Origin of the sequence: Vibrio panuliri (assembly GCF_009938205.1) — a bacterium.
GTDB lineage: Bacteria > Pseudomonadota > Gammaproteobacteria > Enterobacterales > Vibrionaceae > Vibrio > Vibrio panuliri.
In genome coordinates, this window is record NZ_AP019654.1 from 1,614,646 (window position 1) to 1,672,316 (window position 57,671).

55 protein-coding genes and 1 pseudogene (2 of these 56 only partly in view) are annotated in these 57,671 nt (G+C 44.9%); 32 read left to right on the plus strand and 24 right to left on the minus strand.

All coding sequences use genetic code 11. The features are described 5' to 3' along the window. Positions 1–198 (plus strand): annotated as a pseudogene (locus tag GZK95_RS07335) (DUF3693 domain-containing protein); its annotated part reaches 10 nt to the left of the window's first position; the annotation flags it as partial. Between the two features lie 176 nt (positions 199–374). Here GZK95_RS07335 and GZK95_RS07340 read toward each other — a convergent pair. After that, positions 375–722 (minus strand): hypothetical protein, encoded by a 348-nt coding sequence (locus tag GZK95_RS07340; protein WP_075715738.1) that lies wholly within the window; start codon positions 720–722, stop codon positions 375–377. Between the two features lie 259 nt (positions 723–981). Between GZK95_RS07340 and ccoN the strand changes: the two genes are divergently transcribed. From ccoN to ttcA, 11 genes are all read left to right on the plus strand, one after another. Then, a complete protein-coding gene (gene ccoN, locus GZK95_RS07345; RefSeq protein WP_075709583.1) occupies positions 982–2,409 on the plus strand; it encodes a cytochrome-c oxidase, cbb3-type subunit I in 1,428 nt (475 codons plus the stop codon). A 12-nt stretch (positions 2,410–2,421) separates the two neighbouring features. Then, the gene (gene ccoO / locus GZK95_RS07350) at positions 2,422–3,042 is read left to right on the plus strand and encodes a cytochrome-c oxidase, cbb3-type subunit II (protein WP_075709582.1); all 621 of its coding nucleotides are present in this window, start codon (positions 2,422–2,424) and stop codon (positions 3,040–3,042) included. Positions 3,043–3,052: 10 nt separating this feature from the next. Continuing rightward, positions 3,053–3,226, plus strand: a complete 174-nt coding sequence (locus GZK95_RS07355; RefSeq protein ID WP_075709581.1) for a cbb3-type cytochrome oxidase subunit 3 — start codon at positions 3,053–3,055, stop codon at positions 3,224–3,226. Continuing rightward, the gene (gene ccoP, locus GZK95_RS07360; protein WP_075709580.1) at positions 3,226–4,203 is read left to right on the plus strand and encodes a cytochrome-c oxidase, cbb3-type subunit III; all 978 of its coding nucleotides are present in this window, start codon (positions 3,226–3,228) and stop codon (positions 4,201–4,203) included. The genes GZK95_RS07355 and ccoP overlap by 1 nt, the downstream gene beginning before the upstream one ends. Positions 4,204–4,293: 90 nt before the next feature. Further along, positions 4,294–4,773 carry a FixH family protein gene (locus tag GZK95_RS07365; RefSeq protein ID WP_075715739.1) on the plus strand — a complete coding sequence of 160 codons (480 nt, stop codon included), beginning with the start codon at positions 4,294–4,296 and terminating at the stop codon, positions 4,771–4,773. Between the two features lie 7 nt (positions 4,774–4,780). Next, entirely contained in the window at positions 4,781–7,153 is a 2,373-nt protein-coding gene (locus GZK95_RS07370; protein ID WP_075715740.1) for a heavy metal translocating P-type ATPase, read from the plus strand. Positions 7,154–7,156: 3 nt separating this feature from the next. Then, a complete protein-coding gene (gene ccoS / locus GZK95_RS07375; RefSeq protein ID WP_075709577.1) occupies positions 7,157–7,318 on the plus strand; it encodes a cbb3-type cytochrome oxidase assembly protein CcoS in 162 nt (53 codons plus the stop codon). Then, on the plus strand, positions 7,315–7,986 hold the full coding sequence (locus GZK95_RS07380; RefSeq protein WP_075715741.1) for a sulfite exporter TauE/SafE family protein: 672 nt from the start codon (positions 7,315–7,317) through the stop codon (positions 7,984–7,986). Before ccoS ends, GZK95_RS07380 begins: the two co-directional genes overlap by 4 nt. Positions 7,987–8,077: 91 nt before the next feature. After that, on the plus strand, positions 8,078–8,827 hold the full coding sequence (locus tag GZK95_RS07385; protein ID WP_075709575.1) for an FNR family transcription factor: 750 nt from the start codon (positions 8,078–8,080) through the stop codon (positions 8,825–8,827). A gap of 187 nt (positions 8,828–9,014) precedes the next feature. Next, positions 9,015–9,962: a universal stress protein UspE gene (uspE, locus tag GZK95_RS07390; RefSeq protein ID WP_075715742.1), complete on the plus strand. Its 948-nt coding sequence runs from the start codon at positions 9,015–9,017 to the stop codon at positions 9,960–9,962. A gap of 182 nt (positions 9,963–10,144) precedes the next feature. Next, positions 10,145–11,077: a tRNA 2-thiocytidine(32) synthetase TtcA gene (gene ttcA / locus GZK95_RS07395; protein WP_075709573.1), complete on the plus strand. Its 933-nt coding sequence runs from the start codon at positions 10,145–10,147 to the stop codon at positions 11,075–11,077. A 56-nt stretch (positions 11,078–11,133) separates the two neighbouring features. On the opposite strand, the gene GZK95_RS07400 is transcribed toward ttcA, so the two are convergent. Genes GZK95_RS07400 through GZK95_RS07410 form a run of 3 tightly spaced genes read right to left on the minus strand, consistent with a single transcriptional unit; the run spans position 11,134 to position 13,410 of the window. Beyond that, a complete protein-coding gene (locus GZK95_RS07400) occupies positions 11,134–11,793 on the minus strand; it encodes a DUF2987 domain-containing protein (protein ID WP_075715743.1) in 660 nt (219 codons plus the stop codon). Further along, positions 11,793–12,620: a glucosaminidase domain-containing protein gene (locus GZK95_RS07405; protein ID WP_075715744.1), complete on the minus strand. Its 828-nt coding sequence runs from the start codon at positions 12,618–12,620 to the stop codon at positions 11,793–11,795. The genes GZK95_RS07400 and GZK95_RS07405 overlap by 1 nt, the downstream gene beginning before the upstream one ends. Next, on the minus strand, positions 12,613–13,410 hold the full coding sequence (locus tag GZK95_RS07410; RefSeq protein ID WP_075709570.1) for a DUF2189 domain-containing protein: 798 nt from the start codon (positions 13,408–13,410) through the stop codon (positions 12,613–12,615). The genes GZK95_RS07405 and GZK95_RS07410 overlap by 8 nt, the downstream gene beginning before the upstream one ends. Before the next feature lie 433 nt (positions 13,411–13,843). On the opposite strand from GZK95_RS07410, the gene potA reads away from it, so the two are divergent. The 5 genes from potA to GZK95_RS07435 all read left to right on the plus strand — a co-directional run bounded on the left by potA (position 13,844) and on the right by GZK95_RS07435 (position 18,947). Next, a complete protein-coding gene (gene potA, locus GZK95_RS07415; RefSeq protein ID WP_075709674.1) occupies positions 13,844–14,974 on the plus strand; it encodes a spermidine/putrescine ABC transporter ATP-binding protein PotA in 1,131 nt (376 codons plus the stop codon). Then, complete coding sequence (gene potB, locus GZK95_RS07420) at positions 14,955–15,815, plus strand: spermidine/putrescine ABC transporter permease PotB (protein ID WP_075709569.1); 861 nt, start codon at positions 14,955–14,957, stop codon at positions 15,813–15,815. Before potA ends, potB begins: the two co-directional genes overlap by 20 nt. Continuing rightward, positions 15,815–16,585 carry a spermidine/putrescine ABC transporter permease PotC gene (gene potC / locus GZK95_RS07425; RefSeq protein ID WP_075709568.1) on the plus strand — a complete coding sequence of 257 codons (771 nt, stop codon included), beginning with the start codon at positions 15,815–15,817 and terminating at the stop codon, positions 16,583–16,585. Before potB ends, potC begins: the two co-directional genes overlap by 1 nt. A 105-nt stretch (positions 16,586–16,690) precedes the next feature. Further along, the gene (locus tag GZK95_RS07430) at positions 16,691–17,725 is read left to right on the plus strand and encodes an extracellular solute-binding protein (RefSeq protein WP_075709567.1); all 1,035 of its coding nucleotides are present in this window, start codon (positions 16,691–16,693) and stop codon (positions 17,723–17,725) included. Between the two features lie 184 nt (positions 17,726–17,909). Beyond that, entirely contained in the window at positions 17,910–18,947 is a 1,038-nt protein-coding gene (locus GZK95_RS07435) for an extracellular solute-binding protein (RefSeq protein ID WP_075709566.1), read from the plus strand. A gap of 66 nt (positions 18,948–19,013) precedes the next feature. Here GZK95_RS07435 and cobB read toward each other — a convergent pair whose 3' ends face one another. After that, positions 19,014–19,745 carry a Sir2 family NAD+-dependent deacetylase gene (gene cobB / locus GZK95_RS07440; RefSeq protein WP_075709565.1) on the minus strand — a complete coding sequence of 244 codons (732 nt, stop codon included), beginning with the start codon at positions 19,743–19,745 and terminating at the stop codon, positions 19,014–19,016. Between the two features lie 120 nt (positions 19,746–19,865). Between cobB and GZK95_RS07445 the strand changes: the two genes are divergently transcribed. Further along, positions 19,866–20,048, plus strand: a complete 183-nt coding sequence (locus GZK95_RS07445) for a hypothetical protein (protein WP_075709564.1) — start codon at positions 19,866–19,868, stop codon at positions 20,046–20,048. A 51-nt stretch (positions 20,049–20,099) separates the two neighbouring features. Here the strand turns inward: GZK95_RS07445 and GZK95_RS07450 are convergent, their stop codons facing one another. The 9 genes from GZK95_RS07450 to GZK95_RS07490 all read right to left on the minus strand — a co-directional run bounded on the left by GZK95_RS07450 (position 20,100) and on the right by GZK95_RS07490 (position 28,869). Next, complete coding sequence (locus tag GZK95_RS07450; protein WP_075709563.1) at positions 20,100–20,516, minus strand: hypothetical protein; 417 nt, start codon at positions 20,514–20,516, stop codon at positions 20,100–20,102. Then, positions 20,500–21,549, minus strand: coding sequence for a formate dehydrogenase subunit gamma (locus tag GZK95_RS07455; protein WP_075709562.1), 1,050 nt, complete (start codon positions 21,547–21,549; stop codon positions 20,500–20,502). The genes GZK95_RS07450 and GZK95_RS07455 overlap by 17 nt, the downstream gene beginning before the upstream one ends. A gap of 15 nt (positions 21,550–21,564) precedes the next feature. Continuing rightward, entirely contained in the window at positions 21,565–22,173 is a 609-nt protein-coding gene (fdh3B, locus tag GZK95_RS07460) for a formate dehydrogenase FDH3 subunit beta (protein ID WP_075709561.1), read from the minus strand. A gap of 11 nt (positions 22,174–22,184) precedes the next feature. Then, positions 22,185–25,040 carry a formate dehydrogenase subunit alpha gene (locus GZK95_RS07465; protein WP_075715745.1) on the minus strand — a complete coding sequence of 952 codons (2,856 nt, stop codon included), beginning with the start codon at positions 25,038–25,040 and terminating at the stop codon, positions 22,185–22,187. Positions 25,041–25,055: 15 nt separating this feature from the next. Beyond that, positions 25,056–25,253 (minus strand): twin-arginine translocation signal domain-containing protein, encoded by a 198-nt coding sequence (locus GZK95_RS07470; RefSeq protein WP_075709559.1) that lies wholly within the window; start codon positions 25,251–25,253, stop codon positions 25,056–25,058. 63 nt (positions 25,254–25,316) lie between these two features. Next, positions 25,317–25,943, minus strand: coding sequence for a TorD/DmsD family molecular chaperone (locus tag GZK95_RS07475; protein ID WP_075715746.1), 627 nt, complete (start codon positions 25,941–25,943; stop codon positions 25,317–25,319). Positions 25,944–25,952: 9 nt separating this feature from the next. Next, positions 25,953–27,614: a 4Fe-4S binding protein gene (locus GZK95_RS07480; protein ID WP_075709557.1), complete on the minus strand. Its 1,662-nt coding sequence runs from the start codon at positions 27,612–27,614 to the stop codon at positions 25,953–25,955. A 183-nt stretch (positions 27,615–27,797) separates the two neighbouring features. Next, positions 27,798–28,430: a DUF3306 domain-containing protein gene (locus tag GZK95_RS07485; protein WP_139315083.1), complete on the minus strand. Its 633-nt coding sequence runs from the start codon at positions 28,428–28,430 to the stop codon at positions 27,798–27,800. Beyond that, positions 28,420–28,869 (minus strand): DUF3305 domain-containing protein, encoded by a 450-nt coding sequence (locus GZK95_RS07490; protein WP_075715747.1) that lies wholly within the window; start codon positions 28,867–28,869, stop codon positions 28,420–28,422. The genes GZK95_RS07485 and GZK95_RS07490 overlap by 11 nt, the downstream gene beginning before the upstream one ends. Positions 28,870–29,050: 181 nt before the next feature. Between GZK95_RS07490 and fdhD the strand changes: the two genes are divergently transcribed. Then, on the plus strand, positions 29,051–29,881 hold the full coding sequence (gene fdhD / locus GZK95_RS07495) for a formate dehydrogenase accessory sulfurtransferase FdhD (protein ID WP_075709555.1): 831 nt from the start codon (positions 29,051–29,053) through the stop codon (positions 29,879–29,881). A 139-nt stretch (positions 29,882–30,020) separates the two neighbouring features. Next, positions 30,021–31,940 (plus strand): methyl-accepting chemotaxis protein, encoded by a 1,920-nt coding sequence (locus GZK95_RS07500; RefSeq protein WP_075715748.1) that lies wholly within the window; start codon positions 30,021–30,023, stop codon positions 31,938–31,940. Between the two features lie 67 nt (positions 31,941–32,007). Here GZK95_RS07500 and GZK95_RS07505 read toward each other — a convergent pair whose 3' ends face one another. After that, entirely contained in the window at positions 32,008–33,600 is a 1,593-nt protein-coding gene (locus tag GZK95_RS07505) for an ABC-F family ATPase (protein WP_075715749.1), read from the minus strand. 346 nt (positions 33,601–33,946) lie between these two features. Here GZK95_RS07505 and GZK95_RS07510 point away from each other — a divergent pair, with 346 nt between their 5' ends. Next, the gene (locus GZK95_RS07510) at positions 33,947–36,307 is read left to right on the plus strand and encodes an AAA family ATPase (RefSeq protein ID WP_075715750.1); all 2,361 of its coding nucleotides are present in this window, start codon (positions 33,947–33,949) and stop codon (positions 36,305–36,307) included. Position 36,308: 1 nt separating this feature from the next. Continuing rightward, on the plus strand, positions 36,309–37,187 hold the full coding sequence (locus tag GZK95_RS07515) for a mechanosensitive ion channel family protein (RefSeq protein ID WP_075709551.1): 879 nt from the start codon (positions 36,309–36,311) through the stop codon (positions 37,185–37,187). A gap of 56 nt (positions 37,188–37,243) precedes the next feature. On the opposite strand, the gene GZK95_RS07520 is transcribed toward GZK95_RS07515, so the two are convergent. Both GZK95_RS07520 and GZK95_RS07525 read right to left on the minus strand, forming a co-directional pair. Beyond that, the gene (locus tag GZK95_RS07520) at positions 37,244–39,289 is read right to left on the minus strand and encodes a sensor histidine kinase (RefSeq protein ID WP_075715751.1); all 2,046 of its coding nucleotides are present in this window, start codon (positions 39,287–39,289) and stop codon (positions 37,244–37,246) included. Continuing rightward, positions 39,279–40,730 carry a sigma-54-dependent transcriptional regulator gene (locus tag GZK95_RS07525; RefSeq protein WP_075715752.1) on the minus strand — a complete coding sequence of 484 codons (1,452 nt, stop codon included), beginning with the start codon at positions 40,728–40,730 and terminating at the stop codon, positions 39,279–39,281. Before GZK95_RS07525 ends, GZK95_RS07520 begins: the two co-directional genes overlap by 11 nt. A gap of 269 nt (positions 40,731–40,999) precedes the next feature. Here GZK95_RS07525 and GZK95_RS07530 point away from each other — a divergent pair, with 269 nt between their 5' ends. The 6 genes from GZK95_RS07530 to GZK95_RS07555 all read left to right on the plus strand — a co-directional run bounded on the left by GZK95_RS07530 (position 41,000) and on the right by GZK95_RS07555 (position 45,920). Further along, positions 41,000–41,818 carry a substrate-binding domain-containing protein gene (locus GZK95_RS07530; RefSeq protein WP_075715771.1) on the plus strand — a complete coding sequence of 273 codons (819 nt, stop codon included), beginning with the start codon at positions 41,000–41,002 and terminating at the stop codon, positions 41,816–41,818. A 6-nt stretch (positions 41,819–41,824) separates the two neighbouring features. Continuing rightward, positions 41,825–42,523 (plus strand): ABC transporter permease, encoded by a 699-nt coding sequence (locus GZK95_RS07535; protein ID WP_075709548.1) that lies wholly within the window; start codon positions 41,825–41,827, stop codon positions 42,521–42,523. 9 nt (positions 42,524–42,532) lie between these two features. Further along, positions 42,533–43,249: an energy-coupling factor ABC transporter ATP-binding protein gene (locus GZK95_RS07540; RefSeq protein WP_075709547.1), complete on the plus strand. Its 717-nt coding sequence runs from the start codon at positions 42,533–42,535 to the stop codon at positions 43,247–43,249. After that, complete coding sequence (mobA, locus tag GZK95_RS07545) at positions 43,227–43,814, plus strand: molybdenum cofactor guanylyltransferase MobA (protein WP_075715753.1); 588 nt, start codon at positions 43,227–43,229, stop codon at positions 43,812–43,814. Before GZK95_RS07540 ends, mobA begins: the two co-directional genes overlap by 23 nt. Then, positions 43,811–45,589, plus strand: coding sequence for a bifunctional molybdopterin-guanine dinucleotide biosynthesis adaptor protein MobB/molybdopterin molybdotransferase MoeA (locus GZK95_RS07550; RefSeq protein ID WP_075715754.1), 1,779 nt, complete (start codon positions 43,811–43,813; stop codon positions 45,587–45,589). Before mobA ends, GZK95_RS07550 begins: the two co-directional genes overlap by 4 nt. 64 nt (positions 45,590–45,653) lie before the next feature. After that, the gene (locus tag GZK95_RS07555) at positions 45,654–45,920 is read left to right on the plus strand and encodes a DUF2960 domain-containing protein (protein ID WP_075647917.1); all 267 of its coding nucleotides are present in this window, start codon (positions 45,654–45,656) and stop codon (positions 45,918–45,920) included. 91 nt (positions 45,921–46,011) lie between these two features. On the opposite strand, the gene nagK is transcribed toward GZK95_RS07555, so the two are convergent. Together nagK and GZK95_RS07565 are read right to left on the minus strand one after the other, a co-directional pair. Then, on the minus strand, positions 46,012–46,920 hold the full coding sequence (gene nagK, locus GZK95_RS07560; protein WP_075709544.1) for an N-acetylglucosamine kinase: 909 nt from the start codon (positions 46,918–46,920) through the stop codon (positions 46,012–46,014). Between the two features lie 267 nt (positions 46,921–47,187). After that, entirely contained in the window at positions 47,188–47,916 is a 729-nt protein-coding gene (locus GZK95_RS07565; RefSeq protein WP_075715755.1) for a tRNA-uridine aminocarboxypropyltransferase, read from the minus strand. A gap of 84 nt (positions 47,917–48,000) precedes the next feature. On the opposite strand from GZK95_RS07565, the gene GZK95_RS07570 reads away from it, so the two are divergent. Continuing rightward, positions 48,001–48,786 carry a sterol desaturase family protein gene (locus tag GZK95_RS07570; protein WP_075715756.1) on the plus strand — a complete coding sequence of 262 codons (786 nt, stop codon included), beginning with the start codon at positions 48,001–48,003 and terminating at the stop codon, positions 48,784–48,786. Between the two features lie 53 nt (positions 48,787–48,839). Here the strand turns inward: GZK95_RS07570 and fabG are convergent, their stop codons facing one another. From fabG to GZK95_RS07590, 4 genes are all read right to left on the minus strand, one after another. Next, the gene (gene fabG, locus GZK95_RS07575) at positions 48,840–49,574 is read right to left on the minus strand and encodes a 3-oxoacyl-ACP reductase FabG (protein WP_075715757.1); all 735 of its coding nucleotides are present in this window, start codon (positions 49,572–49,574) and stop codon (positions 48,840–48,842) included. A 32-nt stretch (positions 49,575–49,606) separates the two neighbouring features. Continuing rightward, positions 49,607–51,211 (minus strand): acyl CoA:acetate/3-ketoacid CoA transferase, encoded by a 1,605-nt coding sequence (locus GZK95_RS07580; protein ID WP_075715758.1) that lies wholly within the window; start codon positions 51,209–51,211, stop codon positions 49,607–49,609. A 91-nt stretch (positions 51,212–51,302) separates the two neighbouring features. After that, entirely contained in the window at positions 51,303–51,932 is a 630-nt protein-coding gene (locus GZK95_RS07585) for a response regulator (protein WP_075709539.1), read from the minus strand. Next, positions 51,929–53,305 (minus strand): cache domain-containing protein, encoded by a 1,377-nt coding sequence (locus GZK95_RS07590; RefSeq protein ID WP_075715759.1) that lies wholly within the window; start codon positions 53,303–53,305, stop codon positions 51,929–51,931. The genes GZK95_RS07585 and GZK95_RS07590 overlap by 4 nt, the downstream gene beginning before the upstream one ends. A gap of 209 nt (positions 53,306–53,514) precedes the next feature. On the opposite strand from GZK95_RS07590, the gene GZK95_RS07595 reads away from it, so the two are divergent. From GZK95_RS07595 to GZK95_RS07605, 3 genes are all read left to right on the plus strand, one after another. After that, the gene (locus GZK95_RS07595; RefSeq protein ID WP_075715760.1) at positions 53,515–54,585 is read left to right on the plus strand and encodes a TRAP transporter substrate-binding protein; all 1,071 of its coding nucleotides are present in this window, start codon (positions 53,515–53,517) and stop codon (positions 54,583–54,585) included. Positions 54,586–54,655: 70 nt separating this feature from the next. Continuing rightward, positions 54,656–55,198, plus strand: a complete 543-nt coding sequence (locus tag GZK95_RS07600; RefSeq protein ID WP_075709536.1) for a TRAP transporter small permease subunit — start codon at positions 54,656–54,658, stop codon at positions 55,196–55,198. Continuing rightward, a complete protein-coding gene (locus GZK95_RS07605) occupies positions 55,185–56,570 on the plus strand; it encodes a TRAP transporter large permease (protein WP_075709535.1) in 1,386 nt (461 codons plus the stop codon). Before GZK95_RS07600 ends, GZK95_RS07605 begins: the two co-directional genes overlap by 14 nt. Before the next feature lie 48 nt (positions 56,571–56,618). Here the strand turns inward: GZK95_RS07605 and GZK95_RS07610 are convergent, their stop codons facing one another. Continuing rightward, a protein-coding gene (locus tag GZK95_RS07610) for a methyl-accepting chemotaxis protein (protein ID WP_075715761.1) crosses the window boundary here: on the minus strand, positions 56,619–57,671 show its 3' portion. It continues 987 nt past the right edge of the window; 1,053 of the gene's 2,040 nt are visible here — the last part of the coding sequence; its start codon lies beyond the right edge, outside the window; its stop codon occupies positions 56,619–56,621.

Sequence of the window (57,671 nt, forward strand, 5' to 3'; positions counted from 1 at the left end):
ATAGAGAAAAGGCATTAATCGGTTTAGCGCTCGATAAATCTAAAACCTACGAAGGCCAACAAGCATGGGCAAAGCATTGCAAAAAAGTTTAATGGGCTTGGATTATCTGGAATATCAATGATTTGTGGCGGATTGGCGTTAGTGATTTCGAGCCCTGTAAAAGCATTATCACAGTGCGCATTATGTATATTATGTTAAATTAACTGTAAGCGAGCTTGAAATCTACGCTTGCTTAGCCCACTTTCCCCTTGGATTCGCTCAGAATGACTTAACATAATTGATTTACCATAAAATACTTAATAATCATATTTACTATCTATCGATATTAACTCTGATTATTAAGCGTTGCTAAATGGTCTATTTAGCAACGCAGTTTATTCAAAAGATAAAACGACGGAGATTGTTTGCTGCTGACTATTGGTCAGTAATAGCGTCAGCTTTGGATTAAAAGGTATTTGCCAAGCGTGTTGCTTTCCATCTTGTTTATCTATCTCTTGAATTCTCCATCCTGTTGCTTGTGTCTCTAGCAATAACATTTCGTCTGTTTTGGTCGCTTCAAATGTTGCGCCATTAACTTTAAAGCTACAAGTTTTTTGCCCTGTACAATCGATATTGATGTCACCTTGATACGTAAATGTGCGCCAGAAAAACGCCACAATTAGTAGTGTTAACATGATGATTATTTGAACAAAACGCCCTTTAGTGAGTTTTTGAGCTGCCATTTTGCTGTCTACTCCGTGTAACAAACTTCAAAGTTTTAAAATAAATGCCCAAATCCAGACCAAGAGTAAGGTTACTTCCCTGTCATTAAAATGTTAATTGAAGTATTATTTGGTGCTGAAAATGCCACTTTTATTAAAAATCGCTAAGAATATTTAACCTCACTCGTGAGTCAAGTATATCAAAGTCATTTTGGGTGGCATTACGACATGTGTCGTGTTGGAAGTAAAGTGTAGTAATTAGAATTGGAAGCATGCAAATATGAGCCAAGAAAAGCAGCTTGAACAAAACTACAACTATACCGTCGTTCGTCAATTTACTTTAGTGACTATCCTCTGGGGTATTGTCGGGATGGCAGTTGGTGTTTTGATCGCCGCTCAACTAGTATGGCCACAGTTAAACTTTGATACACCGTGGCTGACGTACAGTCGTTTACGTCCTCTGCATACTAATGCGGTTATTTTTGCGTTTGGTACCAGTGCTCTGTTCGCAACATCTTATTATGTTGTGCAGCGTACCTGTCAGACGCGTCTATTTGGTGGCCCTCTTGTCCCATTTACATTCTGGGGCTGGCAAGCAATTATCCTTGCCGCCGCGATTACTCTGCCTTTGGGTTATACCTCAGGTAAAGAGTACGCAGAATTAGAATGGCCTATCGATATCGCTATCGCTGTGGTTTGGGTGTCGTACGCGATAGTGTTCTTTGGAACCCTGATTAAACGTAACACGTCCCACATTTACGTAGCGAACTGGTTTTTCGGTGCATTTATTATCACCGTAGCCGTTCTGCACATCGTAAACAGTATGGCGATTCCTGTTAGTGCTGGTAAATCTTATTCGATTTATGCAGGAGCCGTGGATGCCATGGTTCAATGGTGGTACGGACACAATGCGGTAGGTTTCCTTTTGACTGCTGGTTTCCTAGGTATGATGTACTATTTCGTACCTAAGCAAGCCGAGCGCCCTGTTTACTCTTACCGTCTCTCTATCGTTCACTTTTGGGCGTTAGTTTCTTTATACATCTGGGCAGGCCCTCACCACTTACATTACACCGCGTTACCAGATTGGACTCAGTCTCTTGGTATGGTGATGTCTTTGGTTCTTTTCGCACCATCTTGGGGTGGCATGATCAACGGTATCATGACGCTATCTGGTGCATGGCATAAACTCCGTTATGACCCTATCCTGCGTTTCTTAATCGTATCCCTATCTTTCTACGGCATGTCGACTTTTGAAGGTCCTATGATGTCGATTAAGACGGTTAACGCACTCTCGCACTATACGGATTGGACGATCGGTCACGTTCACTCTGGTGCATTGGGTTGGGTAGCTATGGTTTCCATCGGTTCTGTTTATCACTTGATCCCTCGCCTATTTGGTCAAGAGCGCATGTACTCTGTTGGTATGATCAACGCTCACTTCTGGCTAGCAACTATCGGTACTGTACTTTACATCGTCGCGATGTGGATCTCTGGTGTAATGCAAGGCTTGATGTGGCGCGCGGTTAACTCAGACGGTACGTTAACGTACAGCTTTGTAGAATCTGTGCAAGCGTCTTACCCGTTCTATACCGTGCGTTTTATTGGTGGCTTTATTTTCTTAGCTGGTATGTTCCTAATGGCATATAACGCTTACAAGACCATCACAGCACCCAAGTATAGCTTGAAAGCTATCGAGCAACCGGCATAAGGAGATTTAAGAATGAGTTCAAATTCTAACAATCGCCATGAAGTTGTCGAACGTAATGTCGGTTTACTTGCGATTTTGATTGTATTCGCGATCAGTTTAGGCGCGCTTGTAGAAATCACACCACTGATTTTCCAAAAACAAACCACTGAGCCAGTTGAGAACTTGCGTGCTTATACTGCGCTTGAAATGGAAGGCCGTGACGTATACATCCGCGAAGGTTGTAACACTTGTCATAGCCAAATGATTCGTCCTTTCCGTTCTGAAACTGAACGCTATGGTCACTACTCTGTCGCGGGTGAAAGCGTTTGGGAACATCCATTCCTATGGGGTTCAAAACGTACTGGTCCAGATCTCGCTCGTGTGGGTGGTCGTTATTCCGATGAATGGCACCGTGTGCACTTGATTGACCCGCGTGAATTGGTACCAGAATCAAACATGCCTGGCTTCCCATGGCTAGCAGAAAACGTTTTAGATGGGAAAGATACTCAGAAGAAACTCCAACTGTTCCGTGATCAGTTTGGCGTTCCTTACACCGATGAGCAAATCGCAAATGCGGCTAAAGACGTAGAAGGTAAAACGGAGATGGATGCCATCATCGCTTACCTACAATCGCTTGGTCATGCAATGAAGTAAGGAGCATATTATGGATATCGGTACTATTCACAGTATTTGGACCATAGTGCTTTTCGTCAGCTTTATAGGTGTGGTTTGGTGGGCTTACGGAAAAAGTCGTAAAGCTCGCTTTGATGAAGCCGCTAACCTTGTTTTTGCTGATGAGGAGCAAACGCCCAAGAAAGATCAAGGAGTGACTAAATAATGACGACATTTTGGAGTCTTTGGATAATCATTATCACAGTCGGCACTTTGCTTGGCTGTGCAGCACTTCTTTACTGGTGCCTAAAAGATAAGATGGGCGTAGAAGAAGGTGCTGACATGGGACACGAGTACGATGGTATTCGTGAACTGAACAACCCTTTACCGAAATGGTGGACCTACCTATTCGTCGGTACATTTATATTTGCTGCGATTTACCTTGCTCTTTACCCAGGGCTAGGTAACTTCAAAGGCTTTCTAGGTTGGCAGAGTTCAAACCAAACGGTTCGTTCTTTGGCTGAATCTAAGGCAGCCATTGAAGGTGCGCAGGAAAATAAACAGCTCGATCAATATGCTAAAGAGCTTGATGACGCCGATGCGTACTTTGGTGAGGCGTTCCGTCGCCTTGCATACGTTGATGGTACGGAAGAGTTAAAGTCAATTCCTGACATTGCTCAAGACCCTGAAGCAATTAAAGTAGGCCAGCGTTTGTTCCTACAAAACTGTTCTCAGTGTCACGGCTCAGATGCGCGTGGTCAAACTGGCTTCCCTAACCTTGCGGACAATGCGTGGTTATATGGTGGTGAGCCACAGGCGATTGTAACGACGGTTATGCAAGGTCGTATCGGTCAAATGCCGGGTTGGCAAGCGGCTCTCGGTGAGCAAGGCGTGAAAGAAGTTGTTAGCTACACGCTGAGCCTTTCTGGACGTTCCGTGAATGCTAAAGAGGCAGAAGCAGGTAAAGCACGATTTGTTGTTTGTGCGGCCTGTCATGGTACAGATGGCAAGGGTAACCCTGCTGTTGGTGCTCCTGACCTAACTGATCAATACTGGCTATTTGGTGGCAGCCGTGCCGCTGTGACTGAAACCGTAATGAACGGTCGCTCAGGTGTGATGCCTGCGTGGAAAGACATATTGGGCGAAGATAAAGTTCAACTTGTTTCTGCGTATGTGTGGAGTTTAAGTAACTCAGAGAAATAGCAACGCCTTTAGTAACTCACAGCCCCTTTTCTAAGGGGCTGTCATTTCACTCGATTTTTCCTAACTTTATTTTCATTTGAGAACTTTTTTATGGTAAAGCCTTGGTATAAGCAGTTCTGGCCGTGGTTCCTTATTATCCTACCTCTCACCGTAGTGGTATGGACGATTATTACGGTGGTGATATTTTCCCAAAACTCCGTCTCTTTAGTCACTGAGGATTACTATAAAAAAGGGAAAGGAATTAACATCGATATTTCTAAGCTCAAAGTTGCTGAGCAACTAGAGCTAAAAGCCCGCGTACAATCGCAGGGTAACGATATTCTGATTCAGTTTGATAAAGGCAAAATGGAGCACTTCCCTGCACTCTCTGCGATGTTTGCCCATCGCACATTGCCTGATCAAGATTTTCATCGTCTAATCACATCAGATGCGTCCGGAAACTACCGTGTGGCATTGGATGAGTCACTGCAAGGACCGTGGTTTATTGAGCTAACTCCCCACGATAAGTCTTGGTTAATTCAAGGCCGTGTAAACTTTCCTTCTGAGTCAGCTACCGTATTAATGGAATAAAACGATTATGAGCAATACGTGTTATCACTGTGGTGAAGATGTACCAGTCAACACGAACTTTAAAGTAGAAATACTTGGCGAGATTCGCCAAATGTGCTGCCCGGGCTGTGAAACAGTGGCGCAAACCATCGTGGATAGCGGCCTTGTCTCCTATTATCAGTACCGTACTGCGCCAGCTGAGAAAGCGGATTTAGTACCAGAGCAACTTCAAGCTTTGATCCATTATGACAATCAAGAAGTTCAAAACGAGTTTGTGCGCAACAGCGATGAATTATCCGAGGTGACATTGTCACTAGATGGCATTTCTTGTGCTGCTTGTGCTTGGTTGATTGAAAAACAACTCTCACATACAGACGGTGTAGTACGCATTCGTGTCAACACCACTACCAATCGCGCACTTCTATCATGGAACAATACCAAAACTAAACTCAGCGAACTTCTGTCAGCAATCCATCAACTCGGTTATAAAGCCGCACCATTTGAAGCCGACCAACAAGAAGCCGACTATCATCGAGCAATGAAGCAATACCTCTACCGCCTCGGTATTGCAGGTTTAGCAACGATGCAAGTGATGATGCTCGCTGTTGCTCTCTACTTGGAAGTATTTGGTGACCTTGATGCGGAATTTAAGAACTATTTTCGCTGGGTAAGCCTGATTTTTGCTACGCCGGTCATGCTCTATTCTGCGTTACCTTTTTACGTGAACGCGTGGCGGAGCCTACGCAGCCGTACTCTAGGTATGGATGTTCCAGTCTCTATTGCGATGATCTTTGCCTATATCGCCAGCGTAGTTGCCACGGTGACAGAGCAAGGAGAAGTGTTCTTCGAGTCTATCTCGATGTTCGCTTTCTTTTTATTGGTTGGACGCTTCCTCGAGATGCGAGCAAGGCGCAAAGCTGCCGCTGCCAGTGGCAACTTGCTTAAACTAATACCTGCGATGGCGACGACAATCGAAGGCGAACAAGTACCAGTAAAAACACTGAGCGTCGGCGATAAGGTGCGAGTATTACCTGGCGAACATGTTCCAGCCGATGGCATCATTGTCGATGGTCGTGTTCATATTGATGAATCAATGTTGACCGGTGAATCTGTGCCTGTGGTTAAACAAATGGGTGATAAAGCGTTTGCCGGGACACTCAATGGCGAAGAAGCGTTTATTTTGGAAGTCAGTTCCTCTAAAGCGGATTCGATGATTTCCAATATTGTTCGCCTTCAAGATGAAGCACAGTTATCTAAGCCAAAAATCGCAGAGATTGCTGATGTAGTAGCCCGCTACTTTGTCGCGGCTATATTACTGATTGCAGCAGCAACTTGGTTCTATTGGCAGCAGAACCAACCAGAAGATGCATTTTGGATCATGCTAGCAGTACTTGTTGCAACCTGCCCTTGTGCATTGTCGCTGGCGACACCAACCGCATTAACCTGTGCCACTTCTCGTATGGGCAATTACGGCATCCTATTACGTAAAAGCCACGTGTTTGAGACGCTGTGTAAAGTGAACCATCTGATTGTCGATAAGACTGGCACCCTAACCCACGGCGACATCGTGATTAGTGATGTTTCGTTACAAGGTAACTTTGACCGGCAGCAGGTGTTGGCTTTGGCGGCGGCTTTAGAAGCTCACGCGAACCACCCACTCGCGCGAGCATTCCGTCCGTACTTAGACAACCAAATCAATGTTGAGCAAATTGAGAACATTATTGGCTCAGGTATTGTGGGGCGCTATCAAGGAAAACAACTTAAGATCGGCAGTGCGGGTTTTGTTCTGCCAACTCAAAGTCCCACAATGGCCAATGCTATCTACCTTTCGTTAGATGATAAGCTAATCGCGACATTTACTTACCAAGACCCCATCCGTAAAGAAGCGAAAGCATTTATCAAACAGTTTCAGCAGGCAGGCGTGCGCGTCACCCTATTAACGGGAGATTCTGTTGAGAATGCGCAACTGGTGGCCAAACAGATTGGCATCGAGGATGTCGTTGCCCAAGCCAAACCACAAGATAAACTCAACTACCTCAATAGCGGCGAATCAAATGATGTCACCATGATGATTGGTGATGGGATCAATGATGCTCCGACGCTGGCTGGAGCTCACCTTTCTGTTGCGATGGGCGGAGGCACAGACGTGGCTAAAGCATCCGCTGATATGGTACTGCTGGGTGACAATTTAGACAGAATTCTTAAAGCGCGTGAGCTAGCTCTTAAAACACGTAGAATAATTGCGGAAAACCTCGCTTGGTCGTTAGGCTATAACTTATTCATTTTGCCATTGGCGGTCGCAGGTCTTGTCGCGCCATATTTTGCCGTTGTTGGCATGTCGGCCAGTTCAATCATCGTGGTATCTAACTCGCTTAGACTACTCAAGGAACAAGGTAAGTAATCCATGGAAAGTCTCTATATTCTTATCCCGATCGCGATCGTCCTCGTCTGTGTGGCAGTGGCGATTTTTCTATGGGCGGTGAAAAGTGAGCAGTTCGAAGATCTGGAACGACAAGGTCATAATATCTTGTTTGATGAAGACGAGCGGGATAACAACAAAAAATGAACGCTGATTTTCTTGCTGCCTTCGTGATTGGTCTCGTGGGCGCTGGACATTGTGTGGGTATGTGTGGCGGCATTGCCTCTCTACTTACAATGGGACAGTCTCGCCCTTCTGCACTCATCCCTCTATTTTATAACCTCGGTCGCATTTTGAGTTACGCTTTAATCGGCGGTGTGATTGGTGGTGCAGTCTCAACTGTTGCAGACGTCGCAAATTTAAATCAAAGTTTCGCATGGCTGAGATTGGTTGCTGCACTGTTTATGGTTTTGCTGGCTTGCTACATTGCTAAGTGGTGGCAAGGTCTACTCGTGATTGAAAAAATGGGTCAGTCGATTTGGCAGTGGGTATCTCCGTTGGGCAAAAAACTCCTTCCGCTACAAAAGCCAGTTCATGCAGTACCATTTGGCTTCATTTGGGGATGGTTACCCTGTGGGCTTGTCTATTCAACGTTAACTTGGGCTGTGGTGTCGGGAAGTGCGGTAAATGGTGCAATGATTATGCTCTGTTTTGGCGCCGGAACACTCCCTGCTATGGTCGCAGTTGGGTATGGTTCCCAGTATTTACATAAATTGCAACAATCTCCTGTTTTTAGAAATATCGCAGCGCTGTTAATATTGGCTTACGGCATATTTACAGCCTATGGATCGATAAGATTACTGACTATAGGTTGATAGATTACTGTTTTTAAGCACCTTTTTTCACTACCTTTTATAATTTAGCGGTGGTAAAATATTGATGTATATCAAATAGTGAAAGGTTGTTATGATTTCTGAAAAGCCTGCAAAACGCATTCAGTCGGGTGGTTGTGCGATACATTGTCAAGATTGCAGCATTAGCCAGCTATGCATTCCATTTACGCTAAATGAGTCTGAGCTGGATCAACTTGACCAAATCATCGAACGCAAGAAACCAATCCAAAAAGGCCAAGAGCTATTTAAAGCTGGTGATGAACTAAAGTCACTCTATGCGATTCGTTCAGGCACGATTAAAAGCTACACGATCACAGAACAAGGTGACGAGCAAATCACTGCATTCCATCTAGCGGGCGATCTTGTCGGCTTTGACGCAATTACTGATGATAGCCACCCTAGTTTCGCCCAAGCGCTCGAAACCTCTATGGTGTGTGAAATCCCGTACGAGATTTTAGATGACCTTTCTGGAAAAATGCCTAAGTTACGTCAGCAAATCATGCGTTTGATGAGTAACGAAATTAAAGGCGATCAGGAAATGATCTTGTTGTTGTCGAAGAAAAACGCCGAGGAACGTCTGGCAGCTTTTTTATACAACCTTTCTACCCGTTTCTCTCAACGAGGCTTTAGTCCGCGTGAGTTCCGCTTAACCATGACTCGTGGTGATATCGGCAATTATCTTGGACTGACCGTGGAAACAATCAGCCGTCTTCTTGGCCGTTTCCAAAAGTCTGAAATTCTAAGCGTTAAAGGCAAGTACATCACCATTATCGATCATGACGCATTGATGCAACTGGCTGGTGTTTCAACAGAATCTCAATAACTTCAATGATGTAGCTCTTTGATGAGCTACATCATACTTTCCCCTTCTTTCCCTCATTTTTTGCTAAAAAAACTCCTCGAACTGCGCTAAAGTGAAGTATACCCAAGTATTTTTAAAACAATTGGGTAGATGTCGGCCCGGTTGACTTATTTTAATTTTAAGTCTCCTCTTCACTAAGGAGTTAACAATGAGTATTTATAATAACATCCTTGTAGTCGCCAATATTAATAGCGACGAGCAACCTGCCCTTGCACGTGCTATGCAATTAGCTGCCAAAAGTCGCTCTCGTAGCCACATCACGTTTTTTCTTTCTATTTATGACTTCTCCTATGATATGACCTCTATGCTTTCCATCGATGAAAGAAATGCCATGCGTAAAGGTGTCATTCATCAACGTGAACAGTGGATGCGTTCAGTAGCAGAACCCTATATTAATGATTCAATTGATTTCGATGTTATCGTGGTATGGCATAACCGTCCTTACGAAGCGATCATTGCTCAGGTTTACGCTGGAGAACACGATATTGTCATTAAGGGAACGCGTAAACATGATGTGTTAGAGTCAGTCATCTTCACTCCGACTGATTGGCACTTGCTACGCAAATGCCCTGCTCCTGTGCTGTTGGTTAAAAACTCAGAATGGCCTGAGAATGCAAGCATATTGGCGTCTGTACATGTGGGTTCAGAAAATGAGACTCACCAAACCTTGAACGACTTAATGGTTGATCAATTAAATAGTTTGTCAGAAAGACTTGGCGCAAAACCTTATTTGGTTAACGCCTATCCTGTTACTCCGGCAAACATTACCATTGAACTGCCAGAGTTTGACCCAACGACCTACACGGATGCTGTTCGTGGTCACCACTTAACGGCGATGAAAGCATTGCGTCAGAAGCATGGTTACGATGAAGAACAGACGATTGTAGAGCAAGGCCTACCAGAGGACATTATTCCGGAGTCAGCTGAGAAGTTGAATTCGGCGATGGTGATCATCGGGACTTCTGGGCGTACTGGTCTTTCTGCTGTCTTTATTGGTAATACCGCAGAACATGTTATCGATAAGATTAACTGTGATGTCATGGCACTTAAGCCAGAGGGCTACATTAGTCCGTTAGACCCATCGACGGCCATCTAGGCGATCAAACACTCTTAACCGATCCCCTCTATGTTTAGAGGGGATTTTTCTTTGTGCGCTATCGAAAGCACTAGCATCTGCAAGATTTATCCGTATCATACGCCGTTCGAACTTTTCTTAAGGCCGTAATGTCTTTAGATGGGTATCGATGTGTTTAAGATAACAGATAAGACTGCGAACTAATGACAGAGCAAACTCAAGAGCTAAGCAAAGCTCAACAATATAATTTCAACAAACTTCAAAAGCGTATCCGCCGCAATACCGGCCAAGCGATTCAAGACTTCAATATGATTGAAGATGGTGATCGTATTATGGTTTGTCTATCAGGTGGTAAAGACAGCTTTACTATGTTGGATATACTGATGAGCCTGCAAAAGAGCGCGCCTATCTCATTCTCTCTTGTGGCTGTAAACCTTGACCAAAAACAACCTGGGTTTCCAGGGCACATTCTGCCTGAGTACCTAGAGTCAATTGGCGTCGAGTACAAAATTGTCGAAGAAGATACTTATTCAATCGTTCAAGATAAGATCCCTGAAGGTAAAACGACTTGCTCACTTTGTTCGCGTCTGCGTCGTGGTATTTTATACCGTACCGCGAAAGAACTTGGTGCAACTAAGATTGCCCTCGGTCACCATCGTGATGACATTTTAGAAACACTGTTCTTAAACATGTTCCATGGCGGCAAAATGAAAGGCATGCCACCGAAACTAGTATCGGACAACGGTGAACATGTTGTTATTCGCCCGCTTGCTTACTGCCGCGAAAAAGACATCATCAAATACGCAGATATGCGTGAGTACCCGATTATCCCTTGTAATCTATGTGGCTCTCAGCCAAACCTACAACGTCAAAATATTAAGCAAATGCTTAATGAGTGGGATAAGCGTTTCCCTGGCCGTATTGAAAGCATGTTCCGTGCGATGCAAAACGTGGTACCAAGTCACTTGGCAGACTACGAACTGTTCGATTTTAAATCGATTAATCGCGATTCAGGTGTGATTAACGGTGGCGATATCGGTTTTGACAAAGAAGAGTTACCAACACAAAACTTCGTTGATGAAGATGTTGTGCAAGAGTTCGACCCGAGTTTGAAGCTTGATGTAACAAACATCTAAGTTCTGCACTCGAACGGGTATTGAAAAGGTCGCTTTAGCGACCTTTTTAGTTTTGATTACTTAGCCTTAGGTAGATACGGCAACACTCTTGCTGTGGGTTGCGGAAGCGTAATAAAGCCGCCCTCACCAATCTCACTCAGTGCAATTTGTACTTTACCATCAATAATCTCTTTTTCGCTTCCGTTAGAAAATGTCACCACTGAACTTAGATTATCAGCAAATTCTAACGTCACACCCTCGACATCCGGTGTAAACCAACTCGCAAACATTCCTCCAAGCTCTTCAAGGATTGATTGCATTTGCGGCATTAGTGATTCTATCTCTTGGTAACTCACTTGGCCTGATAACGGTTGCTTGGTCATTACAACCATAGAAAAGTCGCAGCGTTGATCTTGAGGCGTATCAACAAAAACAAGGGGATTGGCGGATCTCAGGTTGTCATCTAGCGGGACAAGCACCTCTTGATACGGTGAGATACTTAGCTCTTCATAATGTTCCTCTTTCTCCATCCATGCTTTTTCGATTTTGCACAGTTTTTTTGTATCGGCATTGAGAAAGAAAAAGCCGACTTTTACATCTTCATGTCCTTCATTGGCATTCTGCTTCATATGCGTGAATAGCTTTGAATAGGTGAACATGTATTCTTGGGCATAACTAGGTAAAGAAACAGCGCTTAAAAGCGCTGTTGTCATCAGTGTGAGCGTAGTTTTTTTCATCAATTCATTTGATCGTTATAATTTGTCCAGTACTTATCATTATGTCTGATCATGGCTTGTAAGTCCTTGACGTACGCCTCACCTCGCTCAGAATACTTTAGTAGACCGTTAGTAAGCGCGATCGCTGCCTGTGGGCCAATCAGGCTTTGGTCCGAGTTTTGTCTCGCAAAGCGAATCTCACGTAAATCATAATAGGCGTTGTTGCGGTTAACGTTCATAAAGTAACGGTGGATAGATTCTTGTACCGATTCAAACTTAGCGACTTCATGAAATGACCCAGAGTTACGCTGTAACGGAACCATGCCGCAACCTTTGGTGTAGCACCATTGACCGAAATAGTTGTTACCTTGTTTGGCAAATCTCGATGTGCCCCAGGCGGACTCGTTCGCGGCTTGGGTCATCACTAACGCCTCAGGTAGCACGTTGACGCGATGAAGCATTTTATCAAGCCAAGCCTCATTAACGCCTTCTGTCGTCAACTCAACCGCATACAACTTACTTAAACGCTTAGCATAACTCGAGTCTTCACCCGTCAAACGCCCTTGTGTAAAGTTGTTTTGGATGCGAATTAACCGTGCCCGCTCTTTTTGCACGCGTTGATTCTCAAGCTCTACTCCGGGACGTAAATAGTCAAAGAATGCTTGCTTCTTCTCATTCACATCATCAATTTGACCGAAGTCTGGCGCTGCACCCACAGCACTACCGATAAAAGTAATTCGATCTGTCTCTACCTGCTCTTCTTCTTTTGGTTGAAACTCATATTGATAAAAACCAAAAACAGCCACGATGGTTGTGGCTGCTAGGGCGAAAAATTCATTTTTACGCATCAAACACCTGCGGGTTGTGGTCATCGTCATCTTTCGGTCGCTCGGTCGCGACGATTTTCAGTTTAATACCGAACATATTGCGGTAAATAATCCCTTTAACATGGAAGAAGAATGGCAACACAAAGATCAAACCAATTCCATAAAACATTGCGCCAGCAATGAACATCAGCATAACCATGATATAGATGCCTGAAAGTACGATGATCTTCTTGTTCACGGCACGCAAAGACAACAGCAGTGATTGCATCGGCGGTACTTGTTTTTCACATATCAGCAAAATGGAGTTGCTGAACGCCAGTGACAAGTACATTGATAGAAACGGTAGTATCATCCCTGCAACGCCTTGTAGCATCAGGCTAAACAGTGTTGCCAAAATAACTGGGATAGTGAACTGTAAACCCTTCGCAATATGACGAGGCTTGGTAGTCAGCCCAGCAGAGTGGCTCATTGCCATCAAACAGATACCGGCATAAATTGGCGCACTGATTACTTCGTAGCTGAAGTTGGCGATATAAATTGCTTGTACAATTGAAGGACTAAATGCTTCAGGGTTGGTGACTGCATCAAAAATTACGGCTGGGTCACCGAGCTGTAACTTAAGCGCAATGTAGAACACACCGAACTGAACAATTAAAAGCATCACAATGGCTGGAGAGAAGGATAAGAAGTTCTTGACCGTTTGAGCCCATGCTTCTTTAAATACGTCCCCTGCTTTTAACTCGTAATTCCCGGAGATTGCGCGTTCAACACTTCCACCTAAGTTAAAGTCTTTTTCAATATCATTACTCATTATTTAATCCGGTTGAATTTACGTTTACTCGTGTCTGTCATCACGGGGTTAAAAGTACCGTGAAAAGACCGTGATAAGCAATCCTAACGCTGTAAGCAAAAATTGCGATTTCACGCATTATAACCAAAGCAAATTGACTCACATATCGTTTATACGTCTCACTCTTGCTTTCTGGACTGTTTGGTTGATAATTAACCGACATAGCCTTAAATCATCAAGTGTTTACAGTGAATTACGTATTTTCTTTTTACCTACGGCTAAAACAGCAAGCGCTATAAAAACAGTATGGTAAACAATGTTTACTTTTACCTGTAAATTTTTTTCGATGTTGAAGAAAGAAAATGCTTTGATTTCACACTATTGGTGATTATGATGCGCGCCTCTATTTGTGTAACTACGGGTCATAAACGATTTTGCAGTAAGTATGACCAATGTGGGAGAAAAACAGACGTTGAATAAACAAACAGCAGAGCAACCAGTTATCCGTTTGACTGGGATTAGTAAGAGTTTCGATGGTAAGGAAATCATCGGTAATCTTAACCTTGATGTGAACCACGGTGAATTTTTAACAATTCTAGGTCCATCAGGTTGTGGTAAAACCACCGTTCTAAGGATGATTGCAGGTTTTGAAACCGCAGATAATGGTAGCATTATCCTCGACGGTCAAAACGTCACTCAGGTTCCTGCTGAGCAGCGCCATGTAAATACCGTATTTCAGAGTTACGCACTCTTCCCTCATATGACCGTTTTCGAAAACGTGGCATTCGGTTTGCGCATGCAAAAAGTTGCTGAGGCGGAAATTGAACCGCGCGTAATGGAAGCCCTTCGTATGGTTCGCCTTGAGAAAATGGCTCAGCGTAAACCACATCAGCTTTCAGGCGGTCAACAGCAACGTATCGCGATCGCGCGCGCCGTTGTGAACAAACCAAAAGTATTGCTGCTTGACGAGTCGCTGTCTGCTCTTGATTACAAACTGCGTAAGCAGATGCAAATTGAGCTTAAGCAACTACAACGCCAACTAGGTATCACTTTTATCTTCGTAACTCACGACCAAGAAGAAGCCCTTTCTATGTCTGACCGCATCATTGTTATGCGTGACGGTGTGATTGAGCAAGATGGTTCGCCACGTGAAATTTACGAAGAGCCTAAAAACCTATTTGTTGCTCGTTTTATCGGTGAGATCAACGTATTCAACACCACGATGCTAGAGCGCATCGATGAGAAGCGTATTCGCGCGGAAATTGAAGGTGTTGAGTCAGTGGTGTACTACGAAAACGAAGCCAACCCTGGTGATAAACTACAAGTACTACTTCGCCCAGAAGATTTGCGAATCGAAGAGATCAAAGAATCTGAGCAACGCGGCATCGTAGGTCATGTAACTGAGCGTACCTACAAAGGTATGACCCTAGATTCTGTTATCCAACTGGAATCTGGCATGCGAGTTATGGTGAGCGAGTTCTTCAATGAAGACGATCCTGATGTTGACCACTCTCTAGGGCAAAAAGTTGCTGTTACTTGGGTTGAAAGCTGGGAGGTTGTACTAAATGATCACCAAGAAGTTTAATCTTCAGAACGCTATTATTGCTCTAATCGTTGGTTGGTTAACACTATTTGTGCTTATACCAAACCTAATGATCATTGGAACTAGCTTTCTGACTCGTGACGAAGCCAATCTTATCGAAATGACATTCACTTTCGATAACTACTTCCGTTTAATGGATCCTCTGTACGCAAAAGTGCTAATGCACTCTTTCTACATGGCGATCGTTGCGACAGTACTGTGTTTAATCATTGGTTATCCATTCGCTTATATCGTGGCGAAAATGCCTGAGAAATGGCGTCCGTTCATGTTGTTCCTAGTGATTGTGCCATTTTGGACTAACTCACTAATCCGTACTTACGGTTTAAAAATCGTATTGGGTACTCAAGGCATCTTGAACAAGTCTTTAATGGCAATGGAAATCATCGATAAGCCTCTGCGTCTTATGTACACCGAGACAGCAGTTATGATTGGTTTGGTTTACATTCTGCTGCCTTTCATGATTCTGCCTCTATACAGTGCAATTGAGAAACTAGACGGTACCTACATCGAAGCGGCGAAAGATCTTGGCGCGAACAAGTTCCAAACCTTTACGCGTGTAATTCTACCTTTGACCACACCAGGTATTATCGGTGGTTGTCTATTGGTGCTTCTTCCTGCGCTAGGTATGTTCTACATTTCAGACCTTTTAGGCGGCGCGAAGAACCTACTGATTGGTAACGTAATCAAGAGCCAAGTGCTCAACGCTCGAGACTGGCCATTCGGTGCGGCAACCAGTATTGCCCTCACCTTCGCGATGGCAGTGATGCTATATGCTTACTATAGAGCGGGTAAACTATTGAACAAAAAAGTGGAGCTAGACTAATGGGACGTGCAGTTAGATTTAGCTTTATGACGCTTGTGTATGCGTTTCTTTACCTTCCGATTGTCGTGCTGATTGTTAACTCATTTAACGACAACCGCTTTGGTATGAAATGGGGTGGCTTTACCACCAAATGGTACGAAACGCTGATCAATAATGACAGCTTAATGCAAGCGGCTTGGCACTCGTTAAACGTCGCGGTGTTTTCCGCGACAGCTGCTACAATTATCGGTAGCTTAACAGCAGTTGCCCTATTCCGTTACTCATTCAAGGGTAAGGGCCTAGTGAACGGTATGCTTTTCGTGGTTATGATGTCGCCGGATATCGTAATGGCGATTTCACTACTGGCGCTATTCCTAGTAATGGGTGCACAGCTTGGATTCTTCACTCTTTTGGTGGCACACATCACTTTCTGTCTGCCATTTGTAGTGGTTTCTGTATACAGCCGTTTAAATGGTTTCGATGTGAAAATGTTGGAAGCGGCAAAAGACCTTGGTGCAAGCGAATGGGTGATTCTAAAACAGATCATTCTTCCTCTGGCAAAGCCAGCGGTTGCGGCAGGTTGGTTGCTAAGCTTCACGTTGTCTCTGGATGACGTAATCATCAGTTCATTTGTAACTGGTCCAACGTATGAAATTTTGCCGTTGAAAATCTATTCAATGGTTAAAGTGGGCATCTCTCCTGAGGTTAATGCCCTTGCGACAGTCATGTTGATTATTTCTTTAGCTCTTGTAGTTACTTCACAGTTGCTAGCAAGAGAGAAAGTGAAGTAGAATCGCGGACTTTTCACGAAACAGAATGGCTATGCCATTCTGTTTTTCTATAAATCGCTCAGATATTGGTATTCTGAGCAACGTTTGGTTTGGAGACTAACGTCGATGAAAAAATGGGCTACTCTATTAGCTGGTAGTGCATGTGCGCTTTCTCTGTTCTCTGGTGCAGTGGCAGCGGACGAAAACAAAGAATTGGTATTTATGAACTGGGGTCCTTACATTAACAGTAATATCCTAGAGCAATTTACCGAAGAAACAGGCATCAAGGTAATTTATTCTACTTACGAGTCGAATGAAACTTTGTATGCAAAGCTAAAGACTCATAACCAAGGTTACGATCTTGTCGTACCTTCTACGTACTTCGTTGCGAAGATGCGTGATGAAGGTATGCTACAGAAGATTGATAAGTCTAAACTGACTAACTTCAAGAATCTGGATCCAAACTACCTAGACAAACCTTTTGATCCAAACAACGACTACTCTATTCCACACGTAGTCGCGATTACTGGTCTTGCGGTTAACACTGACATGTACGATCCAAATGACTTCCAAAGCTGGGCTGACCTATGGAAACCTGAGCTTGAAGGTCAAGTAATGCTAATGGACGATACTCGTGAAGTATTCCACATTGCACTACGTAAGTTAGGTTACTCTGGTAACTCTACGGATCCTAAACAAATCGACGAAGCTTATGCTGAGCTGCAAAAGCTAATGCCAAACGTTCTACTATTTAACTCTGACAACCCAGGTGCACCGTACATGTCTGGTGAAGTTGGTGTTGGTATGCTTTGGAACGGTTCTGCTGCGGCAGCGCAAAAAGAAGGCCTTCCACTTAAACTGGTATTCCCTAAAGAAGGCGGTATCGGTTGGGTAGATAACTTTGCTATCTCTTCAGGCGCGAAAAACGTAGAAGCGGCACATAAGATGATCGACTTCCTACTACGCCCAGAAATTGCTGAGCAAATCTCAGGTGATACTGGTTACCTGACAGCAGTGAAAGCATCTAACGACAAGTTCCAAGATGTTGCGCCACTGTTCCCATCTCAAGAAGACCTTGACCGCGTTGAGTGGCAAGACTCTGTTGGTGATCTAACCGTTAAATACGAAGATTACTTCCTAAAGCTTAAAGCAGGTCAATAATCCGCTTGATAAGCATCAAAAAAGGCAGCATTGGCTGCCTTTTTTATTTTTGTACTGATATAATCGCGTGCCGCTAGGTTGTTAATAATCTAGTAACATACACTTTTATACTTTTATATGCTGACTCAGAGGATATTATCAGGATTGGTAATGTGCTGAATTAGTGAGATAAAACGGAAATATAATGAAAAGTAAATTCTATGCAGGCGCACTTTGCGCAGCTAGCCTATTCGCCTCTTCAGCGATGGCTGCTGATCAAGAACTTTATTTCTACAACTGGTCGGAATACATCCCGAACGAAGTTCTTGAAGACTTTACAAAAGAAACTGGTATCAAAGTTTACTACTCAACGTACGAATCAAATGAGAGCATGTACGCGAAGTTAAAAACACAAGGTACTGGTTACGATTTGGTAGTACCGTCTACTTACTTTGTATCTAAGATGCGCAAAGAAGGCATGCTGCAACAAATTGATAAGTCGAAATTGTCACACTTTGCTGATCTGGATCCAAACTACCTAAACAAGCCTTTTGATCCAAACAATAACTTCTCTATCCCATACATCTGGGGTGCGACAGGTATTGGTATCAACTCAGAAATGCTACCTAAAGATACAGTGAAAAACTGGTCAGATTTTTGGGATAGCAAGTGGGCTGGTCAGTTAATGTTGATGGATGACTCTCGTGAAGTATTCCACATCGCACTGACAAAACTAGGTTACTCACCAAACACCACTAACCCTGATGAAATTAAAGCGGCGTATGAAGAGCTGAAAAAACTAATGCCAAATGTATTAGTCTTCAACTCAGACTTCCCTGCAAACCCATACTTAGCGGGTGAAGTTTCTCTTGGCATGCTTTGGAACGGTTCTGCATACATGGCTCGCCAAGAAGGTGCTCAAATCGATATCATCTGGCCTGAAAAAGGCGCGATCTTCTGGATGGACAGCCTAGCAATTCCAGCTGGTGCGAAGAACGTAGAAGCGGCTCACGAGATGATCGACTTCCTACTACGCCCAGAAAACGCAGCTAAGATCGCTCTTGAGATTGGCTACCCAACTCCAGTGAAGACTGCGTTGGAATTGCTTCCAAAAGAGTTTGCTAACGACACAAACATCTTCCCTCCACAGGAAGTGATGGATAGCGGTGAATGGCAAGATGAAGTTGGTGAAGCCAGTGTGCTTTACGACGAGTACTTCCAAAAGCTAAAAGTTGATAACTAATCGTATCAACGTTGACAAAAAAGCGGCTAAATAGCCGCTTTTTTTATCTGCCGAGCCCTGCTCTATCTAAGCAATTTTAGCCTTTTTTACCGCGAGAATCTCATCAACGAGCTTTGGCACTTCAATACTCGCCTTACCATAACGTTTCTCTTTGAACTCACTTTCGACCGCACTTGGCTCTAAGTTGATTTCGATGGTGTGAGCGCCATGCATGCGAGCGTCGTGAACAAATCCTGCTGCAGGATAAACTACACCTGATGTTCCAACTGAAACAAACAAATCGGCTTTTTCTATTGCCGCGTAGATGTCCCCCATGCGCAGCGGCATTTCACCAAACCACACAATATGAGGACGCATTTGCGACGGAATTTGGCAACAATGGCACATCTCGCCAGTATGAATATCATCTGCATGGTCAACGACCTGATTAGACTCACTGCAGCGCGCTTTAAGCAGTTCACCGTGCATGTGAATGACATTCTCACTCCCGCCACGTTCATGCAGGTTGTCGATGTTTTGGGTGATTATTGTCACTGTACCATCCAGTTCTTGCTCAAGACGTCCAAGAGCTAGATGGGCGGGATTAGGTGCAATGACACTGTCTTGTAACTTACGGCGACGCTGATTGTAAAAATCTTGCACGAGATCAGGATTACGGGCGAATCCTTCCGGTGTCGCAACATCCTCTATGCGGTGATTCTCCCACAAACCATCTTGCGTGCGAAAAGTTTGAATCCCCGACTCTGCAGAGATACCCGCGCCAGTTAGTACTACAATATTTCTATAAGGGAAATCCATAACCTGTCCTTGTTACTCTTTTGCTTAAGCTTAACACTGAAAGAAAAACAACAATAGTAATATGGATTAGACCATGGTCGTACTGATGACCGTGAATATTGAGTTTTGAGAGGAAAAACAATGCTGAGATTGTCTCTTGTTGCTGTACTAGCTGTCTCTTTGCTAGGTTGCCAGTTAACCCGAGTAGAAGGCGAAGTCGATGATGTGGAAGTCAAGGTAAGTACCAAAGATAGCGATGGTAAGCATAGCAATAGTGACTATAAGTTCTGTCCTCCGGGGCAAGCGAAAAAAGGGAACTGCTGACGATAGAACGTGCTTAGCACTAAAAAAGGTCTCCGAAGAGACCTTTTTAGACTATAAGTTTGGACCTGTAGATGGTCTGTGGGGCTTATTCGCCTTTAGTTGTTGCATGCCTTGGAACATACGCATAAACCACACCAGAATGGCTAGGATAGCAAACACGCCACCCACGACAGGTATTGCGTAAGCCACTTTGTCCAGCAAAGTGTTATGGAACCAGTAACGTTCGATACCAGCAAGAACACCATTGGTTGTTGCTACCGTTACGATAAGCACAACGAAGAAAGTTAGGTACAAGAAAAACGTACGAATCAACCCGTAGTAGTGCGAGTTAATCACTTCACCATCTTCACCTTTATCTAAGCGGTAACCTGCGTAAATAATTGCAACTACGCCAGAAATAAGGAATGTGAAAGGCGTAAAGCAGCTTAGGATGTACGCAACCCAAATACCATTATGAGGTTTGTTCATCAGCTTTTACTCCTTTTTGCACTGTTTCGCTCGGCTCAGCCTCGCCCATCGCTTCTTTTGCTTTAACTTCTTCATACCACAAATCGTGGTGTTCTTTTGCCCAAGTCTCGTCAACTTCACCAGTAACCATGCCTTCAAGTGCCCCTTCCATACCGAATAGACCGATGTAGATGTGGAAAATGAAGCCACAGATCAGGATAAGTGCTGAGAACATATGCACTAAGTTAGAGATTTCCATATCGCGACGTGTCTGACCAAAGATTGGGAAGTCAAGGATCAAGCCACTTACCGCAGCGATAGCACCAAAGCCGATTAGCAACCAATAAATCGCTTTTTCACCACCGTTAGAGAAACCTGCAGAAGGATGCGTTCCCTTATGCTTACCAACCATGCCGCCCATTTTCATAAACCAACGAACGTCAGTCATGTTAGGGATAGACTTGCGCCACCACTTCAGCAGAACAAAAGTAAGTAAAACAAAGAACAATGGTCCTACGTAGTTGTGGTATTGCTTAGCTAACATGATCACAAAGCCCCAAAACTCACTTGGAACATAAGGCTTTAAGAAGTGCTTACCATAAACCAACATCAGACCGCTGAACGCTAGCGTTAAGAATGTAAACGCCATGCTCCAGTGCAGCGCTCGGTCCCAACGCGACCAACGCTTCATCTTCTTGCCGGTACGTGGTTTGCTCAGCATAAGTGGCCCAACAAATACGTACGCCATGATAACCATCGCGATACTACCGAAGATCGCGACTGCACCAGCTGGAGACATCCATTTCTCTTTTAGTACAAACCAAGTCTCACCTGGCGTACTGATAAGAACACCGTGCTCTGGGAACTTAGACGTTGTATAGCCAGACTCACCTTCTCGTACTTCTTTCCAGAACTCTGTACCAGCAAGCTGCGCCATCTCTTTCTGTGCAGTTGGCACTGACTCTTGCGCTGCCGCTGGCAGTGAAAGAGCCATTGCCAGTGCTGCCAAAAATGGCAGCACTGCAAGAGAGAGACGTTTAAACAGATGTGTCATATCTCTCTCCAAACCTTAGCTTTTAGTTGCGTCGAAAGACAGATCTTCACCATTTGTCCAACCTGCGTTTTCAGCACCACGCTGAACCACACGTTGGCGGAAGATGTCTGACACTTTCTCTGCATCACCAGCTAGAAGTGCTTTAGTTGAACATAGAGAAGCACACATAGGTAGTTTACCTTCTGCAATACGGTTAGCACCGTACTTCTCACGCTCTTCTATTGAGCCAGGTTCAGTGTTTGGACCACCTGCACAGAATGTACATTTGTCCATCTTGCCGCGCTCACCAAACGACGCTTGTTTAGGGAACTGAGGCGCACCGAACGGACACGCAAATAGACAGTAACCACAACCGATACAGAGATCTTTGTTGTGTAGAACGATGCCATCTTCAGTGTGCTCGAAACAGTCTGCAGGACAAACAGCCATACAAGGCGCATCTGTACAGTGCATACAAGCGACCGAGATTGAGTTTTCACCTGGTTCGCCATCGTTAAGTGTTACTACGCGGCGGCGTTGAATACCCCACTCTAGCGCGTCGTCGTTTTCGTTTTTACATGCAGTCACACAGCCGTTACATTCGATGCAGCGTTTGGTGTCACATAGGAATTTCATTCGTGCCATTTCTTGACTCCTTACGCTTTACGAATGTTACATAGGGTTACTTTAGTTTCCTGCATCAAAGTAACAGGGTCGTAACCGTAAGTGGTTGCAGTGTTCGCTGCTTCACCAATCACGTATGGGTCAGTACCTTCTGGGTACTTATGACGAAGATCTTCACCTTCGAACTTACCGCCGAAGTGGAATGGAATGAACGCAAGACCTGGTTTAACACGACGAGTAACCATCGCTTTAACCTTGATGCGACCTTTCTCAGCACCTTCAACCCAAACGTCATCACCATCTTTAAAGCCAAGATCGTTAGCATCTTTAGGGTTTACTTCTACAAACATCTCTTGTTGTAGTTCAGCAAGCCATGGGTTTGAACGTGTCTCTTCACCACCACCTTCGTACTCAACCAGACGACCAGAAGTGAGGATAATTGGGTATTCACCTGACTTATCTTCTTTCTGAATTGACTTGTACAGAGTTGGTACACGGAAGATCGCTTCTTTGTCATCCCAAGTTGGGTAATCAGCAACAAGATCGCGACGTGGTGTGTACAGTGGCTCACGGTGTAGTGGTACGCGATCTGGGAACGTCCAAACGATCGCACGCGCTTTACCGTTACCAAATGGGATACAACCGTGTTTAATCGCAACACGTTGGATACCACCTGAAAGGTCAGTTTTCCAGTTTTTGCCTTCTGCCGCTGCTTTTTCTTCAGCCGTTAGGTCATCCCACCAACCAAGTTGTTTTAGCAGCTTGTCGGTGAATTCTGGGTAACCATCTTGGATCTCACAGCCTTTTGAGTAGCTGTCTTCAGCCAGTAGGCTTTGACCTTCAAATTCAACACCGAAACGAGTACGGAAGTTACCGCCACCCTCAGCAACCGTCTTAGACGTATCGTAAAGGATGTGAGTACCTGGGTGTTTCATCTCAGGCGTACCCCAACATGGCCAAGGTAGACCGTAAGTTTCGCCGTTTGCTGAACCACCTTCCGCTTCAAGTGTTGTCTTGTGGAATGTGTGCCAATTTTGTTGGTGTTCTTTTAGACGCTCAGGGCTTTGACCTGTGTAACCAATCGTCCACATACCTTTGTTGAATTCGCGGGTAATGTCTTCGATTACAGGCTGGTTGTTTTCAACGTTGATGTTTTTGAACAGTTGCTCGGCAATACCTAGTTTCTGTGAAAGCAGGTAAATGATTTCATGGTCAGGTTTTGAATCAAATAGCGGTTGGATAACCTGATCACGCCACTGAAGTGAACGGTTAGACGCTGTTACACTACCGTGAGTTTCAAACTGAGTGGTAGCTGGAAGCAGGTAAACGCCGTCAGTACGATCGTTCATTACCGCTGCAACTGTTGGGTATGGGTCAACGATAACCATCATATCCAGCTTTTGCATCGCTTTCTTCATCTCAGGACCACGAGTCTGAGAGTTTACTGCGTGACCCCAGTAGAACATGGCGCGAATGTTCTCGCGTTGACGGATCTTATCTTTGTCTTCAAGAACACCATCAACCCAACGAGATACAGGAATACCTGCACTGTGCATTGGTTTTTGACCACCGTATTCGTTGTTATCGAAACGGTTTTGAACCCACTCAAAATCCACGTCCCATACTTTCGACCAGTGACGCCATGCACCTTCAGAAAGACCGTAGTAACCCGGTAGCGTATCAGATAGTACGCCAAGGTCAGTTGCACCTTGTACGTTATCGTGACCACGGAAAATGTTTGCACCGCCGCCTGATTTACCCATGTTACCTAGTGCAAGCTCTAGTACACAGTAAGCACGTGTGTTGTTGTTACCTGTCGTATGTTGAGTACCACCCATACACCAAACAACACAGCCAGGACGGTGTTCAGAAAGAAGTTTCGCTGTGTGGTACACGTCTGCTTCGCTGACACCAGTTACGCGTTCCACTTCTGCTGGGTTCCATTTCGCCACTTCTGTACGGATTTCATCCATACCGAAAACGCGTTGTTGGATAAACTCTTTGTCTTCCCAGTTATTTGCGAATACATGCCATAGTACACCCCAGATAAACGCAACGTCAGAGCCTGGGCGTAGTGATACGTAATGATCCGCTTTAGCCGCTGTACGAGTGCGACGAGGATCCGCGACTACGATTTTACAGTTGCTTTTCTCTTTCGCGATAAGGATATGCTGCATTGCTACAGGGTGAGCTTCTGCTGGGTTCGAACCGATAAACAGCATCGATTTACAGTTGTGCATATCGTTGAAAGAGTTTGTCATCGCACCATAACCCCAAGTGTTTGCTACACCGGCTACCGTGGTTGAGTGACAGATGCGTGCTTGGTGGTCAACGTTGTTGGTACCCCATAGCGACGCCATTTTACGATACAGGTATGCCTGCTCGTTGTTGTGCTTAGCACTACCTAGGAAGTAAACCGCATCTGGACCCGATTGTTCACGGATCTCTAACGCTTTTTTACTGATCTCTTCTAGCGCTTGGTCCCAAGAAAGCTTCTTCCACTTACCGTTTTCAAGCTTCATTGGGTACTTAAGACGACGCTCACCGTGACCGTGTTCACGCAGTGCTGCACCTTTTGCACAGTGACCACCAGCGTTGAACGGGTGATCGAATGCTGGTTCTTGACCAGTCCAAACACCTTGTTGCACTTCAGCGTAAATACCACAACCTACCGAACAGTGTGAACAGATAGTACGTTTCACTTCTGTTTTCGCGCTCGGATCAACCGGCTTCGCTTGCGCTTTCTTCATCATGCCAGGAGCGAATAGGCTTGCACCTACTACCGCGCCACCAGCGGCTAGCGAAGAGTTTTTCATAAATGTACGACGAGAGACACCAAGTTGGTTCTGCTCTTTGCTCACTGAATCAGAGCGTTTGACTAATTTCATTCTGAGTGCTCCTAATTACAGTGTGTCGTAGTAATCGCGAATATGCTGAGTTTCACGATAGCCCGTCTTCTTTTCGTCAGGTTTAATTTCTACTGTTTCTGCAGCAGTTGCCACTTTGCTTGTCCCAGCGACAACTGCACCAGCAACAGCAGCAGTTGTTAAGCCTTTCAGGAGATCCCTGCGGCTTGTATTGATTTCATTATTATCTTTCATGGTTGCTTCCTTACCCTCTTAAGGTAGTGTTGTGGAGGCTTATCGCCCCTCTTATCGATGTTATTACTCGTACTCAGTTACGTTTTTCACATCAATTTTTAAATGAGTTTTACTTTTTACATTTTGACTAAATTGCACTTGCTCTAACGTGCCAAAAGCACGGAGTAATTGAGCAACTGCCAAATAAAACTTTGCGTGTGGCGCTTGTTCAATCTGCTTTGCCAATGACTCATACCAAGGCGCAACGTGTCGATTGAAAAACACTTGTTGAGTGCACTCTTGCTCGGTCGTTAGCATCGCCATCACTTCGCATAGCGCAGCAATATGATCTTCAGGTTCTTTGACATTCTCTTCACGCTCGAAACCTAAAGTTTCTAAATCACTGCGGATCTCAGCTAGAGGTTTCTCCATCAAAGCGCCCGCCATATGCCAAGAGCCAAATGGAACCACTTCACCGCGGCCTATACCGATAAAGAGATCTTGATATTCGTCTTCCAGTGCTTCTTGTTCACTCTCTTGCGCAGCTAGCTTTAGAGCTTGCCAAGCTTGTTGCATGGCACTTTCCGCTGACTCGATCTCAAGCTCAGATAAGAACTCAATCAGCTCTTGAGACGGCAATTGGCGAAACAGAGAAGCCAATAGCAAATAGATATCTTGGCGCAGTGTTGCTTGTTCGTTATTGTTTTCCACACCTGACTCCTAGTATTTCAGTTGTTTCATTGGGTCATCAGCCATTGCTTCGAACATGTCGATAACACGGCAGTCTTCACACATTGCAATACGGTTAATCGCGGCTTCATCAGAGAAGTGAGAGTGACCGCGTAACTTGGACTGCAACATATCAATCATAGACTGTGGTGCGAAAGGTTTGTGACAACGGATACATTCCGCTGCTTTTTCTTCATGAATCACACGAGCATTTTGACGAGAATCTTTATCCCAGTTCATGCGCGGTGTAAGCGTTAGAACCTTCTCAGGACACGCTTTTACACATAAACCACATTGAACACAGTCTTGCTCGACAAACTTCAATGAAGGTGATTCGCCATCGGTGTGTAGCGCACGTGTCGGACACACCGCGACACAACTCATACATAAAGTACAATCGCTCGACTTACATTCAACATTGCCGTATGGCGCATTCGTCGCGAGATCTACTGCATTTTCAACTGGGATTCTCGAAATCGCTAAAGCGTCAATCGCCGTAAATAGACGTTGGCGTTTGTTACCTTCAAGGTCACCAAGTGCAAGATCAAAAGAATCAGTGCAAAGTGTTGGAGGACCTTCACGCAGTGATTCTAGATAAAGAATGTCGATACACTCTTTTTGAATACCAAGTTGGCTTAGAAGCTCTTGTGCAATCGCGACTTCGTTATTCAGAATGCGGATGATCGTCGCTGGCATAAAACGGCTAGCGGCAAAAAGAACCTGAGTAGCACCATTAACCAGTGCTGCAAACCAAGTGTCGATACCGACTGAAGGCAGCTCTTCTACAACGACAGGGATAACGTTATCTGGTAATGCTTTTAGCGCCATCACGTTGTAACTTTCATGACGAGAGCTACAAATCAGCACGATCGGATCAAGACCGCCCGCTTTCTCATAGTTGGCTAGCGTACGCTCAATGAATTTTTGTGTATCTTGTGGATTTGGTAGCGCGTAGTGAATCGCTTCTGTAGGACATGCTGTCGCACAAGTCCCAACACCTTGACAAAGGTATGGGTTAATTTCGATGCGATGACCTGTTTTATCACTACCTTGACTCGACAATGCACCTGCAGGACATGCGTCTACACAACGCTCACAACCTTTTACGCCACGTGAACTGTGCGCACATAAATCCGTATCTAGACGGAAAAATTTTGGCTTATCGAATGTGCCCATTAGGGTTGGAATTTCTTCCAATGCATCGGCCAATTTTGGATAGCCACGACCGACAGGATAATAACCAGGAACAGGCACTTCTTCTGTCATGCAACTGTTTAGGCATAGGTCAAGTACGACATCAAAACAGTCGTGACCAATCGCAGCTTCTGCTAGGTTACTTTTTAGTAGATTGTTGACGATTTGAACTTCGAAAGCGCCAAGAAATCCGGACACCTCAACTGAACTCGCAAAATATAGATTTGCATGAGTGCCCTTTTGACCATCAGTAGATAGTAGTGTCAGGCTATTCATCTGCTCAAGTTGCTGCGCCGCACTTTCAATAATCGCAGTAGGACCAACAATTAATGTATTACCGCCACTTTCGTAACTTACTGTCGGTGGGATGAGATTGGTAAGCTCAACCGTGTTTTCAAACGCGTAAAGTCTTGCTTTACCATTGTTTGATGTTGCTTGTTGTAATAGTTGTTTAAGCATTGCTCGATTCCGTTTGCAACCGGATAATTTGACTATTTAGTCATTAGCAATTGCCATACCAACTTTTATTTCAATTAAAAACAATAACTTAAATCGAATTTACGTCAATGTTCGAGACAAAAAAACCGATTGAGACAATTTGTCGCAATCGGTCTAGCTCTGATGTAGTCAAAATGTACCTAATTATTGTGTGGTATATTTTGTCTCATCACCTTCATCAGTGCCTTTTTCATTGACGATATCAGCATCGCCACTGAGCTCGCTATCTTGGGTTTCATTGGCAGCGAATTGCGCTTCATCCTCTGCAGAGGCGTCTTGTTCAACAACGTTATCCTGAGTGTCAGCATTTTCAGCTTCCGATGCGACGGCAACAGCTTGTTCTTTCTCTGCAGTTTCTTCTGGCTGTTCTTTTACCCAATCACGTAAGGTTTCCGCGACGCTCTGAGAAAGCGTTTTAAGATTGCTGTAGTCTTCATCGTAATCGTCTAGACCATCACGAACGTTAAACTCCTCTGATAGAAAAAGTTTGCGTAGCGCGGCCTTCTTAACACTTTGCTCAGCTTCAGAAACCAATAGATTCGCAATCGACATTTCTTCGGGTTTGTCAGCATCAGCTGCTACCGTAGTGTCTGACTGCGTTTCAGATGCTGTTATCGCTTGTTGCGATTCATCAATAGCACCTGATACATCTTTGGTTATGTCATCACTATTTTCCGCTGCTTTATCATTAACTTGAGTCTCTTCTGCACTCAATAACTCTTTAGCTTTTTCGTCTAACTTACGCTTAGACCAGCGGCTAATAAAACTAGTTACCATTTGATCGACCCGCTCCTGCGCGTTTTTTACGTCTTACTTCTAACAGTTCACCATGACGACCAATGTACGCTTCCATCCATGCCTGAACGACTAGCGGCATATCATCTGACAATACGAGATAGTCGCCATCCATAAATCGAGAAGCAACACTTTGAGAGGCGGTAATCATGACAATTTTTGCATTCTCTTCGCCGTCAAATGCGTCGAGTACGACAAACAACTTAGGCTGTTGCGAACTTAAGTTAAAGCGGTACTCAGTCCGTTCATCTTTGTGTAGTTCAAGACTCGCCAATTGCTCGCTTTGCTGACTAGGCGAGAGGTTAAAGCCTATCAGTTGCTGTTGAATCGTTGTCCACTTACCCATAGAGATTTCTTTGGCTTCTATTTCGCACTCTATCGGCCAAAGGCTTTCGGTTTTATCCAGTGTTAGATTAGACATAATTCACCATGCATTTTACGTTTTGCTAAGACTAAGCAATATTCATTCCCAATTATAGCATCAGCGGAGCGATGTCGAGCTTACGAACAGGAACAGTTATTGCTTACTATGATGTATGATGTAAGAACCTCCATTGACTCATCATCAATCTTGAGATGAGCAGATAACAATAGGAATAAACGTGGTTAAACCAAATATAATTAAAACCAGTGAGAATCCACTACAAACCATCGAAGTTGAAGTATACGACGAGTACGGAGAGAAATTAGTTAAAGAGATCGCGTGTGAACGCCCTCTCACCGTCATGCTTAACTGGAAAGAGGTCGTAACGCTAATGACGTTAGGTTCTCGTCCTGAGTCACTTGTTTTAGGTTATTTGAAAAACCAAAGCTTTCTCTCTGATCCTAACGCAATTGAATCCGTTATCATTGATTGGCAAACCAGTAGCGCCGCAGTCATCACCAAAGAAGATACCCAGCATATCGAAAGTGCATTAAAGAAAAAAACCGTCACATCTGGCTGTGGCCAAGGCACCATGTATGGCAATGTGATGAAGCAACTGGAAAACTATCAAGTACCACAAACGCCGATTAAACAGTCTGAAATCTACACAGCACTTGAAGCACTTACACATTACAACGACACATATAAGAAAGCTGGAGCGGTACATGGCTGTGCGGTTTGCAAAGGGGATCAAGTGTTATCATTCGTTGAAGATGTTGGTCGCCACAATGCCGTGGACACACTTGCCGGCGAAATGTGGATCAATGAGGAATCAGGCAGCGATAAAATTTTCTATACCACTGGTCGTTTAACCTCTGAGATGGTGATCAAAGTGGCACAAATGGGAATCCCTGTACTGCTGTCTCGTTCTGGCGTCACTCAAATGGGACTAGATCTCGCTCGTAAGTTTGGTATTACGACTATCGCTCGAGCAAAAGGTTTACGTTTCCAAGTCTTTACTGGCGCTGAAAAGATTACCTTTGATGTCAAAGGCGAACAAGCAGAATAAACTTAGAGCCCCTGCAAACCAGGGGCTTTTGATTTCACACTATAGTTGCAAAACCTCTCTCTAATGCTATTAGTTTAATATCCGCGATCACAAAAACTACTCTACGCGGCCTTTAAACGTCAGTCTCTAGGGAGAAACTATGTTCCAAGGCACTCAAGCACCCCCCGCCCCCTCTGCGAATACTAAACCGTTAAGACTACTCGACCGTTTTAGTATCAAAACTAAGTTACTCACAATCAATGTCATTCTGTTGATAGGTGTCATCTGTTATGGGTTCTTCGAGCAGTACAGTCTAAATAACATGCACGAATTAGAGTTGGCGTCGGTAGAAAATGCGGAAGCTGAAATCGACCTACTTACATTAAGGCGTCATGAAAAAGACTTTATCGCTCGTCATGACATCAAATATCAGCAGCGTTTTGATCAAACGTTCACACAATTGACTGAACGATTACAACAACTTGACCAGCGCATTACCACTCATGGCCTGCCGCTCGATGGTCGAATGAATACGATTAGTGAGACACTGGAACAATACGGTATCAAGTTCCAGCAGCTCGTTACTCAGATTGAGTTGATTGACTCGAAGACGAGTGGTAAGTCTCTCATCGACAAATTAACTTCATCTCGCGGCCAACTTCGTCAGAATGTGATTAATCTTGATAGTCTAGAAGCCAAAGTGGCGCTATCCGAGCTGATGGAAAAAGACTTCCATTATCTGGCCTACCCATCAGAGCAGACCGAACTAGAACTCTCTCAATCACTACAGACCTTCTACCAGCAGTTCGCTTATCTATCTAATCTACAGGAAGCGTTTGATCGCTACCAAACCGATCTGGTTAACTTGTTTAGCGCAAACGCCCAGCTTGGTTTAACGCCTAATCAAGGCATCCGTGGGGATCTAAGACGCACTGTACACACCACTGAGCAAGAGATTTTGTCCTTACAAGGTGATATTGAATCCTCTATCTTGCTCGCTGCGGATAAAGTAAAAATTCAATTGCATATTTTTGGTGGATTACTAGCACTTATCTTATCGGGGTTATTAATGCTGATTGGCCGCAATATTTTGGGCCGAATCCAAAGTATAAAATCGATGATGCATGATATAGCCCAAGGCAACGGCGATCTCACCGTGCGTATGAACGCATCAGGGAACGATGAACTCGCACAATTAGCGAACTCGTTTGACTCCTTTACCTGCAAGTTGCATCAATTAATCAAAGACGTCGCCTCAGCCAAAGAGGTACTAGACCAAAGCGCTTCTATGAGTACTCAAGCGTCAAATAGAAGTATGAACAATGCCGAGCAACAAAAAATAGAGTCTGAGTCTGTTGCAACGGCAATCAACGAGTTGGTTCACACGAGCAACGAGATTACTTCAAATATTGAACAAGCCGCAGTGAGCGCCTCAAACATGAAAGACGCATCGCAACTCGCACGGGATATCACTCAACAAGCGAGCGCTAGCATGCAAACCCTTTCCGGTGACATTGCCAATTCTCAACAATTGATTGAGCAACTTGAAGATCAAAGTCGTCAAATCAACTCAGTTATTTCAACCATCCAAGGAATCGCTGAACAAACTAACCTGTTAGCACTCAATGCCGCAATTGAAGCTGCACGTGCCGGAGAGCATGGTCGCGGCTTTGCGGTCGTTGCCGATGAAGTTCGAGATCTGTCGATGAAGACTGATAATTCAACCCGGCAGATTGAGTCAACAATCACCAATCTATCCAGTCAAATCCACTCCACTGTCGCCATCATGGCCGCGAGCCAAGAGCAAGCAGAAGCCACGATGCAAGATACTCACAAAGTGGTAGATGCTATCGATAGTGTTAATCAACAAATTGAAGAGCTGTTCAATATGAATACGCAGATAGCGACTGCGTCTGAGGAGCAGTCTATGGTTTCAGGAGAGATTGACCGCAATATTACTCATATCGCTTCTCTTGCCAGCGATACGTTTACTGAAGTACAAGATTCGGTGAAATACAGTACTCAGGTACAAGAAGTGAATCAAAAACTCGGTTCTTTGGTTGCGATGTTTAGGTATTAGGGCTGCAAATTGCCGACACAAAAAAGGGCTAGTCAAAACTAGCCCTTTGCGTATTTCGATTTAACGATTAACCGTCAATACCGCGTGCTCTTAGGAACTCAGAGTAGGTACCGCGGAAGTCATGGATTTTGCCGTCGCGGATCTCAAGGATACGAGTCGCTAGAGAGTCAACAAATACGCGGTCGTGAGATACGAAGAACAGCGTACCTTTGTATTGCTCAAGCGCCGTGTTCAGTGACTCGATCGATTCCATATCCATGTGGTTGGTAGGTTCATCCATAAGCAACATATTTGGTTTTTGCATCATTAGCTTACCAAGCAGCATACGACCTTGCTCACCACCAGACAGTACTTTGACTGATTTCTTAATGTCGTCTTGACCAAACAGCATACGACCAAGGAAACTACGTAGCACTTGCTCGTCGTCGCCTTCTTGACGCCATTGACCCATCCAATCCATCAGTTTCAAGTCTTCTTCAAAATCATGTGCGTGATCTTGCGCGTAGTAACCAATGTTGGAGTTTTCTGACCACTTGTATTCGCCTGTACGTGGCTCTAGTACACCCGCTAGAGTGTTAAGTAGTGTTGTCTTACCTACCCCGTTTTCACCGATGATTGCGACACGCTCACCAACTTCAAAAATTGCATTGAAGTTAGCAAATAGGTCTTCTTCAAAACCTTGGCTTAGGTTTTCAACTTCTAATGCGTTACGGAACAGCTCTTTCGACTGTTCGAAACGAATAAACGGGTTTTGACGGCTAGACGCTTTCACTTCGTCTAGTTGAATCTTATCAATCTGTTTTGCACGTGACGTTGCTTGTTTTGCTTTTGATGCGTTCGCCGAGAAACGCGCTACGAATGTTTGTAGTTCAGCAATTTGCGCTTTCTTCTTCGCGTTATCTGAAAGTAGACGTTCACGAGCTTGGCTTGCCGCTGTCATGTACTCATCGTAGTTGCCTGGGTACAGACGAAGTTCACCATAATCTAAGTCAGCCATGTGGGTACATACTGAGTTTAGGAAGTGACGGTCGTGCGAAATGATGATCATGGTACAGTTGCGCTGATTTAGCGTCTCTTCCAACCAACGGATCGTATCCATATCCAAGTTGTTGGTTGGTTCGTCAAGTAGCATGATGTGTGGGTCAGCGAATAGAACCTGTGCCAGTAGCACACGCAGTTTCCAACCCGGTGCCACTTCGCTCATTAAACCGAAGTGTTGCTCAAGAGGAATACCTACCGCTAGTAGTAGTTCACCCGCTTTTGACTCCGCCATGTAGCCGTCCATCTCAGCGAACTCAACTTCAAGATCGGCAACCTTCATACCGTCTTCTTCGCTCATTTCCGCTAAAGAATAAATGCGGTCACGTTCTTGTTTTACTTCCCACAGCTCTTTGTAACCCATAATTACGGTATCGATTACAGTGTACTGCTCGTAGGCAAACTGATCCTGGTTTAGCTTTGCAACACGTTCATTTGGATCGTAGCTAACATTACCGCCGCTTGGCTCTAGCTCCCCACTAAGGATTTTCATAAACGTTGATTTACCACAGCCGTTCGCGCCGATAAGACCGTAACGGTTACCTTCGCCGAATTTAACTGAGATATTTTCAAAGAGTGGCTTAGCGCCAAATTGTTGCGTAATATTAGCAGTAGAGATCAAAACCTGTACCTTAGCTTAGTGGTTAAAGGGTAAAAACCGCGCAACGTTACTGATAAAGTGGCTCTACTGCAAGCGTTGTTTTCAATCCGCAGTGGATAATTTCCCAGTTAGGCAACCCGTAATCCTGTTACGGATTAGCAATCTAGCGACGAATCATCATTGTGTCTGTCGCTCCAAAAGCTAAAACGTGGCGCGAATATGGTTAGTTTGAAAACGCTTTTGACATAATTCTGACATTAGGTCGTGCTCACACTCTAGAATCCGACCCCCATTCTCGGTTACGGACCTATTTCTTCCGTAAAAACAACTACAATAAACCCAAATAACAAAAATTTAAGAGTGTTCTATGCGTCATCTTTTGCGTGACTTCTACTTAGCTGTCTCGATTTTATTCTGCTTATTGCTCACAAGCCCGAGCTTTGCGAGTAATGAGTACGGTTTCCAAACTCAACCTCAGAGCTCACCTGAGGCAATAAAAATCGCAAAACAAGTTTCAGGGTTACCAGAACCCTTGTTTATGACCGCCGCAGATAAGCGCCAAGTGAATCTGTTGCTGGCTCGTGTATTGCGCATTCAGCGAGAGCAAATTGCTCAGTTTGCTTCCCACCTTGATGCTTACCGCAATACCAATAAAGATTCCGAGTGGAATCAGGTGCAAAGTTCTTATTTTACTCTGACCAGCCTTAATCAGAGTAAGCAAGTGTTGTTGGATCTTACCAACGCGCAAAACCGCGACCGGTTAACGGGCTTTGGTCCTTATGGTGTAACGCAGTTTAAGCAAGAATGGCGCTTGACCCAACTCAACGTCGAATACTTGCTCTATTTCCAACTTCGCAGCTTTAAAGCGCTGGTTGCAGATATTTTTATCTCACCAATTCCGGTTCTATGGGCGGCAAGTAAAGTCTTGTTTATCTACTTTGGTTTGGTTTGGTGGTTAGCCAACAGCAAACGCTTAATTGACCTATTTCGTCAAAGTCAGTTGGAGAGTAAATCAAATCCGCCACTTTGGGTGCGACTTATTTGGTATATCAGCCGAGCCCATCGCGCGATTGCATGGCTAATTGCGATTACCCTATCACTGCGTGTACTTTCACAAATTCCTAGCCTGCAACATCTGAGTTTGCTGGAAATCTTCACTTGGTGGGTGTTGGGTGGCTCAATTGCAATTAGCTTTATTCTTGAGTTTGCCTATCGCAATAGCCATACCTCTTCGCGTGAGGTGATAGCGCTGCGCTTATCGACCATTCGTCGTTACGTTTGGAGCATTATTATTGCTGGCGTGATTATGCAAATCTCCATTCGCACGCTTGGTAAAGGAACAATCTACAGTTGGATTTATAGCGCGCTGTTTTTCTGGTTTGTCCTCGTGACAGTTTCAGTATTGCGTCTATGGCGTGAAAAAGTGTTTGAAGCGCTGGAACATCATTCAGAGCGCCCCGTTTGGGTTAACTGGGCAGTCAATCGTCAAAAGACATTTTTACTCAACATTCCCGCCACTGCGGTTGGTATTGTGTGGTTAACACTCGATAGTGCTAAACATCGTCTAATGAGCGTGCTTTCTCGCTCAACGCTGTTTAGTCAAGCGTTAGCTTATCTGTTCCGTATCGAAGTAGCCAAGCAATCGGACATCAATAAAGGTCAGCATAATCTTGTTCGCATCAAGGGGGAGCAGGTTTTTGATTACGTGTTACCGGGCAACATCGATAGTACACTGATCGACTATGCTTCAGATGAAGCAAAGCAGTTGTCTCGTTATCTAATGTCGGACAATCCCGCAATATGCGTGGTCTCTGGTGAGCGCGGTATTGGTGCGACTACCCTGCTAAACAGCCTATTGAACAAGGTTTCCAACGCCGAGCCTATTTACCTCAACTGCCCATACGCCGGGTATAGCGAACTATTGTCGCTGCTTGCGCTTAGTCTCGGTTTAGATGAAGACGCAAGTGAGATTCAGATCCTCGCTCATCTGCGTAAAAGTGATACGGCATATTTGATTGCCATCGACAACGCCCATCGCCTCGTCAAACCTATGGTGGGTGGCTTAAATGATTTAATGCGCATTACTAACCTACTACGTCGCTCAAAGAAAAATCATCGTATCGTTTTCTCGATCGTGAAATCCAGTTGGCGATTTGTTGATCGCGCACGGGGTGAACGACTACTGTTTGATTTGGTGTGCTTCCTGCCGCGCTGGAGTGAAAAGCAGATTGCGCAACTTCTTGATAGTCGCATCAACCAAGAGCTCGACAAGCCACTCTCTTTTGAAGGCTTGGTCGTTCCCAAACAATGGGACCAAGATGAGATGAGTGAAGAGGAGCGCGCTAAACAGGGCTTCTACCGTATCTTATGGCATTATTCAGATGGGAACCCGACCGTGGCGTTGCGTTTCTTCCGTCTATCGATTCATCGTAACAAAGAGACGGAACAAGCAGTCGTGCGTTTGTTTCATGTTCCTGAATCGCAAGAGCTTGAGAATATGCCAAAACCGATGCTGGCAGTACTACGCTCTATTATTCAGTTGGAAATCGCCTCCCCTGAAATTCTCACTGATTGTACCCAACTAAGCCTTGCTGAAATTACGGGGATATTGCGCTATTTCCAAAGCCGCGGCTACATCGAATGGAGCGAAGATCAAGCGCGTATTTCTGACCACTGGTTCCGCCACATTACTAACGTTCTCGACCGTCAACATCTATTGGTGAAGTAGTATGAAAAGAATAATAACTCTACTGGTATTGGCTCTATTTTCTCTGCCACTGTTCGCAAGCGAAGAAATTGCCAATGTTGAGAACATCTCCAAAATTGCCAGCTTAATTCGCTGGAGTGGCGTGTTCTTCTCAATGTTTGTAATTGCAGGGACTTGGCTGCTACTCAAGTTTATTAACTCGATGGTGGAAAGTTTCGGTAGTCAGTTTGTACAGTACCGTATGCTGCTACAAAAACTGCAATCATTTATGCAGTTCTTTATCTATATGACCACTGGTGTGGTGGTATTTATGATGAGCTTTCGCATCAACGACCAAATTCTTGCCTTAATTGGTGGTACGCTCGCAGTGTCCGTCGGTTTTGCGCTGAAAGATTTGGCGGCCTCTTTTATCGCGGGGATCACCGTTATGGTCGATCGACCATTTCAGGTTGGTGACCGCGTCACCTTTGAAGGGAATTACGGTGATATTGTTACGATTGGTCTCCGTTCGGTTCGCATGCGCACATTAAACGATGACATTATTACTATCCCCAACAACAAGTTCTTAAATGAAGTCGTGGTCAGTGGCAACTATGGTGCGCTAGATATGCAAGTCGTGATCCCTTTCTATGTCAGCATGGACGAGGATATCACCCTAGCTAGAGACCTAATTCAAGAAGCCGCCTCTTCAAGTCGCTATATCCATTTACCAAAGCCAGTTACGGTCCTTGTAAAGCAGACTATGGCGGACAACTACTTGGCGATACAGTTGACCTGTAAAGCCTATGTGGTCGACACCGCTTATGAGAAGTTGTTTGAAACCGACATTACATTGCGAGTTATGAAAGAGTTTCGTAAACACGGAATTAAGCCGCCTAAAATTGCGGTAAATGCTGGTTAAACTGCAAAAAAAACGCCTTCAATGAAGGCGTTTTTTGTTGAGCAGAACAGTTGTCGCTAACCTTTGGTTGAAACTAAAAGATCAATTTCGGCTTTTTTGGGCAATCGAATCGTAAAGCAACTGCCTTTGCCCCACTCTGATTCCACCGTCAGTTCCCCACCGGTTTGGCTCAATATACTTTGCGAGACTGATAAGCCTAATCCGGTGCCATCACGTTTGGTGGTATAGAATGGCGAGAAGATTCGTTTAATATTCTCAGGCTTAATTCCCGACCCTTCGTCCTGAATATGGATCAGCGCTCCTTTCTCCTCTCCATTCTCTACCCAATCTTCACTGCGAATAGTGAGCTTACCTTTGCCTTGCATCGCATGAATGCCATTCATCTGCAGATTGACTAGGATTTGCAGCAGTTGGTGACGGTTGATTTCAACAGAACTGTGGGCTTTGAGATCCGTAATAAATTCAACATCGCGTTTCTTGCTCCCCGTTTTAACCAGCGTCACACTCTCTTCAACGATGGGGTTGACGTGTTGCCATGTAATCTCATCTTGAACACCACCTTGGCGGCTGTACTGCAACAAACTTCGAGTAATATTACGAATACGGTCAATTTGAGTATGAATCGCATCTAACTCTTCTTGAACACGTTGGGCATCATCGCCTAACTCAAACTGAATCAGTTCTACATTACCAAGTATCACTGCGCTTGGGTTGTTGATCTCATGGGCAATGCCCGCGGTTAACTCACCCAAAGCTGCCAACTTTTCATGAACTACCAACTTGTCGCGTGTTTGGTTAAGTAGTTGAATATGCAACTCTAACTCAGCGGTTTTCTCCTCCAAGCTCGCGGTGCGTTGTTGAACTTTACCTTCCAGTTCAATCGCGGCGTACTTCAGTTCGTTTTTGCGCTGCCGAAGGAGATCAAGCATATTGTCAAACTGCTTCGCTAACTGCGCCAGTTCGTGCTCATCATCTAGCCCTAGTGGTCCAATTCTGGTTTCTTTCCCCAGTTGAATCATCTTGACGACACGGTGGATATGTTCGATCGGATTAAACAGATCGCGCGATCCTCGATATACCATTACGCCCGATATGATCAAAAGGATAATGGTGGTGATGCTGATTTCAACGATGTTGGTGACATAGGCTTTGAGAAACGGCCACATTAAGTAACCGGTATAGAGCATACCAATCACATCATCGTTCTTATCTCGTATAGGCTGATAGGCGCTGATATACCAAGCATCATAAACGAATGCACGGTCAACCCACTGCTGCCCTTCGATTAACACTGACTGACGAACTTCGTCAGAAACCTGAGTACCAATTGCTCGGCCAACGTGCTCTTTACTATCTAGCGGAACATTCGTACTAACACGTAAGCCGTCCATAAATAGCGTCAAGGTTCCCAAAGGTCGCAGGTAGTCTTGTTCACTCGGGTAAATAAGATCGCGAATTTGATCGACCAACACAGTACTGTTGTTTAATAGCAAACCACCATCCATGTAGCCAACCAGTTCATTTTGGTTGTTATGGACAGGGATAACAGTGCGGCTGACCAAACCTCGCGTCTCAATGCTGTGAGTATCAAGAATCGGCACTTGTGCGCGCATTGCAAGGTCTTTGTCGAGTGCTGCGAGCTCTTGATGCGTTAGCAGATCAAAGAAAGATTCTTGTTGCGTCAGCTTTGGATAATCAAACTCAGCTTCTGCCTCGGTTACTCGATGCAGACAGAGAAAATCTAAGTTATAGCGCTGTCTTTGCTCCGCCACCCAATGTTTGAGCGCCTCGCTATCCATACCACTCTCAAGCCTAACGCGAAAATCGTAAGATTCGGTAAACGCTTCAACGTGATTGGCTTGTTTCTGCTGAATCAACTCAATACTGTTGTTGGCTACTTCCAGTCGTTCGGAGACATCGATTAAGGTACTTTGCCATGTGTAGTGAATTGACCAATAGATGGTAATACCAATCAGTGCCAACAATGTGAGAAATATCGGCGCTGATGTGAGTATCATTAGACGATATCTCACCATAGTGCGAAAGCGATAGCGCCATTTAGCTAGAAAACTCTGATGATCTTTGTTGCCATTATTCGGCATAATCGGAATCCTCTGCATCCCACTCTTTATATTTTCGCTCTAGCGTCTTGCGCGCAACGCCCAGATCACGTGCGGCTGCCGACTTGTTGCCATCATGAAAATCAACCAACTGCTGAATATGAGATTTTTCCACTTCCTTCAGTGTCCACGAATTTGGATAACCCTTGCCTGATGCTTGCACAGGTTGAGCGACATCAATCAGTTGTGAGCCAGTAGTCACCGTCATTGATATATGTTGCTGAGGCTGGTTAATATTGAGCTCTCTCCAGTAGTGAGCTGGAGGTTTGCCTAACAAAATGCAGCGTTCAATCAAGTTCTTTAGCTCTCGAATATTACCCGGCCAATCATAATTATGGAGCGCTTCAATATCCTCATGTGCCCAGTTTGGGTCTTGAACGCCCAACTCAGCAGAGAGCATTTTGGTAAAAAACGGCACCAACTCTGTCAGATCTTTTTTGCGCTCTCGTAACGGCGCTACATCAATTTTCAGAACATTAAGTCGATAGAATAGATCTTCACGGAAGTTACCTTTACTCACCTCCTCTTGTAGATTACGGTTGGTTGCCGCTACAACACGTACATCAACCGCAATCTCTTTTTCACTACCTACGGGGCGAATAGCGCGTTGCTCTAATACTCGTAACAGTGCCGATTGCATGCTCAATGGCATTTCACCGATTTCATCTAAGAACAAAGTCCCACTGTTTGCGACTCGAAACAGACCCTCACGGCCTTTTTTCGCTCCGGTAAACGCGCCAGAGGTATGACCAAAGAGTTCGCTTTCTAATAACTCTGGTGCGATAGCCCCACAGTTAACGGGAATAAATGGACCATTGCGCCCGCTCGCTTCATGGACACCTCTAGCGACGAGTTCTTTACCAGTACCTGACTCGCCCTCGATCAACACCGATGCTCTTGAAGGAGCAAACTGCGTAATCAGTTGACGCAACTGTTTGGTTTTCTCTGAACTTCCGGCAATTTCGGTAATAATATGGCGCTTTACATCGCGTCGAAGTGCAAACTGCAAGCGCTCATTCAACCGCTTGTCCATGCAATGTTGCACGGATTGCAGCATTTGGCTGAGATTAAAAGGCTTAAGAATAAAGTCGGTTGCGCCTAGTTTTAGCGCAGAAATTGCCGTTTCAAGATCCGCATAGCCCGTCATAAAAATTACGTCGGCTTTGCGCTCTTCATCATTAAACGCTTCTTCCCATTCAATACCTGAGCGCCCGGGCAAGTTAATGTCTAAAATTATAAGATCATAGTGATTGGCGAGACGTAAGGTTTCGGCTTGCTCAATGCTGCCAGCGGTATCCACTTTCGAGAACCATTTACTGAGCGCTTTTTGCAAAATGGCTTGCATGCCGTCTTCGTCATCAACAACGAGAACAGAGAATGCTTGGTACTGAAGTGATTTAGTTGCGTCTAATGATGCAGACATAATTTATCTCAATAGATTTTCAATTATTGGGTCAGAGTGTACCAAGGTTTTGTCAGTTGGATCGAGCAATAGTGAGACATTTTGTCTCAAAGACCCTTTTTGTCCACAATTTCGCATAGAATAGCTTGAAATTTAAGCAAAAAAGTTGGCATTTAGATTGCTAATGGCAACTGACCATTTTTGGTTCTTGCCATTCCCTACTCGGTAATGAACTGAAAAGCCTTTTGGCCCACATTATGGAAACTATAACAATGAAAGCATCATTTACTATGAAAGCAACAGTTAGTTACACACTAGCTGCAGCGTCAATTGCACTATTTAGCTACTCTGCACACGCAGAAGATCAATCGCATGTTCGTTTAGCGACAACGACCAGTACATACCACTCTGGCCTTCTTGATTACCTTTTGCCTGAATTCGAAAAAGACACAGGTTATAAAGTGGACGTTATCGCTGCTGGTACTGGTAAGTCACTTAAAATGGGTGAGAACGGCGACGTTGATTTGGTTATGACTCACGCGCCTAAAGCGGAAGCTAACTTTGTAGAAAAAGGCTACGGCGTACTACCACGTAAGTTAATGTACAATGACTTCGTCCTAGTTGGTCCACAAGCTGACCCTGCAAAAGTTGCTGATGACAAAACCGTCGCTGAGGCATTTAAAGATATCGCGAGCATCAATGCGACGTTCGTTTCTCGTGGTGATGACTCAGGCACACATAAAAAAGAATTGGGCATTTGGGCTCAAACAAAAATGGAACCAACCTTTTCTGGTTACCGCTCTGTAGGCCAAGGTATGGGTCCAACGCTAAACATGGCTTCTGAGATGCAAGGTTACACTTTGACAGACCGTGGTACTTGGTTGGCGTACAACAACAAGTTGGATCTAAACATCCTACTAGAAGGTGATAAAAATCTATTCAACCCTTACCAAGTGATCCTAGTTAACCCTGAGCGTTACCCAACGATCAACTACCAAGGTGCGAAAGTGTTCAGTGACTGGCTAGTGAACCCTCGCGGTCAGGAACTTATCAACAGCTTTAAACTAAACGGTAAGCAACTCTTCGTTGCAAACGCGAACGAGAAATAATCGCCCATGAGCCTTTGGCAGACAACATTAGAAGCGCTGGCACTCCTTGTCAGCTTTGACCACGACTTAATGGCTATTGTCGGGGTCTCATTTAGCGTTTCTTTATCCGCGATTTCTCTGGTGTTGCTGCCAGCGATTCTATTTTCGTTCATACTTGCCTACACGGATTTCCGAGGCAAGTGGATGTTCCTTTCGTTAGTGAACACCTTGCAAGCCGTTCCCACCGTGGTGATCGGCTTGCTACTTTACATGCTGTTATCCAGAGCAGGCCCACTTGGTGATTGGCAAATGTTATTTACCCAAAAAGCTATGGTGCTCGGTCAAATGCTGATCTGTTTCCCTGTTCTTGTGGCAATGATGCATGGCGCGCTTCAATCGAGTGATCGACGCGCAGTGGAAACCGCGATTACTTTGGGTGCATCTATCCCTCGCCTTGCGGCGACCATGATCTGGGAAACGCGTTTTCCACTTTTAGCCGCGACCATCGCTGCATTCTCACGCATTGTTACAGAAGTTGGCTGTTCAATGATGGTTGGTGGCAACATAATGGGGATCACCCGCAATATTCCTACTGCAATTTCAATGGAAAGCCACAAAGGCGCCTTTGCGCAAGGTGTTGCACTTGGAATTGTATTGCTCTCGTTAGCATTGCTACTCAACTTTTTGCTCAGCAGCATGCGCGGGCGTGGTTATTTGAGAACTTAAGGGCAACTTATGACTATAAAATTAACTGCTCAGCAAGTCTCGATGAGATTCAAAGATCGGGTGTTATTTCATATCCCCGACCTCTCGATCGGTCCTAATGATGCGATCTACTTACGTGGTGACAATGGTGTTGGTAAAACGACGCTGCTCAAAATCCTATCTGGCCTACTCAAGCCAACAACGGGAAGAGTCAATGCACCAAATGATAATATTATTCAACGCTTGTTTCCTCGCAGCGGCCGTCGCGATGTGGTTTATCTCCACCAATCTCCTTACCTTTTTGATGGCACTGTGTACGAGAACGTTGCGTACGGCATTCGATTCCAGAAAATGTCTGCGCAAGACAAGCGAGCTAAAGTGATTACTGCACTGCGTCGCGTTGGTTTAGAAACACTGGCTGATGAGCATATTTCTGTTTTGTCTGGTGGTGAGAAGCAGCGCGTGGCAATGGCGCGAGCATGGATTTTGACGCCTTCAATATTGTTGATGGATGAGCCGAGTGCATCACTCGACCAAGAATCCATTGACCGCTTAGTCACTCTAGCCAAAGATTTACTTCAAAAAGGCTCAAGCATTGTGGTTACGAGCCACCAAAAAAATGCATTAACCGACCTGTGTCGTAAACAGTGGTGGATTAAAGACTCAACTCTGATAGAGTCACCACTGTTACAAATCATTACTGAAGAAAAGCAAGAGAATCCCTATGCTAAATCCAACGCAAACTAGTTGGGTCATTCTGGCTGGTGGCCAAGCCAGCCGCATGGGCGGCAAAGATAAAGGCCTTATCGAACTCAATAAGAAGCCGCTAATAAAGCACGTTATCGAGCGCTTGTCGCCACAAACTTCACACATTCTGATCAACGCCAACCGTAACCAAGAGTTATATGCTCAGTTTGGTCCTGTTTTTAGTGATCAATTTGCCAATTATCCCGGACCAATGGGTGGGATTCACGCTGGCTTGATGCACGCACCCACTGATTGGGTTGGTTTTGTCCCTTGTGACAGTCCACAAATTAGCGACGATTTAGTGGCACGTTTCTGCGCCGAAGTGACTGAAAGCAGCGATATCTTAGTCGCGCACGATGGCGATCATCAACAGCCCGTCTTTACTCTCTACCACAAGCGTGTATTACCAAAACTGACCGCATTTTTAGAGCGTGGCGATCGCAAAATCATCCTATTATACAAAGAGTGCAATACCTCTTACGTTGATTTCAGCGATGCACCAAACTGTTTTGTAAACTTAAATACTCCACAAGAGTTGGCACAATTTGGAACTTTAGAATCATGAAAACACGCCACTTAGTCCCTATTCTTGGCTTTGCTGCCTATTCAGGCACAGGCAAAACAACCCTGATTGAGGCGTTATTACCTAAGCTCACTGCGGCGGGTTTACGAATTGGTATGCTCAAGCATGCACACCATAATTTTGATGTTGATAAACCGGGTAAAGATAGCTTTCGCCTACGTAAGGCTGGCGCTAGCCAAATGTTGATTTCGTCAAGAAATCGCTATGCATTGATGACCGAGACACCAGAAGCGGAGTCTGAGTTTCACTACCTACTCAGCCGCTTTGATCAGCAACAACTCGACGTTATTCTGGTCGAAGGTTGTAAGAATATCGCTTTTCCAAAAATCGAACTGCACCGCGATGAGATCGGCAAACCTTGGTTATACCCTAACGATGACAATATCATTGCCATTGCCGCTGACAGTAAGGTAGACGACTCCGAGTTGCCGCAGTTAGATATTAATGACTTAGAATCAATCAAAGATTTCGTGCTCGAATTTGTCGCGCGCAAAGGAGAGATTGGCAAAGAGATTACTGCAGCTGGATGCTGCGATACCCTGTCCCCTGCATTCCTTTCTGTTGCACAAGGTCAAGAGAAAATACTCTCTCTGGTTAATTGTGTCAGCGAAGTTGAGCCGTGCTCTCTACAACAAAGCTACTATCGTATTCTTGCTGACAATATCGTCTCACCAGTTAATGTTCCACAGTACACGAACTCAGCGATGGATGGTTTCGCTATTCGCGGTGACGATACCCAGCGTGATAACTATAACGTTGTTGCGGAAGTGATGGCTGGTCACGCTTATGATAAAGAAGTTCAAATTGGTCAAGCGGTTAAAATAATGACGGGCGCACCGATGCCTTTAGGTGCTGACACCGTTATTATGCGTGAGCAAGCTACAGCAAACAGTGACAATGTCACCTTCAATGGAGCGAGCATCAAAGCGGGACAAAATGTCCGTCAAGCCGGCGAAGATCTTGCGATAGGCGCAAACGTCTTTACTCAAGGAACACGTATTGAATCGGCAGAAATGGGAATGCTGGCATCATTAGGCTTTGGTGAAACCAAGGTCTATCGCAAACTCAAAGTTGCCCTCTTCTCAACGGGTGATGAAGTACAAGCACCCGGTAGCGAGCAAAAGCCAAACACCATATACGATTCAAACCGCTTTACTATCATCGGGCTACTAGAGAAATTGGGATGTGAGACTCTTGATTTCGGTATCCTTGAAGATAATGAACAGGTCATGATTGAGGCAATTAAAGAGGCCAGCCAACAAGCCGATGTTGTAATTACATCTGGAGGCGTGTCTGTTGGTGACGCCGATTACATCAAGCTTGCGCTTGATAAGCTTGGTCAAATTGATTTCTGGCGCATTAATATGCGTCCGGGGCGCCCACTTGCCTTTGGTCAAATCAACGATAAACCGTTCTTTGGATTACCAGGCAACCCTGTTGCAGTGATGGTATCGTTTATCAATTTTGTCGAACCAGCTCTGCGTAAGATGCAAGGTGAAGTAAATTGGCAGCCATTGAAAGTAAATGCGATTGCGACCGAAGACTTGCGTTCTAAACAAGGACGTACCGAGTTTAGCCGCGGCGTATACCAATTAGATAGCGCTGGCCGCCTGACTGTACGTACAACCGGTAAACAAGGCTCTGGTATTCTCCGCTCAATGAGCGAAGCGAACTGTTTAATTGAGATTTCTCCTGCTGTAGATACAGTAAAAGTTGGAGAAAGCGTGACAATTATCCCACTTCAAGGCAGAATCTAACCCATTCTAGGCCAGCTTACATGCTGGCCTTTCATTTGATAGCAAAGCAAATAAGTAACCTATTATGGCTCGTACAATTCTTTATACCTACAAAGACGTTGAGAAAGAACTGCTGTTCTCTTACCAGCAACATCGCAACATTCATGAAGCGGTAGCAGAAGCTGAAGGTATCGACCTTACTGAGTTTCTAAAAATGGAACTTCAGCTAGAAATGGTTTCTGACACTAAAGCGGTACGCAATTACCGCGATAATCATTTCAAAAAACTTGGCTTTGGCAAAATCACACTAAAACCTAAAGAAAATTTAGGTGTGGGCAAAAAGAACAAGTAAACCGCTGGTTGCGATAAGCAGTCGCACAAACCGTTACCTACACAAAGGGCTTCCATTTGGAAGCCCTTTGTTTTTAATTCAAACTTAGCCGTTACTTGATATTCAGGAACGCCGCGCCACGTACACCACCTGAATCGCCATGTTTGGCTTTAACGATCTTCGGACATTTAGCCACAGACAGTAGATGCTTGGGAATACGTTTTGGCATCTCTTCATAGATTAGGTCGTAGTTCGATAGGCCGCCACCAAGTACGACTACGTGTGGGTCATTGGCAGTAAAGAGGTTAGCAAAGCAAATCGCCAGCAATTCCATAAAGCGTTCAACGTGCTCAACGGCTTTAGGCTCACCTTCTGCTTGCGCCTTAATGATATCAATCGCTTTCTTCTCTTCACCGTAGTAATGAGCGTAAAGCAACTCAAAACCACGACCAGATAAATAGTTGTCAATACAGCCTTTTTTGTCGCAACCACAATCAAGCAATGGTGCATTCTCACCGAGATGGAACCATGCATCAATCGGTAAACGCATGTGCCCCATTTCACCGGCTACATTATTGCGTCCAGAGAATGGTTTACCGTCGTAAATAAGCCCGCCGCCGAAGCCGGTACCAAGAATTAGCCCCATTACCGAAGGAGAATCTTTTAGCTCTTCATCCCACGCTTCTGAAAGTGCAAAACAGTTCGCATCATTTTCGATACGTACTGAACGGCCAATTTTAGCTTCTAAATCTTTGCGTAATGGCATCCCCTTCGCTGCAGGGATGTTAACCGTTAAGATAGTACCGTTGTCGGCATCTTCCATACCCGGTAAACCAAGACCAATCTTCCCTTCGCAATTAAACTCTTGGTCATACTTGCTTACCAACCCTGCGATTGCGCTCAACAGCTCTTGGTAATCACTCGTTGGTGTTGGCACACGTTCGGTTGCAACCCGTTCTAACTGTTCGTTAAACGCGCCAAACTCAATCTTGGTGCCGCCAACATCAAAGCCGTAGTACATCTTATTCTCTCCCAGAATGTAATTCATAAAATCCAAACAACGTATAACAGATAGTCAATTGAATTTATGCGACTAAACGGAGGTCATCACAGGTGCTAGCGTCTGAAAACCATCTTTACGCTCATATTGGCGTGCTTTATCGCATCGTTTGACTATCACTCTAAAGTAACCGAGTTTATTTTGTAATATCAACGACTAGATTAGTTATTTTCGATCTGTATACCCTAGTTATTAAGATCCCAAGTACCTAACCTCCCATCCTGTCGCTTAGCTCGTCATTTCCTCAATCAAACGTTTAAGCTCTGGGCGGTTTTCATCAGACTTAAATTGGGTTTTACTCATTAAGTAACTTTCGCGAAAAACTCGAAACCAGAGGTCAAGCGTGTGGGCAGCAAGGTTTTGCTCTAATTGCTGCAAAACCATAATCGCGACCTCTGCCGTTGCGAGGTGTTGCTCGTTGTCTGATTTTCGCATCATATACTGTGATATTGCTTGAGGATGAATCGACACCACTGGCAAGTTATCTAAGTAGGGAGACTTGCGAAACATGCGTCTCGCCTCTCGCCAACTGCCATCTAAAAGAATGATTAGTGGCTTTTTGTTATCACAAAATTGATTCAGTGGCTGATGGACTACTCGTTGCTTGTTTTCAACATAGTCTGCCGGAAAAACTAACAGTGGTTGATAGCTAGGATCTTGTAGCAAAGCCAACATTTTCGGATCAGGGTCCGTTCTATTCCATTGAAATGCGTACCCTTCTTGTATCGTATCTAAGATCAAGCGCCCCGTATTACTTGGTTTAAACACTTCGTTTTCCGACACCATCAACATCACCGCGACATCGCTTTCGATCTGTGGCTGATAGTCGCAGATACAGTTATTTGCAGCTACTTGACAGTATTGGCAGCGTTCTACTTTACTGCCGCGAGCGTTAAAGGCTTTTGTCGAAAGCGCTAACCTTTGTTGATATAAATGATGAAAGGCGTGGATTCTCATAGAATTTCAATGATAATGGTATCGAAGGCGACAAATTCTACCCACCTTCTGCCATGATGCAAGGTGAAACAGCAAGGAAAACTGATGCAAAATCCCGATATGATTCGCTTAAGCTTTTTTATCTCCGTGTTAGTGCTGTGCGCGTTATGGGAATGGGTAGCACCGCGTAAACAACTGACTCAAAAGAAGCTCAGTCGCTGGTTAAATAATCTTGGTTTGGTCGGCTTCAACTCACTTTGCATCACATTACTGATGCCTTGGGTCGCCATAGAGAGCGCGATTTGGGCGAATCAATCTGGCGTCGGTCTACTAAATTGGCTTTCCCTTCCATCATGGGTCGAAATCGCGATTGTCGTGGTGTTACTTGACTTAACGATTTATCTACAGCACCTACTCTTCCATCGCGTACCTTTCCTGTGGCGTTTACACCGAATGCATCATGCCGACCAAGATATTGATGTCACAACGGGCGCACGATTCCATCCTATAGAGATTTTACTCTCTATGTGGATAAAAATCGCAGCGGTAGTCGCCTTGGGCGCTTCACCGATGGCAGTGCTGGTATTTGAAATTGTACTCAATGCCAGCGCAATGTTTAACCATAGCAATGCCAAGCTCTCCCTGCCTGCTGACCGTCTATTGCGTCGAGCAGTGGTAACACCCGATATGCATCGTGTGCACCACTCAGTCATCAGTAAGGAAACCCACTCAAACTTCGGCTTTTTCCTCTCAATATGGGATCGATGGTTTGGGACCTATCGCGCTCAACCTGAACTTGGGCATGACAAAGTGCGCATCGGCATTCCTCTATTTCGAAACGCTCGAGAGCAGTGGTTGGATAAGATGCTCACTCAACCTTTTAGGAAGTAATCTTATCCGAAAAAAGGCGCGAACAACGCGCCTTTGTTAAATAAGAGAGTCAATTAGAGTACTAAACCACCATCGATTTTTAGTACTTGCCCAGTAATAAAGCTCGCCTTATCACTTGCAAGAAACTCAACACCGTTGGCAATATCATCAGGCGTTCCCATCCTACCGAGAGGCGTTTTACCCTTCATCATATCTAACACTTTTTCTGGAAGCTCCGCTGTCATTGGTGTTTCGACAAATCCGGGAGCCACGCAATTCGCTCTCACTTGGGCGCCTTTACGCGCAAACTCTTTCGCCCATGTTTTAGTCATCGCAATCACACCACCTTTAGTTGCGGCATAGTTGGTTTGTCCGATGTTTCCATCCGTACCAACCACCGATGACATGGTGATAATTGAACCCGTATTGTTTTCGATCATTATGGGCGCGATAGCTTGGGTCAGATTAAAAACCCCTTTGAGGTTAACATCGACAACCATATCCCAATCATGCTCACTCATCTTGTCTATCAACGCATCTCGCGTAATACCTGCGTTATTCACCAGTACATCGACACGACCAAAGTCGGCTTTGATCTGACTGACCAACACATCAATTGCCGCTCTATCGCAAATGTTCAATACGATGGGTTTGACGTTATTCATTCCCATAAAGGCCTTAGATAATACTTCCTGATTCATGTCTAAGGCATACACCATGGTTGCACCACTTGCCGCAAATCGGTCGACAATGGTTCGACCGATACCTTGCGCTGCGCCTGTCACTACGCAGATTTTGTCGTTAAACATAGCTATTTCCTTGTTGGGCTATTCAAAATTCTTTAAGGCGACGTATTGACAACGTCACTATCAAATTTGAGTTCGAAATGTGTCTTGAATATTGCTTTATCCATTACTTTTAATGACGAACTTATGACGGGTGCAAATGACATCTGTTTTAATATATCGCGCTCTAAGTCGATCCCTGGCGCAATTTCAATTAGCACTAATCCGTGTATACCTAACCTGAATACCGCACGTTCTGTGATATAAAGAACTGGTTGGTGGTTTTCCAATGCTTTTGCAGCGCTAAAGGTTATCTGCTCTACTGACTCGACAAACTTCGGTTGTTGTCCTTCGCTGAGGATATGAAGCGAGCCATCCTCAACAGCCAGTTGTAAGCCTTTGGCGGTGAAAGTGCCGCAAAAATAAACTCGCTTAGCATTTTGGGTAATATTGATAAATCCCCCACAGCCTGCGATTTTGCGTCCAAAACGAGACACGTTGATATCGCCTTTCACATCACATTGCGCCAACCCCAAAAATGCCTGATCTACACCTCCACCATCATAAAAATCGAACATCTGATCCTGACTAATAATAGCCTGTGGTAGCCGAGATGCACCGAAATCTAAGCCGCTTTGTGGCTCCCCACCTACGGCTCCGGGTTCGACAGTTAGAGTAAAATGTTGAATAACAGAGGCTTGCTGTGCAACTCGTGCAATATATTCAGGTGCGCCAATACCTAAATTTAGTACTGAATTTGGAATTAGCTCTAAAGCGGCGCGGCGAGCAATAATGGTTTTCGCATCCAACTTTTCTGGGTCCGATTGAGTCTGACTTTGCAGTTTTTTAGTGACATTGTCACTGTTGGTAGGTTTGCGTCCAACAAACTCTTCATTCATGCTGGTTGCGAATGTCTGCATATGTTCATTGAGATCATCACAAACGACTACTGCATCAACAAACACTCCAGGAATTTTCACCGCATGGGGGTCTAAACAGCCCGCTGCCACCACTCGCTTTACCTGAACTATTACCTTGCCGCCACAATTGCGTGCCGCTTGCGCTGCAGCAAGACTTTCGACTATCAGACATTCATCTTCCATGGTGATATTGCCGTTTTCATCGGCAGTGGTACCCCTTAGAATCGCAACATCAATTGGCAGCTTGTGATAAAATAGATACTCTTCACCCGACAGTTGAATAACTTCAACGCGGTCCTCACGAGTTACTGCGTTAACTTTTCCACCTTCAATTCTTGGGTCAACAAATGTCCCTAATCCCACCTTACTAATGGTTCCTGGTTTTCCAGCTGCAGTGTCACGCAAAAGATGAGAGATAATCCCCTGTGGTAAGTTGAATGCGCTGATAAGGTTGTCGACGGCGAGTTGTTGCAGCTTAGGCACCAGCCCCCAATGGCCGCCAATCGCACACCCCACCAAACCTTCCTGTGCTAGATGATTAATGGCTCTTGAACGACCATCTCCTTGCCCTGCGGCAAAAACAAGGGTCAGATTTGTCGGGGTTCGTGTTTGCGCAAAACGCTCACCAATCGCGCGTTCAATGGCTTCTGGAACAACGGCACCAATAAAACCACCAAGCAATACGGTATCATCATTATTAATCCATGTTGCCGCGCTCTCAGGCGTTAATACTGTAACCAAATGTCACCTTCCTTAGTGATCAAAGTGATAAGTTGTTAAGGACACTGCCCAGTGTAAAGCGACCTTAAAATCATCGTGCAACCTCGCAGGATTAGCTAACAAGCCCTTTTTGTAACGCGAGCTTAACCAAAGCCGCTGTCGATGTTGCACCGAGCTTTTTCTTGATCCTTAGTCGATGGGTTTCTACCGTGCGGACACTGATGTGCAAGCTATCTGCAATATCTTTGTTGCAAGCGCCATTAACGATTGCTTTAAGTACATCTGACTCTCGTTTCGAGAGCGTATCATCCTCTGGCTTGGGCTGTTCGGTCAACTGCTCCAAAAGCCTATCGGACGCCTGCGGACTAAGGTAGGAACGCCCTTCAGCCACTTGATTGATTGCCATTACTAACTCTTCAGAACCAACATCTTTCAAAACATAGCCTTTGGCCCCAGCTTTGACTGAGCGAACCACATAATCACGCGAGTCATGCATAGACAACATGATCACTGCTGTTTTCGAACGGCTCTTTTCCAGTTTTTCTAACACTTCAATTCCATTGAGGTTAGGCATATTGATATCCAGCAACAATACGTCCGGTTTTAAGGTTAGCGTGCTTTGCAGCGCGTCTGTCCCACTACCCACACAATCAACAATATCGAGATTGCTTTCCATTTCTAAACGAGATTTTAGGCCATCCTGCATTAAGCGATGGTCGTCGGCCAACACTAATCTAATCATATAAACTCCATGTTCAAACTGACGCGAACTTCCGTTCCTTCACCTTGAGAACTCGTCACTGTGAATGTGCCACCAATGGCTTGGACACGTTCACGCATGTTTTGCAGTCCCATTTTTTCCTGAACTAACTGAGCCGACTGAGCTTGGTCGGTGGGAAAACCTATTCCATCATCACTAATGGTCATCAGTAAGGTTCTTCCCTCTCGCTGCAAAATCACATCTACGCCTTGTGCGTGGGCGTGCTTTTCCACGTTATGCAGTGACTCTTGAACCACGCGATATAAAGTCGTTTCGACCTCAGGGACAAATTCCTCACCCTCGATATCATGTTCAAAAACCAACTCTAACTGAGTCCGTTCTCTTAACCCGTTGATGTATGATCCAATTGCCGCGACTAACCCTAAGTCATCTAATTGTGGGGGGCGTAAGTCTTGCGAGATACGCCGAAGTTCCACAATCGCGTGCTCCATCGCCATTTTACTGGCATCAAGTTCGCTGTTTTTCTTAATCTCATTGCGCTCTTTGCGCACATTATCAAGCCGGTATTTGGCTGCGACGAGCAGTTGGTTGACACCATCATGCAGCTCTCTCGATACTCGCTGTCGCTCGTTCTCTTGAGAATCGATAATCTGCTGATTTAAAACACTTAATTGTTCATTTGCCAACCGCCTGACATTTAAGTTCAACGACGCACCTAGGCCGGCAATGACCGACACAGCAATAAACATTACCCCAAACAGTGCACTGCTTGTTTTACCGATATTTTGGTCAAAGCCATTGTGCATATGCGCAACTTGCCGCTCAATATCATCAAGATAGACGCCTGTGCCGATCATCCACTGCCACCTATCAAGTGACACCGCGTAACTAAGCTTAGGCAAAGGCTCTTGCGCCGATGGTTTTTGCCATAAATAGTCGACAAACCCACCGCCACGTTGACTGACAAAAATTAACTCTTGCAAGAGCTTTTTGCCTTGCACATCTTCAACGTCCCACCAGTTCTTACCAATTCGCTCCGGTTGATAAGGCAGTACAAGCGCCTCGCCCTCCCAAGTATATGCAAAGAAGTAACCATCCTTGCCATACGTGAGCTGGCTCAATTTTTGAACAACAATTTGTTTGGCGAGTTGTGGGGTCAAGCTTGGGTCAGAGTAGTAAGGCTCGATACTTTTCACTGCCATTTCTACGTACTGTTTCAGTTCTTGCTTTTTGACCGCCATTATATTGCTGCGCGTAAGCGAAACTTGGTCGCTAAGCAACTGTTTAGCTTGACTAAAAAGTATGCTAGCAACAATCAAGACCACGAGAATCAACGGCACTATCGAGAGCAAGATAATGTTGATTGTCAGTCTCCGATTCCGAATAAATCCCATTTTTCATCCCTGATGAGTACGTAGTAATACTGAATAATCAGCTAACTATCTGCACTTACTACCGACACAAAATGCGCACTATTGCCAATAGAGCATACAGCAACACACCTCTAGACTTGCATTAAATGTAACATTGCATTAACACAAATGACCCCGCAATGTTCACATTTCTCAATATTAAAAGGACTTACCTGATAAGGAGATATTCGATGAAAGTAAAAAAGGTCGCCCTCGCATCAGCTATCGCTATCGCTTCAACCTGCGTGGCGATGTCTGCTCATGCTGCCGATAAGAAAATTTTACTTAAAACACCAATCGCATTTGGCAGCCACTTACCTGCGCTTGGCACACCAATTCAGTGGTATGCAGACCATATTACGCAAACATCGGGTGGCACAATTAAGATGAAAATCTACGAGCCCGGTAAACTCGTGAATCCAGCAGAGATTCTCGATGCAGTCTCAACTGGTAAAGTCAATTCTGGTTACGCTACCGCTGGCTACTGGCAAGGCAAACTCCCTGCTTCCGCTCTCTTTTCTGCAGTCCCTTTTGGTCCGGAAGCTGGTGAATATATGGCATGGTTATTCTTTGGTAATGGCTTAAAACTCTACCAAGAGATGTACGACCAAGGCGGCTACAACGTGAAAGTTATTCCGTGTGCCATCATTTCTCCGGAGACATCAGGTTGGTTCCGTAAACCAATCGAGAAACCAGAAGATCTCCAAGGTCTCAATATGCGCTTCTTTGGCCTAGGCGCCTCAGTAATGGAAAAACTAGGCGTTGGCACCGTCCAACTGCCGGGGGGCGAAATTTTTGGCGCACTAGAGAAAGGGGCAATTGATGCCTCAGAATTCTCACAACCTGCGATTGATGAACGTCTTGGTTTCCACAAAGTAGCGAAATATAACTACTTCCCTGGTTGGCATCAGCAATCAACCATCTTTGAACTGCTGATCAACAAAGATACATGGGGAGAAATGAGTCCAGCGCAGCAATCTGCCGTCCAAACAACCTGTATGGCAACCATGACGTATTCAATCGCTGAAGGTGAAGCGATGCAATATTCCGCGATGGAGAAAGCCAAACAGAATGGCGTAGAAATCCGCTACTGGAATGAAGAGATGCTCACGCTGTTTGAAAATACTTGGATGGAAGTCGTCGACGAGAAGAAAAAAGCCGACCCATTCTTCGATAAGGTTTGGAGCGACTTATCCGAATTCCGCAATGGCTATGCCTTGTGGGAAGCGAATGCGTTCTTACCACGCGCGACTCAACAATAGTCCCTTGTAACTTGAGATGGTCAATGTCTGAATTTATCTGGCATTGACCATTGGCAGTAAGGAGTTGCCAATGAGTAAGGTGTTATGTTCCACCTCAACGCCCCCTTTCTATGTTCAGATAGAAAAAATCATCACATCTGCAAGCAAAGCCTTAGCATGGACTAATCTTGCGCTTGTGGCGGTGATTATTATCCAAGTTATATTGCGTAAGGTCTTCTCAAACGGTCAAATCGCGCTTGAAGAGCTACAATGGCATCTCTACGCAACAGCCGTAATGTTTGGTACCGCTTATGCTCAAGTGACCAATCTTCACGTTCGCGTTGATATTCTATTTCACAAGTTTTCCGCGCGCAAAAAAGCATTAGTCGATTCGCTCGGTCTGATTTTCTTAGCCATGCCCTTCGTGGTCGTCGTTATTCTCCACTCCTATGATTTTGCCTATGAAGCGTGGCGAGTAAATGAGAGTTCATCATCCCCATCGGGGTTGCCCTACCGTTGGCTAATCAAAAGTGTCATACCGCTAAGTTTTGCCATGCTGCTACTTGCCATGTTCTCAACCTTATTAAAAAACATCGATACACTGTTTAAAGGAGCACGTCATGGAAGCGAATGAATGGATTGTCATCGCCATGTTTGGCTCATTCATCCTATTGCTGTTTACGGGTATCCCCGTCGCGTATGTCCTTGGTGGGATTGGTATCGTGTTTGCAGCCGTGGGTTACTATGCCGATCTATACCTTGATACGTTTACGGGACTTGATTACACCAGCTTGGGTTTGGTAGTAAACCGTATTTTCAAAATTATGGACAACTGGATCCTTGTCGCCTTACCCATGTTTATATTTATGGGCAACATGCTCGATAAATCGGGGATTGCAGAGAAACTGATGTCTTCGATGCAAGCGCTATTTGGTAAGGTACATGGTGGTCTGGCGATCACGGTCATGGCAATTGGTATTATCCTCGCCGCTTCAACCGGTATTATCGGCGCATCCGTGGTCCTTCTCACCGTCATGTCACTGCCGAGTATGATGAGACAAGGCTACCATTTACCGCTCGCCCTTGGCACCGTTGCTTCCGCAGGTACATTGGGGATTTTGCTACCGCCTTCTATCATGCTGGTGATTATGGCTGATCAGCTCGGATTATCTGTTGGGGATCTGTTTATGGGGGCTATTATGCCGGGTCTGTTACTCGGGAGTCTCTATATTCTCTATATCTTGGTGGTCGGTAAAATGAACCCGGATAAAGCACCAGTACCCGAAGATGTTGAGCCGGTAGAGTGGCGCTTGATCCTTCAGGTGTTTAAGGACATCACACCTACGGTTGTTTTGATCTTTTGCGTACTTGGTTCTATTTTTGCTGGCGTCGCAACCCCGACAGAAGCGTCAGGCATTGGCGCGCTAGGCGCTACTTTGCTAGCAGCCTACAACCGGAAACTAAACCTTAAAGTGCTGAAAGAAGTGTTGCTATCCTCTTATGGCACCACCGCATACATCTTTATGATCTTCCTTGGCGCATCTTGTTTTGCTTTAGTATTGCGAGAGCTCGGTGGAGATGAATTGATTGAGTCGTTCCTAAGCGGGCTGCCTTTTGGTCCATATGGCATCATCGCCTTTATTTTGCTGATCGTGTTTTTGCTCGGTTTCTTCCTTGATTGGATTGAAATCACCCTGATTGCTTTACCACTACTCGCGCCTGTCATTGCGAGCCTTGGCATTGAGTTAGATGGTCATGGCGTGGTTGATAACCCCAGTTTGGTGTGGTTTGTGATGCTCGTGGCAATGGCGCTGCAAACCAGCTTTTTAACCCCACCGGTTGGTTTCGCTCTGTTCTATCTTAAAGGCGTCTGCCCTGAAGGTGTTGCTTTGAAAGATATCTATCGCGGTGTGATACCATTCATTATTATCCAGTTGGTTGCGCTGGTCGCTTTGGTCATTTGGCCACAATTAGTGCTTTGGTTCCCAAGCGTCGCATACGGATAATCTCACAATATGCAGTCTAAAAAGGAGCCATCGGCTCCTTTTTTACTTTTAATTGATTACTAATCGGTATTTATGCAGCATCGCTTGCTGGTCACTGGCAATTTGCGATACTTGTTGAGAACTCTCAACCATAGATTCAAGTTGCGCCTTGGTGGCTTCACCATGTTCTGAAACCTGTGCGATTGTCTTGTTTACATCTTCCGTCGCTTTTGCCTGTGCCTGCGTTGCGCAAGAGACTTGTTCAAATCGATTGCGAATCACACTAACCGAACGCTCAATATTTTCAAAGGTATCTTTAACTTGATCACTTGATTCTAGGACGACTGCCATTTCTTGTCTTGTGCTCTCAACCGCCGCTCGAGAATGTTCCGCCGACTCGACTAACTCATTCATTCGCTGGCGAATATTTCCCGTTTGCTTGGTCGTATCACTTGCCAATTTACGCACTTCATCGGCTACAACCGCAAACCCTCTCCCTTGATCGCCCGCACGAGCCGCTTCTATGGCTGCATTAAGCGCCAGTAAGTTAGTGTTATCTGCAATACCGGAAATCAGGTCTACCATCTCACGTATCTGTTTTACTCGTCCGTCAAGCTCTATCATCGAGGCTTCATTTGCCAAGAAAGTGGCTTCCAGCGCCTTTAGGCGCGCACTACTTTCACCAATCACGACCGCACCTTGATTAGAATACTCAACCGCTATTTTAGATTCATTAAACGAATCGTTTGTCACGCGTGAGATCTCTTCGATCGACGCTTGCAACTCGCTCACTGTCGCCGCCATATTGAGTAAAGCATGATTCTGCTTATCCAAACTATCATTGGAGCACTCTGCAGCGTTATGGCTGATTTCTGCGGTTTGATAAAGCTCTTCACAGTTACGCGTAACCGTCGCTAAAGAGCGATTGGTGGTAGTAATTAGCCTATTTAGGCGTCGAGCAATATGTTTGATCTCACTAGGCCCGACCAAGGAAACCTCGGATGAAAGATCATGCTCTGTCATACGATTTAGGCTTTGCAGTATTTGCTTTACACTGCGATTTAACCATCTTCGCAACACAAACCAGAGCATCAAAATCAATAGAGCGATCACAACCGCAGA

What these genes read in the sequence shown, in the direction of transcription:
- GZK95_RS07340 (WP_075715738.1), bottom strand. Translation starts at nt 722, where the DNA reads ATGGCAGCTCAAAAACTCACTAAAGGGCGTTTTGTTCAAATAATCATC.
- ccoN (WP_075709583.1), top strand. Translation starts at nt 982, where the DNA reads ATGAGCCAAGAAAAGCAGCTTGAACAAAACTACAACTATACCGTCGTT.
- ccoO (WP_075709582.1), top strand. Translation starts at nt 2,422, where the DNA reads ATGAGTTCAAATTCTAACAATCGCCATGAAGTTGTCGAACGTAATGTC.
- GZK95_RS07355 (WP_075709581.1), top strand. Translation starts at nt 3,053, where the DNA reads ATGGATATCGGTACTATTCACAGTATTTGGACCATAGTGCTTTTCGTC.
- ccoP (WP_075709580.1), top strand. Translation starts at nt 3,226, where the DNA reads ATGACGACATTTTGGAGTCTTTGGATAATCATTATCACAGTCGGCACT.
- GZK95_RS07365 (WP_075715739.1), top strand. Translation starts at nt 4,294, where the DNA reads ATGGTAAAGCCTTGGTATAAGCAGTTCTGGCCGTGGTTCCTTATTATC.
- GZK95_RS07370 (WP_075715740.1), top strand. Translation starts at nt 4,781, where the DNA reads ATGAGCAATACGTGTTATCACTGTGGTGAAGATGTACCAGTCAACACG.
- ccoS (WP_075709577.1), top strand. Translation starts at nt 7,157, where the DNA reads ATGGAAAGTCTCTATATTCTTATCCCGATCGCGATCGTCCTCGTCTGT.
- GZK95_RS07380 (WP_075715741.1), top strand. Translation starts at nt 7,315, where the DNA reads ATGAACGCTGATTTTCTTGCTGCCTTCGTGATTGGTCTCGTGGGCGCT.
- GZK95_RS07385 (WP_075709575.1), top strand. Translation starts at nt 8,078, where the DNA reads ATGATTTCTGAAAAGCCTGCAAAACGCATTCAGTCGGGTGGTTGTGCG.
- uspE (WP_075715742.1), top strand. Translation starts at nt 9,015, where the DNA reads ATGAGTATTTATAATAACATCCTTGTAGTCGCCAATATTAATAGCGAC.
- ttcA (WP_075709573.1), top strand. Translation starts at nt 10,145, where the DNA reads ATGACAGAGCAAACTCAAGAGCTAAGCAAAGCTCAACAATATAATTTC.
- GZK95_RS07400 (WP_075715743.1), bottom strand. Translation starts at nt 11,793, where the DNA reads ATGAAAAAAACTACGCTCACACTGATGACAACAGCGCTTTTAAGCGCT.
- GZK95_RS07405 (WP_075715744.1), bottom strand. Translation starts at nt 12,620, where the DNA reads ATGCGTAAAAATGAATTTTTCGCCCTAGCAGCCACAACCATCGTGGCT.
- GZK95_RS07410 (WP_075709570.1), bottom strand. Translation starts at nt 13,410, where the DNA reads ATGAGTAATGATATTGAAAAAGACTTTAACTTAGGTGGAAGTGTTGAA.
- potB (WP_075709569.1), top strand. Translation starts at nt 14,955, where the DNA reads ATGATCACCAAGAAGTTTAATCTTCAGAACGCTATTATTGCTCTAATC.
- potC (WP_075709568.1), top strand. Translation starts at nt 15,815, where the DNA reads ATGGGACGTGCAGTTAGATTTAGCTTTATGACGCTTGTGTATGCGTTT.
- GZK95_RS07430 (WP_075709567.1), top strand. Translation starts at nt 16,691, where the DNA reads ATGAAAAAATGGGCTACTCTATTAGCTGGTAGTGCATGTGCGCTTTCT.
- GZK95_RS07435 (WP_075709566.1), top strand. Translation starts at nt 17,910, where the DNA reads ATGAAAAGTAAATTCTATGCAGGCGCACTTTGCGCAGCTAGCCTATTC.
- cobB (WP_075709565.1), bottom strand. Translation starts at nt 19,745, where the DNA reads ATGGATTTCCCTTATAGAAATATTGTAGTACTAACTGGCGCGGGTATC.
- GZK95_RS07445 (WP_075709564.1), top strand. Translation starts at nt 19,866, where the DNA reads ATGCTGAGATTGTCTCTTGTTGCTGTACTAGCTGTCTCTTTGCTAGGT.
- GZK95_RS07450 (WP_075709563.1), bottom strand. Translation starts at nt 20,516, where the DNA reads ATGAACAAACCTCATAATGGTATTTGGGTTGCGTACATCCTAAGCTGC.
- GZK95_RS07455 (WP_075709562.1), bottom strand. Translation starts at nt 21,549, where the DNA reads ATGACACATCTGTTTAAACGTCTCTCTCTTGCAGTGCTGCCATTTTTG.
- fdh3B (WP_075709561.1), bottom strand. Translation starts at nt 22,173, where the DNA reads ATGGCACGAATGAAATTCCTATGTGACACCAAACGCTGCATCGAATGT.
- GZK95_RS07465 (WP_075715745.1), bottom strand. Translation starts at nt 25,040, where the DNA reads ATGAAATTAGTCAAACGCTCTGATTCAGTGAGCAAAGAGCAGAACCAA.
- GZK95_RS07470 (WP_075709559.1), bottom strand. Translation starts at nt 25,253, where the DNA reads ATGAAAGATAATAATGAAATCAATACAAGCCGCAGGGATCTCCTGAAA.
- GZK95_RS07480 (WP_075709557.1), bottom strand. Translation starts at nt 27,614, where the DNA reads ATGCTTAAACAACTATTACAACAAGCAACATCAAACAATGGTAAAGCA.
- GZK95_RS07485 (WP_139315083.1), bottom strand. Translation starts at nt 28,430, where the DNA reads ATGGTAACTAGTTTTATTAGCCGCTGGTCTAAGCGTAAGTTAGACGAA.
- GZK95_RS07490 (WP_075715747.1), bottom strand. Translation starts at nt 28,869, where the DNA reads ATGTCTAATCTAACACTGGATAAAACCGAAAGCCTTTGGCCGATAGAG.
- GZK95_RS07500 (WP_075715748.1), top strand. Translation starts at nt 30,021, where the DNA reads ATGTTCCAAGGCACTCAAGCACCCCCCGCCCCCTCTGCGAATACTAAA.
- GZK95_RS07510 (WP_075715750.1), top strand. Translation starts at nt 33,947, where the DNA reads ATGCGTCATCTTTTGCGTGACTTCTACTTAGCTGTCTCGATTTTATTC.
- GZK95_RS07515 (WP_075709551.1), top strand. Translation starts at nt 36,309, where the DNA reads ATGAAAAGAATAATAACTCTACTGGTATTGGCTCTATTTTCTCTGCCA.
- GZK95_RS07520 (WP_075715751.1), bottom strand. Translation starts at nt 39,289, where the DNA reads ATGCCGAATAATGGCAACAAAGATCATCAGAGTTTTCTAGCTAAATGG.
- GZK95_RS07525 (WP_075715752.1), bottom strand. Translation starts at nt 40,730, where the DNA reads ATGTCTGCATCATTAGACGCAACTAAATCACTTCAGTACCAAGCATTC.
- GZK95_RS07530 (WP_075715771.1), top strand. Translation starts at nt 41,000, where the DNA reads ATGAAAGCAACAGTTAGTTACACACTAGCTGCAGCGTCAATTGCACTA.
- GZK95_RS07535 (WP_075709548.1), top strand. Translation starts at nt 41,825, where the DNA reads ATGAGCCTTTGGCAGACAACATTAGAAGCGCTGGCACTCCTTGTCAGC.
- GZK95_RS07540 (WP_075709547.1), top strand. Translation starts at nt 42,533, where the DNA reads ATGACTATAAAATTAACTGCTCAGCAAGTCTCGATGAGATTCAAAGAT.
- mobA (WP_075715753.1), top strand. Translation starts at nt 43,227, where the DNA reads ATGCTAAATCCAACGCAAACTAGTTGGGTCATTCTGGCTGGTGGCCAA.
- GZK95_RS07550 (WP_075715754.1), top strand. Translation starts at nt 43,811, where the DNA reads ATGAAAACACGCCACTTAGTCCCTATTCTTGGCTTTGCTGCCTATTCA.
- GZK95_RS07555 (WP_075647917.1), top strand. Translation starts at nt 45,654, where the DNA reads ATGGCTCGTACAATTCTTTATACCTACAAAGACGTTGAGAAAGAACTG.
- nagK (WP_075709544.1), bottom strand. Translation starts at nt 46,920, where the DNA reads ATGTACTACGGCTTTGATGTTGGCGGCACCAAGATTGAGTTTGGCGCG.
- GZK95_RS07565 (WP_075715755.1), bottom strand. Translation starts at nt 47,916, where the DNA reads ATGAGAATCCACGCCTTTCATCATTTATATCAACAAAGGTTAGCGCTT.
- GZK95_RS07570 (WP_075715756.1), top strand. Translation starts at nt 48,001, where the DNA reads ATGCAAAATCCCGATATGATTCGCTTAAGCTTTTTTATCTCCGTGTTA.
- fabG (WP_075715757.1), bottom strand. Translation starts at nt 49,574, where the DNA reads ATGTTTAACGACAAAATCTGCGTAGTGACAGGCGCAGCGCAAGGTATC.
- GZK95_RS07585 (WP_075709539.1), bottom strand. Translation starts at nt 51,932, where the DNA reads ATGATTAGATTAGTGTTGGCCGACGACCATCGCTTAATGCAGGATGGC.
- GZK95_RS07590 (WP_075715759.1), bottom strand. Translation starts at nt 53,305, where the DNA reads ATGGGATTTATTCGGAATCGGAGACTGACAATCAACATTATCTTGCTC.
- GZK95_RS07595 (WP_075715760.1), top strand. Translation starts at nt 53,515, where the DNA reads ATGAAAGTAAAAAAGGTCGCCCTCGCATCAGCTATCGCTATCGCTTCA.
- GZK95_RS07600 (WP_075709536.1), top strand. Translation starts at nt 54,656, where the DNA reads ATGAGTAAGGTGTTATGTTCCACCTCAACGCCCCCTTTCTATGTTCAG.
- GZK95_RS07605 (WP_075709535.1), top strand. Translation starts at nt 55,185, where the DNA reads ATGGAAGCGAATGAATGGATTGTCATCGCCATGTTTGGCTCATTCATC.